The 57,671-nt window shown below is 53.2% G+C and carries 46 protein-coding genes (2 of these 46 only partly in view); 18 read left to right on the forward strand and 28 right to left on the reverse strand.

Features of this window, described 5'->3' with window-relative positions:
* From ACO064_RS24115 to ACO064_RS24155, 9 genes are all read right to left on the reverse strand, one after another.
* Positions 1-935 carry the 5' portion of a sensor histidine kinase gene (locus tag ACO064_RS24115; RefSeq protein WP_421829759.1) on the reverse strand. 355 nt of this gene lie to the left of the window's left edge, so the window shows 935 of its 1,290 coding nt (coding positions 1-935); its start codon is at positions 933-935; its stop codon lies beyond the left edge, outside the window.
* 115 nt (positions 936-1,050) lie between these two features.
* A complete protein-coding gene (locus ACO064_RS24120; RefSeq protein ID WP_421829760.1) occupies positions 1,051-2,433 on the reverse strand; it encodes a sigma-54-dependent transcriptional regulator in 1,383 nt (460 codons plus the stop codon).
* A gap of 120 nt (positions 2,434-2,553) precedes the next feature.
* Positions 2,554-3,708 carry an ABC transporter permease gene (locus tag ACO064_RS24125; protein ID WP_421829761.1) on the reverse strand — a complete coding sequence of 385 codons (1,155 nt, stop codon included), beginning with the start codon at positions 3,706-3,708 and terminating at the stop codon, positions 2,554-2,556.
* Between the two features lie 97 nt (positions 3,709-3,805).
* Positions 3,806-5,053 (reverse strand): ABC transporter permease, encoded by a 1,248-nt coding sequence (locus tag ACO064_RS24130; protein WP_421829762.1) that lies wholly within the window; start codon positions 5,051-5,053, stop codon positions 3,806-3,808.
* A gap of 110 nt (positions 5,054-5,163) precedes the next feature.
* Entirely contained in the window at positions 5,164-5,826 is a 663-nt protein-coding gene (locus ACO064_RS24135) for an ABC transporter ATP-binding protein (protein ID WP_421829763.1), read from the reverse strand.
* A 1-nt stretch (position 5,827) separates the two neighbouring features.
* Positions 5,828-7,270: a TolC family protein gene (locus tag ACO064_RS24140; RefSeq protein WP_421829764.1), complete on the reverse strand. Its 1,443-nt coding sequence runs from the start codon at positions 7,268-7,270 to the stop codon at positions 5,828-5,830.
* 110 nt (positions 7,271-7,380) lie between these two features.
* Positions 7,381-8,640 carry an efflux RND transporter periplasmic adaptor subunit gene (locus ACO064_RS24145; protein ID WP_421829765.1) on the reverse strand — a complete coding sequence of 420 codons (1,260 nt, stop codon included), beginning with the start codon at positions 8,638-8,640 and terminating at the stop codon, positions 7,381-7,383.
* A gap of 236 nt (positions 8,641-8,876) precedes the next feature.
* The gene (locus ACO064_RS24150; RefSeq protein WP_421829766.1) at positions 8,877-10,883 is read right to left on the reverse strand and encodes a S9 family peptidase; all 2,007 of its coding nucleotides are present in this window, start codon (positions 10,881-10,883) and stop codon (positions 8,877-8,879) included.
* Positions 10,884-11,078: 195 nt separating this feature from the next.
* Positions 11,079-11,720 (reverse strand): cysteine hydrolase, encoded by a 642-nt coding sequence (locus tag ACO064_RS24155; protein ID WP_421829767.1) that lies wholly within the window; start codon positions 11,718-11,720, stop codon positions 11,079-11,081.
* 182 nt (positions 11,721-11,902) lie between these two features.
* On the opposite strand from ACO064_RS24155, the gene ACO064_RS24160 reads away from it, so the two are divergent.
* The gene (locus ACO064_RS24160) at positions 11,903-13,105 is read left to right on the forward strand and encodes an FAD-dependent oxidoreductase (RefSeq protein ID WP_421829768.1); all 1,203 of its coding nucleotides are present in this window, start codon (positions 11,903-11,905) and stop codon (positions 13,103-13,105) included.
* 107 nt (positions 13,106-13,212) lie between these two features.
* Here ACO064_RS24160 and ACO064_RS24165 read toward each other — a convergent pair whose 3' ends face one another.
* Positions 13,213-14,475 carry a serine hydrolase domain-containing protein gene (locus ACO064_RS24165; protein ID WP_421829769.1) on the reverse strand — a complete coding sequence of 421 codons (1,263 nt, stop codon included), beginning with the start codon at positions 14,473-14,475 and terminating at the stop codon, positions 13,213-13,215.
* A 58-nt stretch (positions 14,476-14,533) separates the two neighbouring features.
* On the opposite strand from ACO064_RS24165, the gene ACO064_RS24170 reads away from it, so the two are divergent.
* Positions 14,534-15,784, forward strand: a complete 1,251-nt coding sequence (locus ACO064_RS24170) for an AAA family ATPase (protein ID WP_421829770.1) — start codon at positions 14,534-14,536, stop codon at positions 15,782-15,784.
* 9 nt (positions 15,785-15,793) lie between these two features.
* Positions 15,794-16,618, forward strand: coding sequence for a hypothetical protein (locus ACO064_RS24175; protein WP_421829771.1), 825 nt, complete (start codon positions 15,794-15,796; stop codon positions 16,616-16,618).
* Here ACO064_RS24175 and ACO064_RS24180 read toward each other — a convergent pair.
* Together ACO064_RS24180 and ACO064_RS24185 are read right to left on the reverse strand one after the other, a co-directional pair.
* A complete protein-coding gene (locus tag ACO064_RS24180; RefSeq protein ID WP_421829772.1) occupies positions 16,611-17,213 on the reverse strand; it encodes a Uma2 family endonuclease in 603 nt (200 codons plus the stop codon). The genes ACO064_RS24175 and ACO064_RS24180 overlap by 8 nt on opposite strands.
* Positions 17,214-17,259: 46 nt before the next feature.
* Entirely contained in the window at positions 17,260-18,180 is a 921-nt protein-coding gene (locus ACO064_RS24185) for an aspartate carbamoyltransferase catalytic subunit (protein WP_114405778.1), read from the reverse strand.
* A gap of 152 nt (positions 18,181-18,332) precedes the next feature.
* Here ACO064_RS24185 and ACO064_RS24190 point away from each other — a divergent pair, with 152 nt between their 5' ends.
* Positions 18,333-18,812 carry a hypothetical protein gene (locus ACO064_RS24190; RefSeq protein WP_421829773.1) on the forward strand — a complete coding sequence of 160 codons (480 nt, stop codon included), beginning with the start codon at positions 18,333-18,335 and terminating at the stop codon, positions 18,810-18,812.
* Between the two features lie 87 nt (positions 18,813-18,899).
* On the opposite strand, the gene ACO064_RS24195 is transcribed toward ACO064_RS24190, so the two are convergent.
* From ACO064_RS24195 to ACO064_RS24210, 4 genes are all read right to left on the reverse strand, one after another.
* The gene (locus ACO064_RS24195; protein ID WP_421829774.1) at positions 18,900-19,514 is read right to left on the reverse strand and encodes a Uma2 family endonuclease; all 615 of its coding nucleotides are present in this window, start codon (positions 19,512-19,514) and stop codon (positions 18,900-18,902) included.
* Positions 19,515-19,579: 65 nt separating this feature from the next.
* The gene (locus ACO064_RS24200; RefSeq protein ID WP_421829775.1) at positions 19,580-20,887 is read right to left on the reverse strand and encodes an aminotransferase class V-fold PLP-dependent enzyme; all 1,308 of its coding nucleotides are present in this window, start codon (positions 20,885-20,887) and stop codon (positions 19,580-19,582) included.
* 149 nt (positions 20,888-21,036) lie between these two features.
* On the reverse strand, positions 21,037-24,540 hold the full coding sequence (locus tag ACO064_RS24205) for a PVC-type heme-binding CxxCH protein (RefSeq protein WP_421829776.1): 3,504 nt from the start codon (positions 24,538-24,540) through the stop codon (positions 21,037-21,039).
* Positions 24,541-24,783: 243 nt separating this feature from the next.
* Complete coding sequence (locus ACO064_RS24210; RefSeq protein WP_421829777.1) at positions 24,784-26,343, reverse strand: alpha-amylase family glycosyl hydrolase; 1,560 nt, start codon at positions 26,341-26,343, stop codon at positions 24,784-24,786.
* A 667-nt stretch (positions 26,344-27,010) separates the two neighbouring features.
* Between ACO064_RS24210 and ACO064_RS24215 the strand changes: the two genes are divergently transcribed.
* From ACO064_RS24215 to ACO064_RS24255, 9 genes are all read left to right on the forward strand, one after another.
* The gene (locus ACO064_RS24215; protein ID WP_421829779.1) at positions 27,011-28,207 is read left to right on the forward strand and encodes a molybdopterin molybdotransferase MoeA; all 1,197 of its coding nucleotides are present in this window, start codon (positions 27,011-27,013) and stop codon (positions 28,205-28,207) included.
* 13 nt (positions 28,208-28,220) lie between these two features.
* The gene (locus ACO064_RS24220) at positions 28,221-29,324 is read left to right on the forward strand and encodes a DUF922 domain-containing protein (protein ID WP_421829780.1); all 1,104 of its coding nucleotides are present in this window, start codon (positions 28,221-28,223) and stop codon (positions 29,322-29,324) included.
* A 129-nt stretch (positions 29,325-29,453) separates the two neighbouring features.
* A complete protein-coding gene (locus ACO064_RS24225) occupies positions 29,454-30,473 on the forward strand; it encodes a dipeptide epimerase (protein WP_421831061.1) in 1,020 nt (339 codons plus the stop codon).
* Positions 30,470-31,534 (forward strand): aminotransferase class I/II-fold pyridoxal phosphate-dependent enzyme, encoded by a 1,065-nt coding sequence (locus tag ACO064_RS24230; protein ID WP_421829781.1) that lies wholly within the window; start codon positions 30,470-30,472, stop codon positions 31,532-31,534. Before ACO064_RS24225 ends, ACO064_RS24230 begins: the two co-directional genes overlap by 4 nt.
* Entirely contained in the window at positions 31,518-32,933 is a 1,416-nt protein-coding gene (locus ACO064_RS24235) for a serine hydrolase (protein ID WP_421829782.1), read from the forward strand. The genes ACO064_RS24230 and ACO064_RS24235 overlap by 17 nt, the downstream gene beginning before the upstream one ends.
* Before the next feature lie 130 nt (positions 32,934-33,063).
* Entirely contained in the window at positions 33,064-33,528 is a 465-nt protein-coding gene (locus tag ACO064_RS24240) for a hypothetical protein (RefSeq protein ID WP_421829783.1), read from the forward strand.
* Positions 33,529-33,776: 248 nt separating this feature from the next.
* The gene (locus ACO064_RS24245) at positions 33,777-34,907 is read left to right on the forward strand and encodes an NlpC/P60 family protein (RefSeq protein ID WP_421829784.1); all 1,131 of its coding nucleotides are present in this window, start codon (positions 33,777-33,779) and stop codon (positions 34,905-34,907) included.
* 96 nt (positions 34,908-35,003) lie between these two features.
* Positions 35,004-35,867 carry a helix-turn-helix domain-containing protein gene (locus ACO064_RS24250; protein WP_421829785.1) on the forward strand — a complete coding sequence of 288 codons (864 nt, stop codon included), beginning with the start codon at positions 35,004-35,006 and terminating at the stop codon, positions 35,865-35,867.
* Between the two features lie 116 nt (positions 35,868-35,983).
* Positions 35,984-36,391 (forward strand): DUF983 domain-containing protein, encoded by a 408-nt coding sequence (locus ACO064_RS24255; protein WP_421829786.1) that lies wholly within the window; start codon positions 35,984-35,986, stop codon positions 36,389-36,391.
* Positions 36,392-36,474: 83 nt separating this feature from the next.
* On the opposite strand, the gene ACO064_RS24260 is transcribed toward ACO064_RS24255, so the two are convergent.
* The 7 genes from ACO064_RS24260 to ACO064_RS24290 form a co-directional block, all read right to left on the reverse strand.
* The gene (locus ACO064_RS24260; RefSeq protein ID WP_421829787.1) at positions 36,475-37,311 is read right to left on the reverse strand and encodes a sugar phosphate isomerase/epimerase family protein; all 837 of its coding nucleotides are present in this window, start codon (positions 37,309-37,311) and stop codon (positions 36,475-36,477) included.
* Between the two features lie 106 nt (positions 37,312-37,417).
* Positions 37,418-37,819, reverse strand: a complete 402-nt coding sequence (locus tag ACO064_RS24265) for a c-type cytochrome (protein ID WP_421829788.1) — start codon at positions 37,817-37,819, stop codon at positions 37,418-37,420.
* Between the two features lie 33 nt (positions 37,820-37,852).
* Positions 37,853-39,532, reverse strand: a complete 1,680-nt coding sequence (locus ACO064_RS24270) for a hypothetical protein (protein WP_421829790.1) — start codon at positions 39,530-39,532, stop codon at positions 37,853-37,855.
* 54 nt (positions 39,533-39,586) lie between these two features.
* On the reverse strand, positions 39,587-40,783 hold the full coding sequence (locus ACO064_RS24275) for a hypothetical protein (protein ID WP_421829791.1): 1,197 nt from the start codon (positions 40,781-40,783) through the stop codon (positions 39,587-39,589).
* A gap of 150 nt (positions 40,784-40,933) precedes the next feature.
* A complete protein-coding gene (locus tag ACO064_RS24280; protein ID WP_421829792.1) occupies positions 40,934-43,753 on the reverse strand; it encodes a putative Ig domain-containing protein in 2,820 nt (939 codons plus the stop codon).
* A gap of 331 nt (positions 43,754-44,084) precedes the next feature.
* The gene (locus ACO064_RS24285) at positions 44,085-44,330 is read right to left on the reverse strand and encodes a T9SS type A sorting domain-containing protein (RefSeq protein WP_421829793.1); all 246 of its coding nucleotides are present in this window, start codon (positions 44,328-44,330) and stop codon (positions 44,085-44,087) included.
* The gene (locus tag ACO064_RS24290; RefSeq protein WP_421829794.1) at positions 44,327-44,560 is read right to left on the reverse strand and encodes a two-component regulator propeller domain-containing protein; all 234 of its coding nucleotides are present in this window, start codon (positions 44,558-44,560) and stop codon (positions 44,327-44,329) included. Before ACO064_RS24290 ends, ACO064_RS24285 begins: the two co-directional genes overlap by 4 nt.
* A gap of 221 nt (positions 44,561-44,781) precedes the next feature.
* Between ACO064_RS24290 and ACO064_RS24295 the strand changes: the two genes are divergently transcribed.
* The 3 genes from ACO064_RS24295 (at position 44,782) to ACO064_RS24305 (ending at position 48,006) form a co-directional block, all read left to right on the forward strand.
* Complete coding sequence (locus ACO064_RS24295) at positions 44,782-46,563, forward strand: DUF885 domain-containing protein (protein ID WP_421829795.1); 1,782 nt, start codon at positions 44,782-44,784, stop codon at positions 46,561-46,563.
* Positions 46,564-46,587: 24 nt separating this feature from the next.
* Positions 46,588-47,418 (forward strand): S1 RNA-binding domain-containing protein, encoded by an 831-nt coding sequence (locus ACO064_RS24300; RefSeq protein WP_421829796.1) that lies wholly within the window; start codon positions 46,588-46,590, stop codon positions 47,416-47,418.
* A 117-nt stretch (positions 47,419-47,535) separates the two neighbouring features.
* A complete protein-coding gene (locus ACO064_RS24305) occupies positions 47,536-48,006 on the forward strand; it encodes a hypothetical protein (protein WP_421829797.1) in 471 nt (156 codons plus the stop codon).
* Between the two features lie 62 nt (positions 48,007-48,068).
* Here the strand turns inward: ACO064_RS24305 and ACO064_RS24310 are convergent, their stop codons facing one another.
* Together ACO064_RS24310 and ACO064_RS24315 are read right to left on the reverse strand one after the other, a co-directional pair.
* Positions 48,069-49,031 (reverse strand): hypothetical protein, encoded by a 963-nt coding sequence (locus tag ACO064_RS24310; RefSeq protein ID WP_421829798.1) that lies wholly within the window; start codon positions 49,029-49,031, stop codon positions 48,069-48,071.
* A gap of 118 nt (positions 49,032-49,149) precedes the next feature.
* On the reverse strand, positions 49,150-51,288 hold the full coding sequence (locus tag ACO064_RS24315) for a M3 family metallopeptidase (protein ID WP_421829799.1): 2,139 nt from the start codon (positions 51,286-51,288) through the stop codon (positions 49,150-49,152).
* Positions 51,289-51,884: 596 nt separating this feature from the next.
* Between ACO064_RS24315 and ACO064_RS24320 the strand changes: the two genes are divergently transcribed.
* Together ACO064_RS24320 and ACO064_RS24325 are read left to right on the forward strand one after the other, a co-directional pair.
* Complete coding sequence (locus ACO064_RS24320; protein ID WP_421829800.1) at positions 51,885-52,271, forward strand: DUF3244 domain-containing protein; 387 nt, start codon at positions 51,885-51,887, stop codon at positions 52,269-52,271.
* A gap of 232 nt (positions 52,272-52,503) precedes the next feature.
* Positions 52,504-53,742 carry a DEAD/DEAH box helicase gene (locus ACO064_RS24325; protein ID WP_421829801.1) on the forward strand — a complete coding sequence of 413 codons (1,239 nt, stop codon included), beginning with the start codon at positions 52,504-52,506 and terminating at the stop codon, positions 53,740-53,742.
* A 14-nt stretch (positions 53,743-53,756) separates the two neighbouring features.
* Here ACO064_RS24325 and denD read toward each other — a convergent pair whose 3' ends face one another.
* From denD to ACO064_RS24340, 3 genes are all read right to left on the reverse strand, one after another.
* Positions 53,757-54,698 (reverse strand): D-erythronate dehydrogenase, encoded by a 942-nt coding sequence (gene denD / locus ACO064_RS24330; protein WP_421829802.1) that lies wholly within the window; start codon positions 54,696-54,698, stop codon positions 53,757-53,759.
* Positions 54,699-54,835: 137 nt separating this feature from the next.
* The gene (locus ACO064_RS24335; protein WP_421829803.1) at positions 54,836-55,987 is read right to left on the reverse strand and encodes a P1 family peptidase; all 1,152 of its coding nucleotides are present in this window, start codon (positions 55,985-55,987) and stop codon (positions 54,836-54,838) included.
* 260 nt (positions 55,988-56,247) lie between these two features.
* Positions 56,248-57,671 carry the 3' end of a glycoside hydrolase family 9 protein gene (locus ACO064_RS24340; RefSeq protein WP_421829804.1) on the reverse strand. It continues 2,170 nt past the right edge of the window, so the window shows 1,424 of its 3,594 coding nt (coding positions 2,171-3,594); its start codon lies beyond the right edge, outside the window; it ends in the stop codon at positions 56,248-56,250.

Consider the following 57,671-nt stretch of genomic DNA (forward strand, 5'->3'; position numbering starts at 1 on the left):
CGTGCAGCCGCCTGGGGGTGCATCAATCGACTCACATTGCGCACCATTTCGTTCAGGTCGACGGGGTTTTTATGGGGCTGCGGCAGCCGGACGACATCGGCAAACCGGCGCATGAAAAGATTCAGGCGGTCGTTGCGTTCGATGGCGATTTGGAGTGCGTGGCTAACATCTTCCTGATCAGGTGCATCCATGTAAGATTTGGTGACGTTCAGAATGGAGTTGATGGCACCGATGGAGTTGTTTACTTCGTGGGCCATCATCCGGATTACCTTGCTGTAGGCTTTTTTCTCGGATTCCAGAATCTCGCTCGTCAGTTCCTCGATCAGCATAAAATCGCGCCGGAACCCTCGGTCCATGAAGTGGGAGCGCTGAACACGATAGGTCTCAATTCCGGTTCCTTTCAGGGTTCGGGTTTCGCTGTCGTTCGAATGCCCCAATTGGTTCAGCAGCGGGTGGTCGATTTCTGATAAATACTGTCCGGTTAACTGGTTCGCAGGGCGTTGCAGCAAGGCCGTTGCTTTCGGATTGGCCGACGAAATCCGCCGGTCGAAATCGAAAATCAGCGTGGCAATGGGGGAGGCTTCGATGAGCTTTTCCAGAAAAAACTGCTGTTCCATTTGTTTGGTGCGTTCCTCACGGAGCTGGTCGATCATGAGGTTGTAGACGTCGATCAGCCCGTCGACTTCGCGGTTGCCGGTGGGCACAAACTTGATCGTAAAATCCTTATCCTTTATCGCTTCGATGCCCGCGGAAATAAACTGTGACGGTTGCCCGAAAGCCCGGTAAATCTGGATGGCTGCCAGCACCGAAGCCAGCACCAGCACCTCCGAAACGATGAACAGCAACTTGTTTTCCTGAAGCCATTTAAAAATAAGGAAAATCAGGGCCGCGTGGATCGTGATGATGTAGAGCAGGTATTTTGTTCGGAGGGACATTGTCTTGAACTTGGATTACGCAGATTAAAGGATTAAGAGGATATTGCAGAGTGCAGTTTAAAAATCATAGTTAATCCTTTAATCTGCGTAATCCAAGTTCAAGACAGTTAACCCTTCAATCCGCGTTCCCATCAAACGGGATTCCGTATTTTTCCAGCCGTCGATACAACGCAAACCGCGTAATGCCCAACGCCCTTGCCACTTTGGAAACCCGGTTGTTGTAGAAATCCATGGCCCGGCGAATCATCTGGAATTCCAGTTCGTCCAGCGTGATGGTGCCGATTTCGGGCAAGCGAACGGATTCCTGCCGGACGGTCGAAAGCGGAACGTGCTTCTGGAAGTCGCTGATTTCCAGTTCGTCTTTGGTGGACAGCAAAACCGTGCGTTCCACGATGTTTTTCAACTGGCGGATGTTGCCCGGCAACGCCAGGTTTCGCGCCCATTTCAGTGCCGACGGATTGACGGTCAGCCGGGGCCGTTCGTAGATGGTTTTCAGGTTGTTGACAAAATAAGTCACCAGCGGAGGAATGTCGTCGGGCCGTTCGCGCAGGGCCGGAAGTTTGACGGTGATGAGGTTGATGCGGTAAAACAAATCTTCGCGAAACGTGCCTTTGGCGACCATCTCTTCCAGATTCCGGTTGGTGGCGCAGATGACGCGCACATCGACCGACTTGCTGCGGCTGCTGCCCAGCGGTTCGAAGGTACGGTCCTGCAACACCCGCAGCAATTTGACCTGACTCGACAGATCGAGGTCGCCGATTTCGTCCAGAAAGATGCTGCCTTTGTTGGCGAGTTCAAACCGCCCGACACGGTCGGATTTGGCGTCGGTGAAAGCCCCGCGCAGGTGGCCAAACAGTTCACTTTCAAACAGGGTCGATGAAATACCACCCAGATTGACTTTCACGAACGGTTTGCTCCGGCGTCGGCTGTTCTGGTGGATGGCTTCGGCAATGAGTTCTTTGCCCGTTCCGCTTTCGCCCGTAATCAAAACCGGGGCGTCGGTGGGTGACACACGGCCGATGGTTTCCAGCATATCGAGCAGCTTGGCGTCTACGCCGACGATGTGTTCAAATTGGTACTGCTGGTCGAGTTTCTGGCGGCTGGGCGACAGCGCCTGGGCCGGTTTGGGCTGAGCCAGGTTTAAAACCGTGCGGATGGATTGCAGCACATAGTCGTTTTGCCACGGTTTGGTGATAAAGTCTTTCGCCCCGGCTTTCATGCCCTGCACGGCCAGATCGATGGTGCCCCAGCCCGTAATCAGAATCACCGGAACCGTTGGGTAGTCCGCGCGGATGACGTTCAGGAGTTTCAGACCTTCTTCGCCGGAGGTTTCGATGGAGAAATTCATGTCCAGCAGCACCAGTTCCGGCGTCTCGGCGTCGAGGGCTTCCAGAGCCTGCGCGGGATTCTCAGCGGTTTTCACGGTGAAACCATCCCTCCGAAGCAGGAGCGAAAGGGAGGTCTGAACCGCAATATCGTCGTCGATGATTAAGAGCATGTTAAAAGTTATTTCGCAGAGTTAAGCAGAGAAAATCAGATTTTAGCTGAGTTTGCATTGAAAAACTTTTTTTCTCTGCTTAACTCTGATTGTCTCCGCTTAACTCTGCGAAACAAATACTTATTCCTCATGCAACGCCACCGCCGGTTGAATCCGGGCCGCCAGACGACTGGGGAAGAGGGCGCAGAGTGTGACGATTCCGTAAATAACGGCAATCGAAACCGCCATGGCCGTCAGGTAAATACCGGCCTGAAGATCGAAGACGTTCATCAGCGGGAACTGCATCGCGAAGAGCAAACCGATCAGCAGGGCGAAGGTAGCCAGCACCCAGATTTCGCCGATGAACTGCGTCGAAATGCCGTTTCCGGTGGCTCCTAACGCCCGGCGCAGACCAATTTCCCCCCGGCGTCTGGCGATGCTCAGGTTCAGGATACCGAACAGACCGAGGGCCACGTTGATAAGCAGGAAGCTACAGATAATCAGGAAGATAATGACCGGAACGAGGGTTATGTTGTGCTGGTTATTGCGCGAATCCGTCAGGTGATCGACCTCGACGCTCCACCCGGTTACCATCGACGCGATTGCTTTCACCATTTTCGCTTCAAAAACCGCATCGGTGCCGGGCCGCACCCGAATCAGGAACAAATCATGCCACGAAGAATTTGGGTCCAGAAGCTCAAAGAGAGCCGGTTTATTCGCCATAAATTCGCCTTTCGCTTTGAACGTATTGACGACACCCACTACCTTGAAACGGTCGCCAATGATTTTTCCCAACGGCAATTCATTCTCAAAAAATGCTTCTTTGGCCTTTTGGTTGATAACGATCGGGGTATATTTTCCGACGCTATCGGCACTTCGGTACCAACGGCCTTCTGTTACGGGCATGTTGAGTGTTCGGGCAAAATTTTCGTCGGTGGCGTAAAAGTCCGCCATAACATGTTTTTTCTTGTAGTCCACGCCGTTGCTCATCGAATTCTGCGAAAAGGGGAAGTTGCTGCTCATTTGAGTAGCCGATTCGACCTCGGGGTAAGTCTTTAACCGTTGCAAAACCCGTTGGATTTTTTCGGCCAGTTCGGTGGTATCCCGATTACTCCTCAAACTCACCGCCCAAACGTTTTCATACGTAAAACCAATAGGCTCCTGATATTTACTGACGTTATAGACCAGCAGCGAAGTGAGCCCGAAGAGCACCAGAAACGACGCCCAAATCTCCACCAGCAGCAGTGCGTGGGCTTTCTTCTTGTTCCAGATTAATTTAAAAAGATGACGGATCATAGCAGTTTTGAATGAGTGAATGATAGAATGAGTGAATTAAAAGTGAGTGATGTTACCGTGTTTGTATTCACTCATTCTATCATTCACTCATTCAAAATTAAGATTTGAGCGCTTCGGCGATTTTGAGTTTCGACATGCGCAGGGCGGGCAGGACGCCGGACAGCAGCCCGAAAACGAGGCAGACCAACAAGCTGACCAGGAAAACCGAAACATTGATGGTCAGGTCGGCGTAGGCAATCATTCCGCTGCTGTTGATCAGTTGAATAATGATCAGGGTCAGGACAAGGGCGATTCCGCCACCGATCAGCGTGATGAAAATGTTTTCGATGATGAACTGCCACATGAGGGTTCGGACGGGAGCGCCAAAGGCTTTCCGGATGCCGATTTCCGACGCCCGCTCCATGATCCGGCTGACGTTCACGTTCACCAGATTGATGGCCGGAAGCCCCATGAGCATGAGAATAATGAAGGCGATGACCCCGAAAAAGATCGTTTTTATTCCTTTGTTGCCATCCAGGAGTGTACCGGTAAAGTTTTCCAGATACGGCTCGCTTTTCACTTCCAGATACGCAAATTTATACCCATCCTGAACGCCCGGCAACGGGATTCGGGCGATGTGGCTCTGAAATTCATCCTGAATGGCCTTCAGATCGGACTTCTTTTTCGCCAGCAAAATCGCCACATAACCGCCCCGCATGCCGGTTCGCTGGTAATTACTTTTAGGCGTGGTGTACGGATAATAAACGTCGGCATACGTAAACGGTCGGGTAATCGGGCTGCCTTTCACCACCCCAATGACGCGGTAGTGAAGGTTCTCAATCTCGACGTCTTTGCCAATGACGGACGCTTCGGTTTTGCCAAAATAGTGCTTTTTGAAGTCGTCCGTAATGACGACGACCTGATCGCTGTTGGCAATGTTCTGTTCGTTATAGGGCTTTCCTTCCAGAAATTCGAAATCAGTAACTTTCCAGAAATCGGCGTCGGTAAATTTGGTGTTCAGCTTGATTTTCTGCGAACCCACGTAGGCGTTGGAGCTATTGACGAAGGTACAGATCGTGACCCGTTCGGCGGTTTTCAGCGATTTGGCGTAGTCCGTCAAAAACTTGAAACTCATCGGCCCCGAACTACCACCGGTTCTGGTCGAATCCTGGGTTCGCATCTGCATGATGTAGAGCGACCGGTCGCGTTTGGTTTCCGGGTAATGACTCCCGAACAAATGGTCGAGAAAAGAGGTCAGCACCATCAGCACCGTCAGGGTCAGGCTGATGCCAAAGAGCGTGATGAAGGTGTAAAACGGATGCCGCAAGAGCACCTTCCAGGCGATTTTGATATAGTTCGTTAGCATTTCATTGAGTGATTGAGTGATTTAGCGATTGAGTGGACGGGTGACTAAGAAAATAGAAACGTATGATCTTTGATCTATTCACTCAATCACTCATTCGCTCAATCACAATTTTATTGCACCTGCGTCCCGTCGAAAAGCCGGATCAGGCGATGCGTGCGTTTGGCCATGGTTTCGTCGTGCGTCACCATGATGATCGTGGCCCCTTCGTCGTTCAGCCCTTGCAGGATGTTCATGATTTCGTTGCCCATCGCGCTGTCGAGGTTTCCGGTCGGTTCATCGGCCAGAATGATTTCCGGTTGGCCAACGATGGCGCGGGCGATGGCGACGCGCTGTTTCTGTCCGCCCGACAATTGCTTCGGGAAGTGCTTGATGCGGTTGCTCAACCCCACTTTTTCCAGCGCTTCTTTGGCGTAGGCCTGGCGCGGTTTTCCGTTGGCCGACCGATACAACAGCGGTATTTCCACGTTGTCGACCACCGATAAGTCGTTGATCAGGTGGAAGCTTTGAAAAATGAAACCGATTTTCTCGTTGCGCAACCGGGCCAGTTCCTTGTCGCGGTAGGTCGACACCCGCTGACCATCCAGCTCCACGGTGCCTTTCGAGGGTTCGTCCAGCAGTCCCATAATGTTGAGGAGCGTCGATTTGCCGCAGCCCGACGGCCCCATGATGGAGACAAATTCACCCTTGCGGATGTTGAGGTTGATGTTGTTGAGCGCCAGCGTCTCGATGCTGCTGGTGCGGTACACTTTTTCGATGTTCGTAAGGTTGATCATGTTAGTATTTGATTTTTTCATTGCGTTCAAAATCGTACAGCGTCAGCAGGCGGATGGTGTAAAACGCCGTCCAGTAATCCCGCAGGGCCAGAATGGCATCGCGCCGGGCGCGGTCTTTTTCCTGCATGGCAATGCCTAAATCCGTGACGCTCAAGTCGCTCAGGATAAAGCGGTTTTGGGCAATCTGGTAGCGTTGCTGGCCAATGGCGTCGGCTTCGGCGGTGAGTTTAACCTGCTGTTGCAGCATTTGTAGTAGTGTCACCTGCGTATAAATCGCCTGTTCGAACGTCAGCTTGTCCTGCTCCACGGTTTGCGTCACCAACTGCTGCGTGGCTTTGGCGGTTTCGGTTCGGGCCTGGGCGCGTCCCCAGGTCATGATGGGCAGCACAAATTGCACTTCCAGGTATTCCCGATCCTGCGGACGAATGTAAATATCGCCCAGATTAGCGCCCCGGTTCGACAAACCAAAGGCCGCATTCAGTGTGGCATTCAGGCCGTTGTCTTTGCGGGCTTTGTCCACATCGCGCTGGGCTTCCAGGGCTTTTCGCCGGAAGGCAATGGCGTCGGAGCGGTTGTTGAACGCTTCATTCAAGGCTTTCTGAACGTCGATGGTAAGTTCGGTAATCTGGGTCGGCACCACTAGTTCCAGTTTCCGGTCGTCGCGGTAGCCCATATACGAACGCAGGCTCAGCGAAGCAATTTCGGCATTCTGGCGGGCCGACGCGAACTCTTTTTTGGCCGTCAAAACGCCCATTTGCAATTGCAGGATGTCATTTTGCGAAATCTTGCCGAGTTCCAGTTTGTGTTGGGCTATTTTATAGAGCGTGTCGTTGTTGCTCAGGTTTTTTTCGGCGATCTGCAAATTGACCTGCGCCACCAGCAAATCGAAATAATAGCCCGTGGCCGAAACCGTCACTTTCTCCATCGACTCGATGAAAAACTGGTTGCTTTCTTCAAATTTCAACGGCTCGATTCGGCGGTCCCACTTCATTTGGTTGAACTGAAACAGCGGCTGCCGGAGTCCGACCGCAAACGGAATGCCGTTGTACAGCCGGTTATTTCGCTGGAAATCGTCGAACCGCTGAATCTGTTTCTGCACAAAAACCGACCCGCCGGTTGGCGCAATGTTCTGGCTCAGCGAGAGGTTCAAAACCGAATTGTTGTTGGAAATCGGCTGGAAGCTAATCGTTCCGTCGGGCTGCGTTACCTGGATAAACGACCGTTCAAAGTTGGGCAGCGAACCGTCGAGGCTCAGTTGCGGTTTAAAACCCGCCTGAAACGTCCGGTATTGCCAGTAACTCGTTTGCTTCTGCGTGGCCGCCTGTTTCGCCGAAATTGACTGCGACTTCGCCATTTGCACCACCTCGTCCAGCGTCAGCAACTGCGGTTGGGCGACGGCAATGGAGCTAATCAGGAGAAGTAGCTGCGTGTATAAGGTTCTCATTAATGTAATTGTCTTTGACGGGAACACGGATTGGACGGATCGAACGGATTTTAACTGATTTATCCGTTTGTTATCTGTTCCATCCGTCCGATCCGGGTTCCCATCAGAAATCAGTTAGTTTTGTTGTCGATGGTGATTTCCTGCAAATGCTCGAACTCGCTCAAATCGGTGATGATGATCTTCTCGCCCGGCTGAATCCCGCTTTTGATCTCCACGTAATCGAAGTTGGACAGACCGACCTGCACCTCCCGGCGTTGGGCGATTCCCTGGTTAGTCAGAATGTAAACAAACTGATTTTTCTTGCCTTTAAACGCCGGTCCGTTGGCCACCCGAACGGCTTTGGCGGTCTGGCTGGTTACCACGAAGACTTCCACTTTCATGTTGGGGCGCAACGACGCGTGGTGGTTGTCGTTCAGTTGCACCACAAACTGGATGACGCCGTTTTTTACCGACGGTTTTACCTGCGTAATGAGGCCGCGCAAATTGGTTTCGTTGACCTTGACGATGACCGGCAAACCGGCTTTCACCTGATCGGCGTAGACATCGGAGCAGGAACCTTCAATCCGAAAACTGCCCAGATCGGCCAGTTTCGCCAGAATTTCGCCTTCGTTGACCGCCGAACCGATGTTTTCGTTCACCCAGGTCAGCACGCCGGGGCGGTCGGCGATGATGTTGGCCTGATTCAGTTTCCGATCCAGTTCGCTCAGGTTTTTTTCCTCGATCTGAGCCTGCAAGGTGGTTTCTTTCAGGCTGGCGCCCATCGACTGACGGTTGTAGGAAAGGTCGTTTTCCAGTTTTTTCTTTTCCAGTTCGGCAATGCGAAGGCTGTTTTCGGCGCGGGTAACGTCTTCCTGCGTCTGCCCCCCGACTTTCAGCAGGCGTCGGGCATCTTCCAGTTCGGCTTTCAGGCGGTTGATGTTGAGAGATTTGATCTGGTCGTCGGCTTCAGCATCGAAGAGGTTTTTGTTAAGCTTCATCCGCAATTGCTCGATGCTGTTGCGTTTGAGGGCCAACTGATCCTTCATTTTTTCGAATTCGATGAGGGTCAGCGATTTGTCCAGATCCAGAATGGCCTGACCCGGTTTGATCTGCGTACCGGGGGTCAGCAAAACGCGCCGGATGCTGGCGCGGATGGGGCTGGTGATGATTTGTTCGTAGGCCGGAATGACTTCACCCGTGGCGCTCAGCGAATTCTCGACCGGGCCAATCTCCGCCGTCGCTGTCCGGATGCGCGAGGCTTCGACGGATGTCTTTAAAACACGCCGGAAGAAGTAAATCGCGACTCCGGCAACGACCAGCACGACGAAGACAATGAGGTAATTTTTGGTCCGGCTTTGCCTGACAATTTCGGGGGCTAATTCTCTGTCCATTTGTTGTCTTCCTGTTGACAGAGACTATTCAAACGATGTGCCAGTCATTAATTGGTTGATCGTTAGCGGTTTGTAGATTTTTTGGTTTTCAAAAAGTGTGCGGTTTCGCACGGGTTGTGCGGGCTTTAAACATAAAAAATGCCCCATTGATACGGGGCATAAATTTTAATTAAGTGAACCGGCAACCGCTGACAGGGCCCCTGGCCGTAGCGACGGCCAGGCGCTGTCAGGGTTTCTTAGGGTTTTTTATCCGCTAACTGCACGGTTTTTACATCCACCGTGATCTCCTTCAACCGGTTGGCTACGTTCTCCGGCATGGATTCCTGAAACCGCCCGCCGAGGTGTTTGGCCAGAAATTTCTCTGCCAGGGCCAGCATCGCCATGTTGTTGACGGGCCGCGCAAAACCGTGGCCTTCGTCGGGCGCACAGAGGTATTCGACCGGAAAACCACGGTCGCGGAGGGCTACCACAATCTGATCAGACTCGGCTTTGTTGACGCGCGGGTCGTTGGCACCCTGCACCACCAGTAAGGGTGATTTGATTTTGTCGGCCGAAAACAGGGGCGATTGTTTCATCAACTGCGCTTTGCCTTCGGGCGTGTTGGGGTCGCCCATGCGCTCGTAGAAGGTTTTCCGAACCGACTCCCAGTAGGGCGGAATTGAGTTCAGCAGCGTGATGATGTTGGACGGCGCGACGATGGCGACGCCAGCCGCGTAGACGTCGGGCGTGAAGGCCAGGCCCGCCAGCGTGGCATACCCGCCGTAGGAACCGCCCATGATGCCGACGCGCTTCGGATCGGCAATGCCCTGATCGATCAGGTATTTGACGCCCCAGGTGATGTCGTCCTGCATTTTTTCGCCCCACTGTTTGTTGCCCGCGTTCAGAAACTGCTTGCCGTAGCCGGTCGACGACCGGAAATTCATGGACAAAACCGCATAGCCCCGATTCGCCAGAAACTGGTGGTACGCGTTATACCCCCAGGCATCCCGCGCCCACGGGCCGCCGTGGGGAACAATCACCACCGGTAAGTTTTTGTGGTCGAGGCCCTTGGGCAGGGTCAGAAACGCCGGGATTTCCAGGCCGTCCGACGATTTATACCGGATGGCTTCCATCCGCGCCAGGTCGTTAATCGGCAGTTTAGGGCGCGGGCGGTATTGAAACGTCAGTTCCTTGGTTTTGCGGTCGAACAGAAACGTGGCGCCGGGGTCGGTGTCGCTCGTGGCCGACAGCAGCCAGTATTGCTTATCGTCGGTGGACGAACCGAACAGAATATCGACGCCCGGAAGCTCGCGCAGAATGAACTGAAAGTCTTTTTCAAACAGTTTGTCTTTCCAGTACCGGCGTAGCCGGTCGTCGGTGTAGGTCGTAAAGATGGGTTCCCGGGTTACTTCCGAAATAAGAATGCTCCCGAAATCCACCTTTTTCATCGGATCAGATTCGACCGATTGCTCTTTCAGCGAAACCGGGTTGAGCAGAATCAGTTTTTGAAGATCCGACTTGTCTTTGTTGGTGACCAGATAAACCCGCTGGTTATCCTTATGAAAACCAATGGGATAGCTGGTTTCGTAAATCGTCGTGGAATAGATTTTGGTCATACCCGCGTCATCGACCCGCAGGATCTCTGAACTGCCGTCGGCTGCGGTGCTGGTGGCCAGCCGCAGTTTGTCGTCCCAGTCAAAAATCCAGCCGGTGACGCGGTCGGTATTCTTGCGAACGAGCGTTTTTTCGCCGGTGGTCAGGTTCAGTTTATAAAGGTCGTGCCAAGCTTTATCGCGGTCGTTCAGGCCAATATACAGCGTGTTGGGGTCGGTTTTGGGAACGCGGTAGATAGCCGTCCGCACCCCGTTGACATCGGTCAGGTTGCGGGCCGCCGGGACGGTGCTGGCTTTCAGACCTTCGGAAGGGCTGACCGCGTAGATGTTGAAATTCTCATTTCCGCCCTTGTCCTGCACGTAAAGCACGTATTTGCCATCCCGCGACCAGAAATAACTGGCAATGGGCCGGGTGGTGTCGGCAGTCACCGGTTTGGCCGCCGTGAACGGATCATCGCGTTTTTTGACCCAGATGTTGCGGGTTCCTTTATACGGTTTGATGAACGACATGTAGGCCCCATCGGGCGAAAGCTGCGCACCAATAATTTCGGGATCGCCAAAAATCAACTGCCGGTCGATGAGCGCCGGAACCTGGGCTATTGCCGCCGTAGCCAGCCAAAACGTAAAAAACAGCAGGGATACCTTCTTCATAACAACGGGTGGTCAAGGATGCAGGCGGTAAGTTAAAGAAAAAAGAGGTTGAAATCGAGGGGAGTGCCTTGGTGTGGTAGTTGAAAAGAGAGAATTTTAAATGGTAAATGATGAACGCTAAATGTAAAAGTATTCAGGTGCCGTTCACTTTTACATTTAGCGTTCATCATTTACCATTTAAAATTCTTTTCTTCTTTACGCCGAGTATCCGCGTCCTTCAATTTCCGTCATCTTTTCGCCCGACAGTTCGTCCAGAAATTGGTCGTGGGTCATCGGTTTGGAGAACATGGGAAAGTTTTTGGCGCAGGCAAATTTCTGTTCCTCTTCGCTCAGGGTGGCCGTACAGTCGGTTAAGGTGATCACTTCAAAGCCTTTTTCATAACCGGAGCGCATCGTCGATTCCACGCAGCAGTTCGTCAGAAAACCGCCCAGTGCAATGGTTTCGATGCCTTTGCTGCGGAGAATGAAATCCAGGTTGGTGCTGGCGAACGCATCGAGGCCGCGTTTGCCTTCCAGAACAATCTCGCCCGATTCCGGCTTCACCTCATCGACAATCTCGACGCCCCAACTGCCTTTCCGAAACGACTGACTATCGACCACGCCTTTTAGAATGCCGTAGGGATGAGCGGTAATCTCATAATAACCTTCGTGAAAACTGATTGGTGAATGGATGATCGTAACCCCGGCTTCCCGGGCTTTGGTCAGAACGTCTTTCGTATTCTCCAGCATGTTGGTGGAGTCCATCACGCCTTTGACGGCGTCGTGCAGGCTGCCTCCCGGTGAGGTAAAATCGTTTTGGTACTCGATCAGGACCAGGGCGGTTTTGGATGCATTCATGGCTTGTGGGTTGTGTTAAATGGTGAACGTTAAAGCTAGACAATTCAGGTGGTATTGAAAAGCAACGCGCCCGGTCGGTTGGAATTGTACGCTCGTCGGCCAAAAATGGCGGTTCACGAAAACCGGCGGGCATGATTGGTCAGGCTGTTCTACTTTTGGATCATTCAATCAGCAGAACGACCATGACGACTCCCCAGAAAGCCCTCATCATCGGTTGCGGCATTGCCGGCCCGGTGGTAGCCCTTTTTTTACAACAGGCAGGCATCGACGCCGAAATCTACGAATCTCAACCCGCCGGTCTGGACGAAGCAGGTGCGTTTCTGAATCTGGCCCCCAACGGGGTTAACGTGTTGAAAGCGCTGGAAATCGATCACCTGCTGGAAAAAGATGGTTTTCATTCGGTGGGAATGGATTTCTTCAATAGTGACGGCAAGCAGTTGGCTCAACTGGAAAGCTGCGATGAAGAGAAGCGGTTTGGGAGTCACAATGTCATGATCAAACGGGGGCAGTTGCACCAGATCCTGCGCGACGAAGCCCTCCGGCGGAAGATTCCGGTTCGGTATGGCAAAAAACTCAGCGGGATTCAACTCAACGGTTTTCAGGGCGTAACGGCCCGTTTTGAAGACGGCTCGCAAGCTGAGGGGAATTTTCTGATCGGATGTGACGGAATTCACTCCCAAACCCGTCAACTGATTTTTCCGAACGCCCCCAAACCGGCTTACACCGGGGTTGTCGATTGTGGCGGTTTTGCCCAATGCCCACCCGGGTTGTCGACCTCCGGGGCCATGCAAATGATCTTCGGGAAAAAAGCGTTTTTCGGGTATATCGCCAAACCAGATGGCGAGGTCTATTGGTTTAGCAACGTGGCCTGGCCCAACGAACCGAAGCGGAACGAACTGAACGCTATGTCCAGCGAAGCCTGGCGGCAGCAGTTGCTCCGCAACCACGGCAACGATCCGGCCCCGGTTCCGGAGCTTATTCAGTCGACCCCCGGCGACATCGGCAAATGGCCGGTCTACGACCTGCCGTCGCTGCCGGCCTGGCACAAGGGGCCAGTTTGTCTGGTGGGGGATGCCGCCCATGCGACCTCTCCCCATTCGGGACAGGGCGCATCGCTGGCTCTGGAAGATGCCGCCGTGCTGGCCCAGTGCCTGCGCGATTCGCTGAAGGTGGAACACGCTTTTTCGAAGTTCGAGAGCCTGCGCCGGGAGCGGGTCGAGAAGATTGTCCGCCAGGCCCGGCGTATGGGCAACGGAAAAGTAGCCACCAATCCCATCGCTGTCTGGTTCCGCGATCTGGTATTGCCGTTTTTCATCAAACAGGGCGCCAAAGCCTCGGAAGCCATGTTGTCGTATAAGGTTGAGTGGGAGAAGGAAGTAGTGTAATATGTTGAATAATAAATATCGAATAATGAATATCGAAGTGATTGGTCCGCTGCTTTTTACTTCGATATTCCGTATTCATCATTCGATATTCGTTATTTCTGACCGATTTACTCCAGTGCCTGATACACTGCAATTTTAAATTTTCGTCGGAATTCGGTGGAGTGGGCGTAGGGCTGTACGTTGGTGAAAACCAGCAGAATCAGGTTTTCTTTCGGATCGATGGTGTATTCGGAGCAATACATACCGCCCCAACCGAACGTACCCGGACTGGTTTCGTTGCCATAGCTGCTTTCTGGTGTAACGAGTTGAAAACCAAGCCCGAATTTGTCGTTGTAATTGCTGGTTTTGGCATCGCCAATCTGGTTACGCAGCATCATTTCGACGGTTTTCCGCCCCAGAATTCGTTTGTTGTTGAAGCTGCCGCCGTTGAGCATCATCTGGCAGAATTTGGCGTAGTCTTCCACCGTGCTGACCAACCCGGCTCCGCCCGAAAAATAGGTTTTGGCACCTTCCACCGCAAACGAGCGGTAAGCGTTGTTTTCGTGTAGGGTCAGCGGTTTTTCGGTGCTGCTTTTGGAGTAGAGTTCCACCAGCCGACTGGCTTTGTTGGCGGGAAGGTAAAAATAGGTATCGTTCATGCCAACCGGTTCCAGCACCCGTTCGCGCAGGGCCACATCCAACGGTTTTCCGGCCAGAATTTCAATCAGGCGGCCAATGATGTCGGTATTCAACCCATATACGAAGGCTTCTCCGGGATCTTTGGTGAGTGGGCGGGCGGCAATCCGATTGACGACGTCTTCGAGTTTATCCGGTTGGATGGAGTTGTAAAACGGCACTTTGAATTCCGGGCGCTGGTCGAGCGGATGGTCGTAGGGAATCCCGGCGTTGTGGCTCAGCAACTGCCGGATGGTCACTTCGCTTTTCGCCGGGCGGGTTTCGTAGGTGCCTTTCTCTTTATCGACGCTCACCAGCACGCGCGGATTTTTGAACGCCGGAATGTATTTGGAAATGGGGTCGTCGAGCAGGAATTTCTCTTCTTCAAACAAGGTCATCAGCGCAACCGTCACCACGGCTTTCGACTGGGAGGCAATGCGGTACAGATCGTCGCGTTTGAGCGGGGTTTTCTTCTCCACATTGCTGTAACCGAACGCTTTGTAATGAACAATCTTGCCATTCCGGGCGACGAACGTGACGGCATTGGGGGCAATCCCTTTGTCGATGAAACTTTGCAGGTAGTCATCCAGGCGTTTGAGCCTTTCGGCGGAGAATCCGGCATCGGCGGGGGATTTGGCGGTGGTGAAGGTTTGGGTGGGTTGGGCAACGGCAAGATTGACGGTAAGCAGGAAGCTTAAAAGTATGTATTTAACCATGTACGGTATTGGTGGTTATGGGGTAAAGACGTAATTTTCATCAAAAATGGGAAAAAGTATGACACCGCGCGTCTGGTTCAAAAGTATTTCGCTGGAAAATGTCCGCTCGTTTGGTACGAAGCAGACGATCGATTTTACGGATAAGGACGGAAATGCTGCGCAGTGGAATGTGATTTTGGGCGATAATGGAACGGGGAAGACGACGGTTTTGAAGTGTTTATACAATGCTGTCCAAAGTCCTTATGAATTTAATACGAAGCTCCATTTACATTTCGGACTGCATAGGAAATCTAATAAAGATGTTAATGTTGACGGTATTATTTCAATTAATGGAAAAGATAACTCAATTGGTTTCAAGCTTGAAAGTAAAGGTAAAATTGGAATAAGCTATGGGAGTCAAATGGACTATTATAAGCCTATATCTAAAATAATTTTTTCAAATATTAATCTTGATGAAATTAATATTTTTGCTTATGGGGCATCAAGAAATATCGGCACTTCGGCTATTTCAGAAGATAATAATGAATCAGTAGATACTTTATTTATAGATAATGCAAATCTAATTAATGCAGAAGAGTGGCTATTACAAGCTGATTATCTTTCTTACAAAGACCCGAAATTGACAGGTAGATATGGCCTAGTTAAAGAAATTTTATTGTCTTTACTTAAAGAGCAAGTACTGGATATCTATATTGATACTACTCAAAATACTCCGAAAGTCATATTTAAGACAATTTACGGCGATGTACGTCTGCATCAATTAAGCTTAGGTTACAAAACTCTAATTGCCTGGGTAGTTGATTTCGCTAAACGATTATTAGATCGTTATGGTAGTGATGAACCTTTGACTAAACCCGCCATCTGCTTAGTAGATGAAATAGACCTGCATTTACATCCCAAATTTCAGCGGACTATTATTCAGTTTTTAACGGAAACCTTTCCGAATACGCAGTTTATTGTTACGGCGCACAGTCCGTTGATTGTGCAGTCGGCGGGGGATGCCAATATCATTCTGTTGAAGCGGGTAGGGGATGAAGTACACGTTGAGAATGATCCGGTCGATGTGCGCAACTGGCGATTGGATCAAATCTTATCCAGTGAATTATTTGGAATTGAATATAAAACTTTACAAATGCGTCGTGAGCGTGATAAACTTCTGGGAAAGAATGTGTTAAGTGAACAGGAACATAACCGGTTACTAGAATTAAATGCGGAACTGGATTCAGTTCCTTTCAGTAGCGACCCGGCGGAAATGAAAGCCGAAACCATCATTTACCAGTTAGCCGAAGCATTACGTGACCGAATGTAGTCTGAAAGTATGATACACATTGAAAAATCTACAGCCGTTCCGGTCATATTGGTAACTAAAGGCGAGCTGGAAACCAGTTCTTTATGCAATTTATATTCCGGTAATCCAGAGGGGTACAGTAACGGGACGGTAAAATTTACAATGAATAACGCGGTTTTTGGACACGAATCTGTAAAGAGTCAACTCATTGCGGAGCAGCATGGAAAATGTTGTTTCTGTGAATCAGATTTTAGGGCTACCAGTTTTGGTGATGTAGAGCATTACCGGCCTAAAGGCGGCTACAAAAAGACATCACAAGATCGTCAATTAAACCGACCGGGGTACTATTGGTTAGCCTACAATTGGGAGAATTTGTTCTTCTCCTGTGAAGTATGCAATCGGCGGGAAAAGAAAAATTATTTTCCCATCATCGATGAAATGAATCGGGCGATAAATCACATGCACGATATCTTGGTTGAGCAACCACTACTGCTTCACCCTTCATTGGATTATCCGGAAAAACATATTCGGTTTAATCAACATGTACCGGTTGCATTGGATGAACGTGGAAAAGTGTCGATTGAAGGGTATGGACTGGATAGGGAAGAATTAAATCGAATCCGGGAGCGTCATTATTGGGCTATTATGCATAGCTTGATTCTCGCAAAATACGACCCGATTTCGATGAGTGAAGAACTCAAGAACGAGCTTTGTGAAGAATTAAAACAGCCTTGGTCTCTTCTTGAATTGGCAATATTTAATGCAAAAAAGATGGTTCAGAATGCGGCTAAAAGCGATCAACCGTTTGCCAATATGGTTCGGTCTAACTTTCCTGAATTATCGAAATCTAGGTAAGTTGTAAGGTTATTGTAATCTCAAACCCTTCCAAAACCGCTTCCCCCGAAAGCATCACCTGCTCGCCCGTCTGAATCTCAATCGCTCCGGTTTCCCGATAAATGAAGACGGTTTTCTCGATCCGGTCGATGAGCCAGCCGAGCCGACAGCCGTTTTCGCGGTATTCTTCCATTTTGGCTTTGAGTTCCTGGGTCGAATCCGTTTTGGATCGGATTTCGATCACAAAATCAGGGCAAATAGGGGCGAACTTTTCCTGCTTTTCTTTGGGCAATTGATCCCAGCGATCCTTACGAATCCAAGACACATCCGGCGACCGAACGGCCGAGTTGGGAAGTGTGAAACCAGTCGATGAATCGAATACGTAGCCCGCTTGCTTTTTGCGGTTCCAACTCCATACTTCGCCATTGAGGTTGGCGTTATAACGTCCTGTTTCTGATCCGGTGGGGGGTATAAGAATAATATTTCCGTCGGCATCACGCTCCAGACGCAGATCCTGATTAGCCTGACACAAGGCAAAAAAGTACTCGTCGTCAAACCGGTATTGACGGGGCGGGTGAAGTGTCAGGTGGTCGGAAGTCTGAATGGTTGCAAGCATGAGACAAGGCCTTTTACCAAATATAACACAAATGACAGAATAGTGCCTACATCTGCGCCAGCAGATACAAAACCGCCATCCGAACCGCCACGCCGTTTTCCACCTGATCCAGAATAATCGAATGATGCGAATCGGCCGCGTCGGAGGTCAGTTCGACGCCCCGGTTGATGGGGCCGGGGTGCATCAGCACAATCGGGCGGTCGAGTTCGTCCAGCATCTTCTTGGAAATCCCGTAGTAGAGCGAATATTCCCGCAGCGACGGGAAATACTTGATCTGCTGCCGTTCCAGTTGAATCCGCAGCACGTTGGCGACATCGCACCAGTTGAGGGCTTCCCGAACGTCATGGCTCACCTTCACGCCCAGCTCGTTGATGTGTTTGGGAATCAGCGTCGTAGGGCCACAAACCATCACCTCCGCGCCTTGTTTTTGCAGACAGAAAATGTTCGACAAGGCCACACGGGAGTGCAGAATATCACCGATGATGGCCACGCGTTTGCCCGCGACATCACCCAGCTTGTCCTGAATGGAAAACGAATCGAGCAGGGCTTGGGTCGGGTGTTCGTGGGTGCCATCGCCCGCGTTGACCACGTTGGCTTTGATGCGGTCCGACAAGTAATGTGGGGCGCCGGGGCTGCTGTGGCGCATGACGATCATATCGACCTTCATCGCCAGAATGTTGTTGACGGTATCCAGCAACGTCTCGCCCTTTTTAACCGAACTGCCCGAAGCCGAAAAATTGACCACATCGGCCGATAACCGCTTTTCGGCCAGCTCGAACGACAGCCGGGTGCGGGTCGAATTTTCGAAAAAAACGTTGGCAATCGTGATATCGCGCAGCGACGGCACTTTTTTGATGGGTCGGTTGATGACGTCTTTGAACTCGCGAGCCGTTCCCAAAATGAGCTGAATGTCGTTCTCGGTCAGGTTCTTAATGCCCAGCAGGTGTCGGACGCTGAGTTGTTGCATGGCGCGAATGAGGAGGAAAAGTTTGGCAAAGATAGCTTTTGCAACGGCGGTTTTCAAATTCAGGGCCGACTTAATCGGTCTGATAACCTTTTCACTTTTCCGGGATAAGCAAGTGACAAACGCATCATCACCTTCTCATCGCCTTCGGTACCATGATCCGGCAACTGACTTATCATCCCGTTTTTCTACGGACTGGCGTTGCGATCCGGCAACTCCTCCTCCGGTTTGCACTGAGCCTGACGCTGGTTTTCACGACCTTGTTTTTCACGAACACGACCGTGGCCTATTATCGAAATTTCTACCAAATCCGGGAAACCGGGCAGTCGATGACCATGATCGTCCAGCGAACTGAGCGAACCCTGGTGGGGAAAGGCACGCAAAAAAGTCGGGCGAAACTGTTTCGCTACCAGGCGGTTTTTCAATTCCGGAATCAGGAGCGGACGATGCCGGTTTCGAAAGGTTTGTATGAGAGTTTGAAGCCGGGAGATCCGGTTATGGTGCTGTACGGCGCAGAACAGGACGGTTTTATACCGGCCAACGATCCGGCCGATCACCGCCATCTGATTACACCCCTGATTTTTTGGGTGGTTTTTGTCGTAACGCTATTGGTACCGATCCCACGCGGTTTTTAACTGATTTTGAATACTTTTCCGTATGTCAGTTGGTTCCAGAATCCATATTTCAGAACAAAGTAGGATCTATGGTTCAGCAGTAACGGTTTATTTCTTCACCAGCGTCACATGCTCATACACCTCGCTAACCTTCACTTCACATCCGCCAATCACCACGGTTTGATCCGGTAGCTCGGCTTCGGTATTGAGCCAGTCGTTGCTGTTGCCGACGCGGGTATACAGTTCCAGCAGCATCAGATTCTGGTGAACCCGGATGTATTGTTGCAGCGTTTTGATGCGCTTGTAGGAATGCCATTTGATGGTTTCGTCGTAATCGCTGGTGGTTTCCGATAAAACCTCAATCAATACCGTCGGATTGAGTGTAGCCTGCATCCGTTGTTTGTACTGAAAAAACTGCGAATCCCCACAAACGACCATCACATCCGGGTAATAAAAATTGCCGGTTTCAGGGACATGCAGCATTCGGTCGCTGGGGTAAACCCGGCAATTGCTGCCTTTCAACGCTGTTCCTAATAAAATGATTAGGTTGGCCACCAAAAGGCCATGATTTTCAGAGGTGTAGGACATAGGACGGATTTCGCCAGTCACGTATTCATTTTTCCGCTCAGCTTTGTACTCGAACTCTAGGTATTCTTCCGGAGTCGCTTTGCGATACCGTTTTGGCGGTATTCTTCGGGAACGGTGTGTTTTTTCAGCTTGCATCTCAGCGCAGATTTTCGGCTACAATAGCTAAAGATACGACTATAATGACCTTAAAAAAGCCTCCCTCAGGCCTTCTTTTTCTCCGCAGCAATCTCGCCAATTGCCCGCACCAGTTTGTCCAGATCAGTGAGCGTTGTGTAGACGTGGGGCGTCACCCGGACGCAACTGATGTTTTCCCAAACCGTGGGCGAGGTGTTGATTTTGTATTTCGACATCAGCTTGCCTTCCACTTCGCCGGGCGTCATGCCGTCGATGCTCACCCCGCAAATGCCGCACGAAAACTGGGATTTCAGCGAAGTCGACAGCCGGACGCCGGGAAACTTCAGCACTTTTTCGGCCCAGTAGTTTTTCAGATACCGCACCCGTTCTTCCTTGCGTTTGTTGCCGATGGCGTTGTGAAAATTGATGGCTTCGCCGATGCCCTGTTCGATCGGGAAACTCCGCGTACCGAGGGTCTCAAATTTGCGGATGTCGTCGCTTTTCGGCTGGCTGTTGCAGAGCAGCGGCCATATTTTGGCAATTTTCTCCTTCTTGATCCACAACATGCCGGTGCCGACGGGGGCCGACAAAAACTTGTGCAGGCTCGTTCCGAAGTAATCACAACCCAGGTCCGACACCTTGAAATCCAGTAATCCAAACGAGTGTGCGCCGTCTACGACCACCTCGATGCCGTGTTTGTGGGCCATGCGGCATATTTTCTGAACCGGCATGATCTGGCCCACCCAGTTGATGACGTGGGTGACGTGGATGATTTTGGTTCTGGGCGTAATGGCTTTTTCGTATTCACGGACAATCTGCTCGTCGTCTTCAATCGGAAAATTGAAACTGAGCTGTTTATAAACGATGCCTTCCCGTTGCGCGCGTTGCCGCCACGCCTGAATGATGTTCGGGTAATCCTGCAACGTCCCGATCACTTCGTCGCCCTTCGCCAGGTCAAGTCCGTAGATAACCGTATTGAGCGCTTCGGTGGCATTGCGGTTGATGGCAATTTCGTCGGTCAACGTCCCCGCCAGCAGCGCCAGTTTTTCCCGCACCGGTTCGCGGCCCTGATCCAGAATCCGCCACATGTAATACGACGGTCCCTGGTTCACCATCTGGTTGTAGCGTTCGACGGCCTGTTGCACCACCAGCGGAGACGGCGAAACACCCCCGTTGTTCAGAATGATGGTGCTCGACGACGAAGCCGTATAGCCCTGCTGAATGGTTGCCCAATAGTCTTCATCGGCTGCAACCTGCAACGGGCTGAGGTGCTGAATCCGCTGGTTGGCAACGGCCCAATCCGCAGCATGAACCGTGTTGAAAAGGCTATTGAGCGAGAACGCACTGCCGGCAGCAGCCAGCTTTTTGACGAAATTTCGGCGGTTTTGTGACATGGTACTGCAAAGGTGAGAAATTGCCCGGATTTCCCGGCTTTCCTTTACCGGGAAATAGCCATTCGGCCTGGAAAATGATACAAACTGCCCCTATTGGCCGGAGAGCTTTCGGAAAATACGGCACCAAAAGCTCCAGGCTGGTGACGGCTTTACTTGACACTCAGCAAATAACCGAGCAACTGATTGAACTGAGCCTGCGGAATCGTCTGGCCGAAATGGTCGGGCATCAGTGTATACCGGGACGCCTGACTTTCGGCAATGTCTTTTTTCGGTACAAAAAACTCCTCACCGGCGGCATTGGCGTACACCACGGATGCGGCTTCTTCCCGGCGGAACAAGCCGGTTTTGACACTGCCGTTTTTCAGCTTGATCGTATACGTTCGGAATGCTTCCGAGATGTTTCGGTTCGGGTCCAGGATTTTTGTCGCCAGCGACTGGCTGCCCCAACTGCCGATTCCGTCCAACTGCGGGCCAATCAGCCCACCCTCCTTGTTAATCTGGTGGCAGGGCGAGCAGTTCTGGACAAAGATTTGTCGTCCGCCGGTGGCCGAAGCGTCCAGGTGCGCCAGCCGGTCTTTGATGAGTGCTTCCCGGGTTTCATCAATCGGACTCAGGTTGGCGGTCAACTGCGTGAATTCGGCCCGTTGCTGAGGGCTGGCGTTCAGCAACAGCCGGTCTTCCAGACCCGGTTGCCGCAGAATCCGGGTGTACAAAATGCCATTCCGGACTTGTTTCAAAATCAGATCTTTGCCGTCCGAATTGGTCGCCAGGGCTTTCAGCAGTTCGAGCTGCACATCGCCCGTCGTTTTCTTCAGGCCGTCGGCCAGCACCTTGCCCGTCTGCGACAGTGGAAACTCCCCCAGCATACCGGCGATCTCTTTGCGATACGGCTGGGGCGATGAGTCGTCGGAGAGGAGGGACACCGCCTGAGCTACATACCGTTCGGGGGCCAGCCGAAGCAAAGCCCGCAGGCTGGCCACTTTGATAAAATATTCCGTTGACGGACTCGAAAGCAGCTTTTGAATGGTGGGCTCCAGAGTCGTAATGCCCGATTCTCCGGCGGTTTCGATCGCAAACCGCTGTTGTTCACCCCATTCCTTCGGATTGACGGCCGGAACCTGGATGGCGTTCGTTTTAAAGTTGCCCACCCAGATCAGCCCGGCCGACTGATCGATCAGTTCCAGATAAACCCGTTTGCCCTGATGGGCCTGCAAATCCCAGGTGACGGTTTCGGCCTGGTAATCATTCGCTTTCAGAAAAGACTTTCGGGCAATGATCTGGGTCGTATCGTCGGCCAGTCGCAACTGCACCCGGTTTTCGGGATCGGTGTTGGTTTTAAGATTGTAGTTCACCGTCGAAAATTCCAGCGACGCAGGAGCCGTAAAAACCGGCGACCGAACAACGCCCTTGAGACCACCCAGATCAAAACCAAACATCCGGATGTCGGGCGACAAAAGCGTGGTGACGGGCGGAACCCGAATCGCCACCGGCAGGTCTTTCAGGTATAAATTTCCCTCCAGCGCATACGTCCAGTCCGGTGCCGGGGGCACGATCAGGCTCTGTGCCAGCGCAATGCCCCATTTCCGTACGGATTCGTCAACAACACCGCCCTGCTGTTTGATGCTTTGCTGAATCACCGTAAACAGCTTGTATTGGCTGGCCGGATCGCCCTGGTATTTCTGGACGATAAACCGCACCAGATCATCGCGTTGGGCAACGGGCAGATAGAGTGCCGTCTGGCGGAGCATCTTCAATTCTGTTTCTTTCGGGAGAGAAACGGTTTTTAGCGTTTTTAACAGAAACTCGCTGGCATACACCGTGTTGACCCCAATCAGGGATTCGGTCAGGGCAATTTGATCAGGCTGACTCCAGTCATTCAACGCAGCCTGGGTTCCCAACGGTTTTTGCCGTAATAAATCACGGAGGCCAAGCCGGGTGGTATAGGCCAGGTGCGTATCGAAAGCCGGTATTTTTTGCTGAAAAGTCACCAGCGTTTTCACGGTTTCCAGTGTCGGAAAAACCGTCATGGCCTCCACCGCAGCCCGCTGCACGTGGGGATTTGCGTCGTTCAGGGCGGTTTTTACCGGTTCCAGAAAGGCTGTTCCGGGCGTTCTCATTTCCCGAACGATGCGCAGCGCGTGCGTCCGAATCAGCGGCTCGGAATGCCGGAGCGCCCGGAGCAGGGTTTCGTCCGGCAATGCGCCCAATTGGTGCAGGACCCACAAGCCATGAGCGTAAGCCGTTGCTGGTGTTTTGCGCTGATTCAGAAGCCTTTCGACGGGTTGAATGGCGGCTTTGCCGATCCGGTGAGTCAACTGGTCGGCCACGGTCATCCGGACAGATAGATTGTCGGCCGATAAACCGTCCAGCAGGTCGTTGAGACCGGCTTTTGTCCAGTCTTTCAAACCGTTTTTGTCCACCTGACCTTTGTAGGTGATGCGCCAGATGCGGCCCAGAATGTGATCGCGCCCGGGATTGTCGAGTGGCACCTCGTAATGGCCAATGATGCGGTTGTAGAAATCGGCCACGTATAACGCCCCATCCGGTCCCTGAACGATGTCGGCGGGCCGAAACCAGGGGTCGGTACTCCGCAGAAAATCCTCCTCCATTTTTCCCACCGGCGACGAGCCTTTGAACGTATACGAACTGCGGTAGATGCGGCATTTTACAACATCGCCCATGAACAGGCTGTTGCGGTAGGGTTCAGGAAAGGTGGTGCCGCTGCTGAGGGCCAGACCCGACAGGGCAGTGGCTTCCCGCTCGTGCGGTTTCATGATGGGTGCAAAACCGATTCCTTCCGGCAAGCGGCCAAAATACGGGTATTCGGCTCCCCGAATCAGTTGGTAAAGCGGGGAGGAGTGGCAATCTGAAGAGTAAAGGTAGCCCCAGTCGTCGAATGTCAGGCCAAACGGATTGACGCGGCCGAACGTCGTTTGTTCCACCCGGCTGCCGTCCTGCCGAAACCGGAAGGTGTTGCCCGAGCCGAGCGTCAGGGAGTCGCCGTCACTTCCGGCAATTTTCGACAGGTTCGTAAATCCGTGGCAGGCATGAATCCAGCCGTCGAAGCCGCGCCGGAAGTGATTAACCATGCCGTGGGTGTCTTTGAAGCCAAACGGCCCCAGCAGTCGACGGCTGGTTTCTATTTTATCGTCACTATTCGCATCGGTCAGTTGATACACATTCGGAATGCTGAACGCCACGGCTCCGTCCTGAACCGGCATGATACCGATGGGAATGTTGAGCGTATCGCTGACGGGTGTAAAGGTGTCGGCTTTGCCATCGTGGTCCCGGTCTTCCAGAATCGTGAGCCGGTCGTGACCATTGCCGGGCTGCGCCGGAAAGGGATATTCCACCGATTGGGTGACCCACAGGCGTCCCTTGGCATCGAAGGCCAGGTTGATGGGTTTGCCAATCTGCGGTTCGGAGGCAAACAGCTCGATCTCAAAACCGGGCGGTAACGTAAAACTGGCCTGTTCGTCGGCCGGTGAGCGGGCCGCCGTCGAGCGGATGTGTTCGTCAAATGCGTTGCCGCTATAAGGTTGTGGTTGTTGGGCTGTGGGGGCAGGTGCGGCTTTTTTTTGCTGCCAGTAGGTCGTACAGCCTGCCACGAGCAGAAAGCTCAGCAGAGAAAATTGATAAATAGGGGCTCGCATTGGCCTGGCCTGCTATGGTAAAAAGGGTTAGGAATGCTCCTGAACCGGCGGTACTTTTCAGACACTCCTGCGGGTGCAGGGTGAGCGAAAGGGCGCTTCTGAAAAATACCGTCGACTCAAAAGGTGTGTAGCAAATATACGGGCTGCTCAGGCGGCTTTCTTTTCTTTTCTTTCCAATTTATGATACTATTTTTCAACTTCCGGTTTCTCGCTGTCCGGGACATGGATTCGTTTGGAAGCGGATTACTCCAGTACCACACACCCATACGCCGGAACCCGTACCTTCCCATTTTTGAACAGTTTGGCTCCCCCCGCCGTGTCCAGCACAATTTGCTTTCCTTCAGCCAGTTCGGATGGATACAGGACGACATCCAGCCCCCGTTTGGTCAGATTATGGATGACCAACACCGCCCGGTTTCCGGAATTTCGGGCAAACGCAATCACGTTTTTGTGCTGAATGCCCGTTACTTCCAGTTTGCTCAGGTTGTCGTTCAAAACCGGGTGGCGGTTGCGGAAGTGAATGAGTTTTTTGTAGTGATTGTAAAGCGAATTCGGCTCGGTTTGCTGCTGCGCCAGGGGCGTCACGGTTCGGCTGGTCGAATACCGGGCCTTGCGCCAACGGGCGCGTTCGGGGTCGTTTTTGCCCGTATTCCAAAGGAACGGTTCGCGGATGTTTTCGTCGGGTTTGACGCCCAGCATCCCGATTTCCTCTCCATAATAGAGGTAGGGATTGCCGGGCAGCGTCAGCAGCAGATTAGCGGCCACTTTCAGGTGGTTCTGGTTGCCGTTTAGAAAGCTTCCGATCCGGGTTTGGTCGTGGTTGGAGAGCATGATGGCGTCGATGAAATTCGGATTCACTTCGGCAAAAATCGAGTGATTCCGCACCAGCATCTGCACGATTTCTGCCGTATCCCGCTCCTTGAACGGTATTTCCTGCAAGGCCAGGCTGAGGTCGAAATTGAAGTTGGCTTTCAGTCCCCGGAAGTAGGGCGCAATGCGTTCGGCCCGCGTCCAGACCTCCCCGACGGTATACACCCCCGGTTTAGCCGCTTCCATCACCTGTCCGAACTCCTCCCAGAACTGGTGATTTTTCGGCTCTTCCCAATCCGGGTAAATGTGCCGGGCTGCGTCGAGCCGAAAACCGTCGACGCCGACATCGATCAGCCAGAATTTCCCGGCTTTGTAAATTTCTTCCCGGACCTTCGGATTGTCGTAGTTCAGATCCGGCATACCGCTCCAGAACAGGGCGTAGTATTTCTCTGAAAACGGTGCGCCCGGAACGCGGTGCCAGGGGTTTTTCTCCTGCGAATCGGCGGTGATCTCACGGGTGGCAATGTTGAGCGCGTCGATTTCCTGCTGGCTCATCCAGACGTACCAGTCATGATACGAATTGTCCTTGCTTTTGCAGGCTTCCAAAAACCACGGATGCTGGCGGCTGGTGTGGTTGATCACAAAATCCAAAAGAACCTTGATGCCGCGCAGGTGCGCTTCTGAAACCAGCCGTCGAAAGTCGTCCATCGTGCCGTATTCGGGTGCGATGCTGTAATAATCCGTCACGTCGTACATGTGGTAGCTCGGCGACGGATTGACGGGCATGAGCCAGATGGCCGACACGCCCAGGTCTTTCAAATAATCCAGTTTGGAGGTAACGCCGTTGAGGTCGCCGATGCCGTCGCCGTTGGAGTCGCAGAACGCACGGACGAAAATTTCGTAATGGACCCCGGTGTGGCCGGTAACGGGTTGATTAGAAAGGGTTGATGTTAAATCGGACAATGGAGTTGGAACAGATGCGTCGGCAATCATGGTACAAAAAAAGGATTCAGAAGGTAAACGCGCCCAATCAGGCGGGAGTTTGTAAAAACGGTTTTTTCTCCAAATTCAACAACAATATCCCCAAATAAACCACAACGCCCTACACACGACCCTGAAAGGGTCACATCATTAGCCCCGGATAAAATCCGGGGTTGGGATCGTGGCAATCCGGATTTGATCATGACAATCCGGGGTTGGGATCATGGCAATCCGGGTTTGATCATGACAATCCGGGGTTGTGGGATCACGACAATCCGGGGTTTTGGATCATGGCAATTGGGTTGATCACGACAATCCGGGGTTGTGGGATCACGACAATCCGGGGTTTTGGATCATGGCAATTGGGTTGATCACGACAATCCGGGGTTGTGGGATCACGACAATCCGGGGTTTTGGATCATGGCAATTTGGTTGATCACGACAATCCGGAGATTGCGATTATGGGCATAATGAACCGGATTGCCATATTCAATCCCGACCATCATGATCCCACAACCCCGGATAAAATCCGGGGCTAGTGATGTGACCCTTTCAGGGTCGTGGGTAGGGCGTTGCCAAAAAAACGCGGAGGGCGGAGTATTTACTAAGATTCTGGTAAATTCTCCGCCCTCCGCGTTTTTGCGTGGTGTTCTTTTGTTTTTTTGTAAAAAACTTGCCTATGATTTCCGTCGCCGAAGCCCATTCCATCGTCCAGAATCACCTGCTGGTGTTACCGTCAGAGCTAGTTCCGTTACCCCAGGCGGCTGGGCGGGTGTTGCGCGAACCGCTGACCGCCGACCGCGACCTGCCGCCGTTCAACCGCGTGTCGATGGATGGCATTGCCATTCAATTTGCAGCTTTCGAAACCGGACAGCGGCAGTTTCGGGTCGCCGGAACACAATTTGCCGGACAACCGGCGCAAACCCTGACCGATGAAACCGCTTGTCTGGAAGTGATGACGGGGGCCATGCTGCCGACGGGAACCGACACAGTTATCCGCTACGAAGACCTGCAAATCACCGACGGCCTGGCCGAAGTCCGGATCGACGCCGTTCAGGCCGGGCAGAATGTGCACCACCGGGCGACGGATCGGAAACAGGATGAAGAACTGGTCCCGACTGGAACACGGCTGGGACCACCGGAAATGGCCGTGGCCGCGTCGGTGGGTAAGGCAACGGTTTTGGTCAGCAAGCGACCCCGGATTGCCCTGATTTCGACGGGCGACGAACTGGTCGATGTCTCGGAAACGCCCGAACCCTACCAGATTCGCCGGTCGAATACCTACCTGTTGCAAACGGTTTTGCAAAGCGCCGGGGCCGAAACCACCCTGCTGCATTTGCCCGATGACGCCGACACGATGGAAACCGCCCTGAAAACGCTGCTGACGGAGTACGATGCGCTCGTGTTAAGCGGAGGTGTTTCCGCCGGGAAAGCCGATTTTGTCCCGAACGTGATGGAACGGCTGGGCGTCTGGCAACGGTTTCATCAGGTGGCACAACGCCCCGGAAAACCGCTGTGGTTTGGGGCTTCCGACGAAGGAAAGGTGGTTTTTGGCTTGCCCGGAAATCCGGTTTCGACCTTCTTGTGTGCGTATCGGTATTTGCTGCCGTGGCTGAAGGCGTCGCTGGGTTTGGCGGTTTTGTCGCCTTCCGTCGCCCGTTTGGCCCGGTCGGTTTCGTTTGCGCCCAAATTAACGTATTTTTTGCCCGTTCGCTTGTCGGTCAGTCCAGACGGAATCGGGCTGGCCGCGCCCTTACCCGGCAGTGGATCAGCCGATTACGCCAATTTGCTGCAATGCGACGGTTTTATGGAATTGCCGCCGGAACGGATGGCGTTCAGCGAAAGCGAAGCCTTTCCGGTTTATACATTCCGCTAACCTCCTAACCATCGTGAAACGGGTTCTGTCCATCCTGCTCTTTTTGCTTCCGCATTTCCTGATGGCGCGGCAGGAACCGGTATGGATTTCGTTCAAAAAAGAACCTGTTTCTGTTCGTAATCCCACGTTTTCACTGTTGAAAATTCGGGATGAACGGTCTTTTAAGGCGCACTTGGGAACCGTCTTATCGGGTCCGAAAAGCAGTATCGCCGTTCGCAGCAACGACGAAATCGCGTCGACCTTCGATGATCTGCTGAGTCCCGGTTTCCGGCCCGACTCCACGCGCGTACCCATTGTCATCCGCATTCAGGAACTCATTTTTTTCGAAAAAGCAAAAAAGGAATTCCAGGCCGATGGCACCTGCCGGTTGGAACTGGCTTTCGACGTGATGCGCGATGGAAAACCGGTTCAGTTGACGACCTACACCGCCCGAACGATTTACACGCGCTCGTTCGGACAAACCGACCGGCTGGAACTGGTGGCCCGTAAAGCCCTCGAGAGTGCCGCGCAGTACCTTTCCAACTGGATCAAAATCAACCGAGACAAAAGCCCGGCGCTGGTTAAAGGCCTTAAATTTGTGTATATCGACCACAGCATTCAGCAGGCGTCGGGCGATACGGTTTTTTACCACCCGCTTCGGCCGCTCTCGTGGAACGATTTTCAGGCGGCTCCGCGCATCGGCAGTCGCAATGCGGCTTCGATTTTTCCAACGTTTTCGTACGAAGGCCACAGCCGTTGGGTCAATGGCTTCATTGAAGTGCAGCTCACGTTCAAAACGTTCATGGTAAAAAGCATGTCGTGGGTGCGTCCGGGGCATACCGATGACTACGGTTTACTGCATGAACAGAAGCATTTCGATATTGTCAAACTGATTGTCGAGCGGTTTAAACAGCGCATCATCGCCGACCCGGATATGGATTTCGAGGAGTACAACAGCCGGGTGCAGTTTCTGTATCTGGAAGCCTACCGCGACATGAACCGCTGGCAGGAGCAGTACGACGGCGAAACCCAGCACGGCATCAACCGCGCCGAGCAGGAGCGCTGGAACCGAAAAATTGCCCAGGACCTGAAAAACGCCGAAGATCTGACGGCCATTATGCTGTCAAACCGGCAGTGAATGTGTTTTTGGTTTTCGGTTTACCGTTTTCGGTTGGCTGACGCGTTCTTGAATGCATGCGCCAGCCACCGTATACCGAAAACAGTAAACCGAAAACAAACTCTTTAATCATCATCAACCAGTATGCCCATTTCCCTCCGTTTCCACCGTTTCGACCTGCGACTGAAACACACCTTTACCATTGCCCACGACTCCCGCGACGTTCAGCCATCGCTCATCGTTGAACTCCGCGACGGTCCGCTGAGCGGTTTTGGCGAAGCGACATCCAACAAATATTATGGCATTACGCTCGACCGCATGATCGATGACCTCGAAGGGATTCGCGGGTTGATTGAATCGGGCGAGTGGACGACGGCGGAGGAACTCTGGCAACTGGCGCATGCGTCGTTGAAAGACAATCCGTTCGCGCAGTGTGCGTTAGACGAAGCTGCGCACGATCTGGTGGCTAAACGCGCCGGAAAACCGCTCTACCGACATTGGAACCTGGATGCCGACCAAAACCCGATTACCGATTACACCATCGGGATCGATTCGGTGGAGAACATGGTGCTGAAAATGCAGGAACTGCCCTGGCCGCTCTACAAAATCAAGCTCGGTACGCCCGACGATCTGGCCATTGTCCGGGCGCTTCGGCAACACACCGATGCGGTTTTTCGCGTGGATGCCAATTGCGCCTGGACCGCTGAAACCGCCATTCAGAATGCGCTGGATTTTGAAGCGTTGGGCGTCGAATTTATCGAACAACCGCTCAAAGCCGACGACTGGGAAGGCATGAAACGCGTGGTTCGGGAAAGTGTTTTGCCCGTTATGGCCGACGAAAGTTGCATTGTCGAAAGCGATGTGGAACGGTGCGCGGGGTATTTTCACGCCATCAACATCAAACTGACCAAATGTGGCGGTTTGACGCCCGCCCGGCGCATGATCGACAAAGCGCGGCAACTGGGCCTGAAAGTCATGGTGGGTTGCATGAACGAAACCAGCGTCGGCATTTCGGCCATTGCGCAGTTGCTGCCCCTGCTCGATTACGTCGACATGGACGGCACGCTGCTCATTACCAACGATCCCGCAACGGGCGTCACCTTCGATTTTGGCCGGGTGATTTACGCCGACGAAAACGGAACGGGTGCAAATTTGATCCTCCATTCATGACCGACCCATATTTAATTGACCATTTGCCCGGCCGAACCATCGACCTCGACGGGCAGGACTATTTGTTTTTCAGTGGAACCTCGTACCTCGGCATGGCGCAGAACCCAACTTTTCGGGCGTTGTTGATCGACGGCATGGCGCAGTACGGCACGGTTTTCGGCTCGTCGCGCAACGGAAATCTGCAACTCCGGATTTACGAAGAAGCGGAGGCCAAACTGGCCGCGTTCGCCCGCGCCGAAGCCGCTTTGACGCTGTCGTCGGGCATGCTGGCGGGGCAGGCCGTGGTGAACTGGCTGAAAGGGCAGGGGTTTGGCTTCCTGTATGGCCCGAACGCCCATCCCGCCATCTGGCAGGAGCCGGACACCCGTTTGCCAACGCTTTCGTTCGACGACTGGACGAAGCGATTGCCCGAACTGGTGGCAACGGCCCCCACGCGGCACATCGTCATTGCGCTCAATTCGCTGGATGCCTTGTTTTCAGTAGGCTACTCGTTCGAGTGGGTGAATCAATTGCCCGCTGATCAGGAGATTACGTTGCTGGTGGATGATTCGCACGGGCTGGGCGTGATCGGGCCGGAGGGCAGCGGCATCGGATCGAAAATACCCCGGCGGGACAACGTCCGGCTGATTGTCACGGCGTCGCTGGCGAAGGCGATGGGCTTGCCGGGCGGGGTCATTTTTTCTGATCCCCAAACGCTGGAGGCTATTCGCCGGACGGCTTTTTTCGGGGCCTGCTCGCCCACACCACCGGCTTATCTTTATGCCTTCGGTCAGGGTCAGGAGCTTTACCACGCGGCTTTTGACCGATTGCTTGAAAACATCCGGCGGTTTGAAAACCGGGTCGGCGACTCCGATTTATTTCAGCACATTCCCGCTTATCCGGTCTTTTATACTGCTCAGGATCAGTTATATTCGTCCCTGTTAGCGAACCGGATTTTTGTCTATTCGTTTGCTTATCCGTCACCAACCGACAAGCCCAACACCCGCATTGTCATCAACGCGATGCACCAACCGGAGGACATCGAACAACTAGGCGACTATCTGTATGGAAAAACGAGGTGAGTGTAAAGATAACCAGCATATTGCTCAGAAAATCAAAAGATTACTATCCGATTTTCGCCGACTTGCCCCTAAATCCCCTAAAGGGGACTTTGGGCATCCGGTTTATTCTACGTCCAAGTCCCCTTTAGGGGATTTAGGGGCAAGTCGGCAAAGGTGGTATGTTAGCATTCTTGCCATCCTGCTTTCTCTTTCCGGGTTTCAAACCACGGCCCAGCAAACCGATAAATTTCTGGACGGACTTCTGAAAAAAAGTCCGGAATTGTTCGGCCGGGTTCTGGCCAATCCGGCCAAATACGACGTTCAGATTCTCTATACGCAAATTAACCGCGACGAGAAAAACCGCCCGCTTTTCAAAAGCTACCGCTACCGGCTCGACAAAGACCGGTATTTTTATCCCGCCAGCACCGTCAAACTCCCGGCGGTTTTGTTATCGCTGGAAAAAATCAATCAGCTCAGCAAAACGCAGCCGGGTTTGTCGATTTATACCCCCCTGCTGACCGACTCGCTGGCCGGTATACAATCCGCCGTCAGCGCTGATCAGACGGCGGAAAACGGGCTGCCATCAGTGGCGCACTATGCGCGTAAAATACTGATGGCCAGCGATAATGACGCGTTTAACCGGTTGTATGAATTTATGGGGCAATGCGAAATGAACGAACGGTTGCGCGACAAAGGCTATCGGAATTTGCGCATCGTCCACCGGCTTTCCATCCCGCTGACACCCGAGCAAAACCGCCGGACCAATGCCCTCCGATTGGTTAAATCCGATACGGTTTTGTACCAGCAGCCCGTGCTGTTTTGCGATAAAATCTTCCGGCCCGAAAAACCCATTCGTCGGGGCGTCGGCTACCTGAAAGACGGTACGCTGGTGAAGGAACCGTTTGATTTCACCGAAAAAAACGCCTTTTCGCTCGAAGACCAGCAGGAAATGCTGAAGGCGGTTTTGTTTCCCGATGACGTGCCGGTGCGGAAACGGTTCGATCTGACCTCCGACGATTACCGGTTTTTGTACCGCTACCTGTCCCAACTGCCGCGCGAGTCGACGTTTCCGAAATACGATTCCACGTACTACGACAGTTTTTGCAAATTTCTGGTGTTTGGCGATGCCAAAAGCCAGATCCCGTCGTCGGTTCGGATTTTTAATAAGGTGGGAGATGCCTATGGGTACATGATCGACAACGCCTACATCGTGGACTTCGACAAGGGCGTGGAGTTTCTGTTGTCGGCGGTGATTTACTGCAACGAAGACGGTATTTTTAACGACGATGCCTACGATTACCAAACCGTCGGCTACCCGTTTATGGCGAATTTGGGGCGGATTATCTTTGATTATGAAGTCGAACGGAAACGACTCAACCCGCCGGATTTGAGCCGGTTCCGGGTCCGGTATGATGATTAGAGAAACCGGAACGAAAAATTCAGTGACTTTTGATAACGGTTCAAGTGCCTAAAATGACGATTCATGTAACCATCAATTGAGATTGGGTGCGTTCAACGCTACGTTTGCAGCGAACAAAACAACTCTACTGATGAAAAAAATACTCGTTTTCCTGTTTGTACTCGGCGTATTGGCCGCTTGTAAGAAGGATAACAACGACGATCCCAAACCCGATCAACCTGCTGAACCGGCGGCCAAAGTGGCGGGGACGTACAAACTAAGCTCTTTCCACTTCATCAACGGTGCCAACGAAGTCGAACTGGAAAAATTACCCGTGGTGGAAAGCGGCAGAACCGTCGCTTCCGGTACGGTGAAGCTGACCAAAAAATCAGACGGAAAAGTGCTGATGAATGTAAACCTCGTGATTGAAGGCGAAGGAACCATTCCCGTGGTGGAAGACCTGGAGGTCGAAGTGCGGGAATCCGGGAAAGTTTTCGGGCTGTATGCCGATGGCGAACGGATTGGCGATGCCGACGGCGGTTTCATCATCTTTAACGTGTCTGGAACCTCCGAAACCGGCGACGAACTGCTGCTGTCTTTCAACGCGAATAAATAAAAAGTATACGGTTTTTGGTTTACGGTTGGCTGACGCATTCACGTTTGCATGCGTCAGCCAACCGTAAACCAAAAACCAAAAACTATAAAAAGCCGGAGCCGAATTTGCTTTCGGCTTTTGTATTTTTGTGCTTTCTGCCGACCGATGCCTGTTTCAACCCAGTCCAGCGCAATGAAAATCAGAAATTTGAATCATTGCGAATAGGTCTTTTCTCTTTCGTCGCTTATCTTTCTTCTTTTCCGGGTACCATGAAACGAATTTTTATTGGATTTTCGCTGCTTTTTATGATCTCCGCCCACGGTTTTGCGCAATCCATCAGTCAGGCGGTTGATTCCGTCCGGAAGCAGTATGCACCGGATAAGCGGGTGGCGATTTTCAATGTGGAAGCGGATTCGTCGGGCCAACTGACCGGTTTTACCAACCTGCCCGAAGCCAAACAGGCACTTCTCGCCCAGCTAAAAGCTGCGGATATGGCGGTTGTTGATCAGATTCAGTTGCTGCCCGCGCCGGTTTTGGGCGAAAAGACCTACGCCGTTGCCAACGTATCGGTGGCCAATTTGCGCTCCAACGCCCGGAATGCCGCCGAACTGTCCACACAGGCCCTGCTTGGAATGCCGCTGAAAGTGTGGGATAACGGTCCGTCGCCACGGGACCGGAGCTGGTACCAGGTGCAAACGCCCGATCAATACATTGCCTGGACGGATGCGGGGGCCATCCAGCTCATGACAAAAGCCGAATTTGAACAGTGGCAGTCGGCCGAAAAAATCATCTACACGCGGCCCTTCGGTTTTGTCTACAGCGAACCGGGCAAACGATCCCAAACCGTATCAGACATTGTGGCCGGCAACACGCTGGTGCTGGTTAGTGAAAACCGGCAGTATTTTCAGGTACGCTATCCCGACGGCCGGATGGGGTATGTTCCCAAACGGGAGGCCCAGCGGTTTGATCGCTGGAAAGAAACCGCCAAACCTACGGAAGAAGCTTTGGTCAGCACGGCGAAAAGTCTGATGGGCATTCCGTATTTGTGGGGCGGCACGTCGGTGAAGGGCATGGATTGCAGCGGTTTTACAAAAACCGTTTATATGCTCAACGGGCAGCAACTGTCGCGCGATGCGTCGCAGCAGGTGAACGAGGGCGAACTGATCGAAACGCCCAACAAAACCTTTGCCCAGCTTAAACCCGGCGACCTGCTGTTCTTCGGCGAACCCGCCACCGCCGATAAACCCGAGCGTGTGGTTCACGTCGCCATGTGGATTGGTAACAACGAGTTTATTCACGCATCGGGCCACATCCGGGTCACCAGCGTCGATCCCACCGCCCCGAATTTCGATGCCTATGAGCTAAACCGGTTTTTGCGGGCAAAGCGGGTTTTGAAATAATTAATGATAAATGTAAAATGATGAACGCTAAATGTAAAAGTGAATGCTTCCGGAATACTTTTACATTCAATATTTATCATTTAAATTTTAAATCCCATGTCCACGCCCGTCCCGGTTTACAAACTTCAGGCTTTTCCCCGTCACGAGCCCAACGCGCTCTTTTATATGACGAGGCTGGAAAAACTGGTGCAGGAATTCAAAGGCATCGATAAACCGCATTCGCACACGTTTTATCTCGTGATGTGGATCATCAAAGGCAGCGGCACCCACACCATCGACTTTAAAACGTATCCGATTGCGCCCTGCCAGCTTTATTTTCTGACACCGGGGCAGGTTCACAGTTGGCAGTTGTCCGACGATGTGGAAGGGTTCAATCTGTTTTTTGAAGCCAATTTTTTCCGCAGCCGGTTCGGAAACCGCTTGTTTCAGTATCCCTTTTTCCATTCCCACCAACACCAGCCCTTGCTGGAAGTCGCCGAGAAACCAGCCGTGTTCCGGGATTTGTTTCGCTATGCCTGGCAGGAATACGACGCCCGGCAGCCAAACCGGCCGGAGGTTTTTCTCTCCTTTGTCCACCTGCTGCTCGAAACCGCCAATCGGCTCTATACCGAAAAACAGGCCGATACCGATACGCATCTTTTCGACAAAATCCGGCAGTATGAGGAATTGCTGGAACAGCAGTTTTTAACGGTTCGGGAAGTGGCGGCTTATGCCGAACAGATGCACCTGACGCCCAATTACCTCAATCACATCTGCAAAAAAGTGCTGGGAAAAACCGCCAGCCAGTTGCTGCACGAACGGCTTACCATCGAAGCGCAACGGCTGTTGACGCACACAGCGCAGTCGGTGAAGGAAATCGGTTTTCTGCTGGGCTTCGACGATCCGTCTTATTTTGTCCGGTTTTTTAAAAAACATACCCGCCAAACACCCGCCGAGTTTCGCCAGTCGGTGATTGTCTGATCGTTGATTTGTACCATACCTGCCCGGTTCTGTCTTTCCGAAATGAGGCTCTGTGGAGTACCTTTGTTGCGTACCGGTTGGCCAACGGCCTCCGGGTACGTTAAACTCCGAAAGCCATGTTAAAAGATAATCGATTGTATAGCGTCGTGTTCAACAAATGTCCCCGTTGTCATCAGGGCGACTTTTTCATCACCAGCAGTGCCTACAGCCGCCGGTTTGACGAGATGCACGAAAATTGTTCGCATTGTGGGGAAGCACTCATTCCCGAACCGGGATTCTACTGGGGTTCCATGTTTGTGAGTTACGCGTTTTACACCATCTACACCCTTCTCACCTTTTTCGTGTTCGTGAGCTGGCTAAAGGTCGATCTGGACTATTACCTGATGGGGCTGGTGCCGACGCTGGTGATCCTGACACCCTATTTTTTCCGGCTGGCGCGCCGGTCGTGGCTGACGTTCTTCATCGCCTACGATCCGCAGAAAAACCGGGAATCCAGTGGCAAACACCTGAATGTTTCGGCCTGAAAAAGCCCTGACAGCGGTCGAAGATCCTGTCAGCGGTTGTATGGATGGTTGCCGCTGACAGGATCTTCGACCGCTGTCAGGGTTTACTTCAAGCTCTGCAAATACGCTACGCTTTCGGGCATCTGCTCCATCGATCGCGAGGATTCGTCTTCGATGAAATAATGCTTGACGCCCGATTTTTTGGCCTGCTTCATAATCTCGGCAATGCCCAGATCGCCTTTGCCAATGGCAACGTTCGATTCCACGTCGACGTGGCCGGTGTTGTTGCCGGGCGTGCCGGGTTTGCGGTCTTTCAGGTGCATGAGCGGAAAGCGGTTCGGGTATTTTTTCAGGAGTGCAACCGGGTCCTGGCCGGGGTGTTTTACCCAGAAGACGTCCATTTCGAAGTTACAATAGCGAGGCTCCAGATTTTCGGCTAAATAATCGAAAAAGGTGCCGTCCTTATACGGTTGAAACTCGTAGCCGTGGATGTGGTAACAGAACAGAATGCCGTGGTCTTTCAGGAGTTTTCCGGCGGTGTTGAACACATCGGCCGCCTTTTTGGCATCTTCCAGCGTAAAGACGTCGCCAGTATGCGGAATCCAGGCACACATTACGTATTTGACGCCCAGTGCTTTGGCTTCGGCCAGCACCTTCGGAACGTTGTTGGACAAATCCTCGTATGAAGCGCCGGTGCTGATCGGTTTCAGGCCGTTTTTTTCAACCAGTTTCCGAAATTCTGCGGGTTCCATTCCGTACGTTCCGGCCAGTTCGACTTCGCGGAAACCCATCTGGCGGACTTTCGCCAGCATTCCGGGAACATCTTTCGGGAACTGTTCCCGGAAACTATACAATTGCAGGCCCACCGGCGACTTGGGTTGGGCAAAAGCCGAAGCGGTTAAACCGGCAACGAACAGGAGAGAGAGTACAAACGTTTTCATGGGTTATAGGAATCACGGAACGGGTAAGGCCGCTTTCAATCGGCCATCCTAGTTAATCTTTTAATTGGTGTAATCCAACGGGGCCGGGCAATCGGTTCATCCGGTTTTATTTTGCACTGCGCACTTTCTTCACGTCCTCCGCCGTAATGGCATCGGCTTTGTTTCCGAAACTGTTGCGAATGAAAGTCAGAACGTCAGCGATTTCTTTGTCGGACAGAAAATCATGGGCGGGCATCACGTTGTCAAACGTTTCTCCGTTGATTTCGATCGGTTCCTGGAGTCCTTTCAGAATGACATTGATCAGCCGGGTTTTGTCGCCTTGCACCCAATCGGTTTGCTTCAGGGGCGGATTCAGACTCGGAACACCTCCGCCATCGGCCTGGTGGCAGGTGAGGCAGTATTGTTCGTAGACCTGCTGGCCCGGCCCGGATTTTATCGCTGGTTTCTTAGTTTGAGCAAAAACGGTTGTCGTCAGAAAAAAAAGACTCCACACACACACAATTCTCATAACGCAAAGTTGGCTTTTCGTAAAGATAGACGATTAGAGCAAACCGTCCTTCACCTGCGTATCAAAAACGCCCGTCAGCACCTGTCCATTGCGTTTGACCTGCACCCAGATGCGATAATGGCCGGATCGGGGAAAGGCATACGGAAATTCGACCATGTTGTTGACTTTCATCAGGTGCGACATCGCGGGCATCCCCGCCAGCAACAACGCATTCTTCTCCGCTTCGGGCAATTGTTTCAGCCGGGCCACGTAGCGGTCGATGCTGTCGCGGAACTGGGTCGCATCGGGATACTGAAACCGGCGCGTGGTGTCGGCGATGCGGTCGACCAGAAAGGATTCGGCTGCCATCGAATAGGTCCCCACCGGATGCAGGTGGATATACACCGTGCCGTCGGAGCGCACAATGGCCGCGTGGCCATCCATGCCCAGATACGGTTCTAGGGGCGCGGGTTTGCCCTGGGCGTCGGCCAGGGCGAATTTAAGAACATAGGGTGTTCCGGTTTCCAGCACGGCAGCCGGTTTGTCGGTCCAGAGCAGGGTCGAACCATCGCTCAGCTTGGAACTGGCCCCCGGAATGCCGCACAAAACCATGTCGTCGTCCAGATGCGGTACGCCCACGGCATTGGGTTTGACGCCCAGGGCTTCGGTCACCAGCCAGCTATCGTCCGGGTCGGTTTCCGTGCGGGTTCTTACTGTCGCAACGGTTTTTTGGGAGTGATCGGGAATCGTGATGGTGTCGGTCAACGTCTCGGCAAAACCGCTGCGGAACACCACGTCGGCATACAGCAGATACTGGCCTGCGGGCAAATCGGGCAGGTTCGACGCAAACTGGTCGAGTTCTTTCCGGTCGGGGTGGAGGTGGGCGAAGGCATCGAGTCCGGGCGTTCGGGCCAGAAAAACGTGCATCAGCTTGCCGTGATCCGGCACGATGAAACCCAGACGACGGCGTTTGATGCCGCCTTCGGCGAAGTGCGAGGTGTCGATCCGGATTGTCAGAACCGGCTGTCCGTTGGCCGTTGCTTTCACGGTGGACTGAATCGGCGTCGGCGCATACAGTTCGTGGTTGCGATACTGATCCGCCCAACTCGTCCACCACGTTCGCCAGCCGGTCAGGCCAACGCCCAGCAGAATGGCGGCAATGCCCATGCCGACCAGCCGCTTCCGGCGGTAGGAAGTAGGTACGGACTGACCCGGTTTCAGTGTTCCGTCGGCCAGGCTGGCCCCCACCGTGGTGATGAACAGGACGACCAGCAAAATGCCGAGAGCCGCCAAACCAACGCCGGTTCCGGTGGGCATGGGCTCCATTTTGGTCGGAACCGAAAGAACCGGGGCCACCAGAGAGGCTTTTCCGTCGGGGCCGTCGATGTTCAGTTCGATGCTGGACGAGCCGGAATCCATCATCCAGACCACGCCCTCGTAGCGGTTTTCTGCCACGGGTTGAAGCTCATCGTGAACCGGCGCCCCTTCGTCGCCGGACGAAAAATAGATGGGCCGTGCCAGAATGGACGACGCCCGCCCGCTCTCTATAAAAACCGTTACTTTGGCCGTTCCGGGCACCACATCCGGCGGAATAACGCTCACCAGCACCTGATATTTCCCGGCCTGCTTCTGCACCAGAACACCCGGACTACCGACGTGGGCGAAAGCAATGAATGTATTAGCGAATGAGAGAATGAATGAATACAACAGGACCCGCACCAGGAAATTCTTCATTTTGAAAGGACGCACCATCTTACCTATTAACTCATAATTCATAACTCTTAATCCTCAGCGTTGTACCCGTTTCATCCAGTTGCCCCAGAGCAGCCCTACCCGGGCCGACCCGATGGCGCAAAGGATGGCAATCCCGATGCCTTTCAGAAAGTCCGGCGTCGACTGTAGCCAGTGTGGATGAAACTGGTGATGATACGGCCAGGTAGGGTCTTCCCCGTACGACATGGAATCGGAAAAGAAAAAACCGTTTTGGGCGTAGGGAGACGTATGGAGAAATTCACCGAAATACCACTGAACCACCGTGATCACCAGTATAAAAACCGTACCGGTGAGCGCAGCCAAAAGCCAGTCGTTGATCTTGCCGCCATCGAAGCGGTGGAGCAGTTTGTCGAGCACGAAACCGGGAATGACCAGCAAAAGCGGGAACATGAAAGCCTGGTAGTGGGTAATGGGGTTCAGGACCGGGCCGAGCCGGGGCGTGGCCGGGAAGAAAGGCAGAATCCAGCTCGGAATCAGCATCGTCAGCATGTAGGCAGCCGCCGTGAGGGTGATCGGGTATCGAAGTGATGACGCGCGGCCCACCGCCAGCAGGTAAAACGGAAACGCAATGCCGATGGTAATGTAGGACGAAGAATGGTGGGAAGCCCACTGCCCCAGTTTTTCGGCGAGCATCGTATACAGGATGCTCAATAGCAGACCGGCGGCAATGGTGAACATGATCTTGAGCCGCTGCGCCTGTTTCTTATCCCGTTCGTTGTCTGACAAAAGACCGTTGGTTACCCGGTTTTGCAACGCCAGCACGCCAATCATGGCCCCAAACTGCACCGTCATCATGCCAATCAGCAAAACCGTATGCGGAGGTGTCAGGATCTGGACGTCAAGGCCGTAGGTGTTGTGCCACCAGTCGTCGAAGGGCGCGGAGGTCAGCATGGTCAAGGCACCCCAGACGCAGTACATGGCACCCAGCGATCCGTAGAAAATACCCCAGAACCGGACGGAACCGGTTCGCTCGGGGTTCCTTTTGGCGAAGGTCAACTGCAGAATCTTAAACCCCGAAAAAGCACCCGCCACGACCGCTCCAACGTACATGAGCAGATGCGGGGGCGCAAACAGGCCGTCGCGGCCAATGCTCATGTGCCACATGATGTCCCAGAGCAGGCCCCACACGATGCAGAGCGAGGAAAACACCACGGCGTAGATGTATGTGGGTATTTTGGTACGTATAACCGGTGGAGAAAGGGTGGCTTGCATGTACGCGTTGTCGGTTAAAAGAACAGGGAGTAAAGATAGGAAAAAGACCCTATAAACTGCATCGATCCTGATGTCGTTGCCACTCACTTTCGATAGCCCCCAAAAAGACTCCAAATCTATTTAGGGGCAAATGCGAAAGTCCTAGAATGATTAGCGTTTCAGAATTTTCAGCGTGTGACTTTTTCCTCTGGTATCGACGCGCAGCAGGAGCAGGCCGGGGGGCTGATGCTGGATCGATACGGTCTGGCGTTCCACCGGTCTGGCCACCCCAATCTGGTGTTCATGCAACAACCGCCCGCTGGCATCGGACAACTGAAACCGCAGCGGCTGGCTTTCGGCACCCCGGATTTCGATTACGACCTGATCGCTAACCGGGTTGCCCAGCACCGTTACCTGCAACTGAGAATGGGGTTCGGCTGAAAGCCGAACCGGCGACGGACAGTTGAGCGGTTTGCCCGAATCCTTCAAGTCATAGGTTGAACCGGACACCCGGGCGCGGATCAGGCGGGTGTTGCCGTCTTTCAATCCCGCTGGCACTTCGAAACTGTAGGCATGCGCGCCGTTGCCCTTCCCGGCATTCTTCAAATCCACCCGGTAGATGTTGGCGACCACGCTGCCCAAAACCGCATCGATGGTGTAGAACTCGACGGTCAGGGGCGTATTGGGTTTGTTGCGGTCCCAGACCCAGCCGCGAATCGTGCCACATTCCACTTTGTCGAGATAGCCTTCAAAGCTACCCGTGACGATGGGGGTCGATCCGGCCACGGTCAGGTTAAAACTCACGCTATTGGTAGCGTTCTGAGCATCGGTGGCTGAATATGTCAGCACAAAACCGCCTTCAACGCCGGGTTTTCCGGTAATCTGGCGCGTGCCGCTGGTGAACGTCAGACCAGTGGGCAGGCCTGCCAGGCCATAACTGAGCGTTCCGCCTTCCGGATCGGTGAAAACCGGCAGGGTGGTAATGAAGTCCACACCTTGCTGGGCGACCAACGGCGACATGGTGGGTGCCACGGGCGGTTTATTGGCCGGGGGCGGGGGTGTGCCGGTCTGACACTGGATTGTTTTGGGACCCTCTTTCAGGGTAAAACTGCTCCCTTGTATGCGGGCGGAGAGCGAATGAACCTGCCCGTCTTTCAGGTCTTCGGGAATGGTCCAGCGAAAGGCGTGGATGCCGTTGCCCTTGCCCGCGTCCTTCAGATCCTGCCGGAACTCATTGGCTGCTATGGAACCCTTGAAAGTAGCCCCGTCGTAAAGATCGACGGAAAAAACCGTATTGGGTTTGTTGCGGTCCCAGGCCCAGCCCCGGAAGGTGCTGCAATCGGCGCCGTACAGAAAGCCGTCGAAACTGCCGGTCACCGTCGGTGCGGGGTTGACGATGACGGTAAAGGAAGCCGTTGGACTGATGCAACTGCCCTCCTGGCAATAGACGGAATACGCGAATGTGCCGGTGGTTGACGTAGGAATCGAGATTGACGAACCGCTGGGCGATCCGGGTCCGGTCCAGAACAGCGTTCCCTCACACCCGCTGGCGGTGAGAGAAACCGGGCTGGTATTCTGGAGTACGGTCACGGCACCCGAGCCGGTGGTCGATGCGACAATCGTAACCGTGGGATGGGGCAAAACGGTCAGGCTGAAAGGCTCAGACGTGATGGAACCGCACGCATTGGAAACCACTACGCGATACGCTCCGGAAGACATATCCGATGTATAGAAAAAGGTAGCATCATTGACCCCGGCTTCATACTCATCATATTTGACCCCATCCTTATAAAACGCATAGGTAACGGGGCCCTTCCCCCCTAAACCAAATGTCACCTGTGCCGATGAATACAAATGACCTGCGGGAGTCGCACAGATCGTTAAACTTAGTGGAGCCGGATTGATGAAAAAAAGCGCGTCCGTTTCGCCCTGAAACTCGAATGCGCCCCGGTCGATATAACCGCCGAAAACCCGGTTTTCGCCAGCGATAGCCTTATCCGGGCCGCTCACAGCCGTGTAGGAAGCCAGATTTCCGGAATTGATGGCAAATGAACAGGACGTCAGGCTCAGGTCGCCGTCTGCTTCGTTGGCAAAAGCCGGGTTGGAAACCTGATTGCCCAGGCCGGGAAGATTGTCCTGGTTAATGGTGTAGGTGACGGTGAGCGTTCCATCATCAACGATATCCAGCCCATCATTCCCCTGAATTTCACCGTCATAACTGGGTAGGTTATTCCACAGGATGCTATTGGTCAGGGCGAGTGTGCCTTTATTTTGGATGGCATTTCCGTTGGTGGACCGGTTTCTGACAAAGGTACAGTTGATCACGATCGCTTCGGAACCCGAAATGGTCATGGCTCCGCCCCCTACATCCCCGTCCGCCGTATTTTTGAAGAATACACAGTTGATCAGAAGGGGATGACTGTCTGATCCCTCGGAATAAAAACCGCCCCCACTGCTGGCCTGGTTACCGGTGAAGTAACAATTTCGAATGATAGGATCACCATACCCACAGCCACTTTCATTGAATACGCCCCCTCCGTGAGCATCGTTATATTCCCCGTGGGCATTCCCCCCGGTTATCACAAAACCGTCCAGAATCGTTGACCGACTGCCCCTCACACAAGCCACAACGTGGTAACTATTGTCCGATGTCGTGCCCGGATCGCCGATTTCCCCGCTCAGCGTGGTGGAGGAGGGGTACGTCAGTACCCGCTCCGCAAGGGAAGTTTCGCCCCCCTCAAATCCGCCATAAATCGATACTCCATCGGTCAGTTCAAACCGGTGCCACGGTTCAGAACCGGGTTTATAGATTCCTTTCGCTACCCAGACCTGATCGCCGGAGCCGAATTGGGAGGCATTGATCATGGCCAGTAAATCCCCAGAAGCATCATCCCAGCTTAAGCCTTCACCGGAACCTCCTTCTTTTACGTAACGAATCGTCTGCGCCTGGAGGCTCGTCAGACTGGCCAGGATCAAAACGTGAGCAAACAAAAAAAGGCGAATGAGCGCCAATCTGCCCCTCCATTGGAAGGGTAATCGTAAAAGAAGTTTCATAAGGTAAAATGGTTTGGTAGACAGAAATTGCGTGGCCGGATCAGAACTGGCGGAAGACGTTGAGTGGTTTCAGGAATAGAACGTAAACGGGGAGGTGTACGGTTTTGAACAAGACCAACGCAAAGCGTATACGTTCCAATTTCCACTGCTAAAATAGCAAACTATTGCAAACGAAAAGCACGATTCTAACAAAATAGTAAGTAGAAAAAAAACCGTTTGACTCCGGTTCAAAACAGGGTCAAACGGCTTAACGTGAACAACTTGGCAATTAGGGCTTCAACACTTTCAAAACCGCCCGCCCGGAGCCGCTCGCAACGTGCAGCAAATACAGTCCGGCAGCCCGCTGGTGAACGGGAATTGACAGTCGTTCGACGGTTTTTGCGTTTTCAATGACGTGTTCAGTCAAAGGTCTTCCTCCCGTATCGCGGAGATCCAACCGGACTGCCTGACCTGCCGCCCCCTGTATTTCGACCTCAATGAAATTCCCCGAAACCGGATTGCCCAACACCGTCACCTGAAGCCCGGCTGGAAGATTTTGAACCGGTTTCCATCGTAGCGGCAGACACCGTCGCGGGTGGCCATCCAGATAAAGCCCTGGCGGTCCTGAACAATGGCCGACACAAAGGCCTGCGGCAAGCCCTGGCGATCCGAAATGACCTCGGGTTGTGGAAATTCAATCGGCTGGGCCGTGGCTGCGGTGAAAAAGTAGAGACCAATTGCCAGTGTCCAACATCCTGTTCGCAAAACACTTTTCCTGTTGGGCAAGAGCCTCCGCATTCAACGGTCGTTTAGGGGTGGTGAGAAAGCCCCAAATTAACAAGACTTTGTTCATGTTACCATTTGTGCGGGCAATTTTTACTGAAAGGAAAGTAGTCTTCAATCACCGGGTGGCCCGGAGCTGTCAGGGTTTTCGGCGGTTTATGGCTAACTTTCCGATCTGAACTTTTGCCGAATGCGATTCGATCATGAAACTACTCCTTGTATCTGCTTTGCTAATGGCTTCGATGATGGCTTGTAACTCCAAAACCGGCCAGGAAAGCAAGGCTGCCAATGCCGATTTCGCCCAAACCGTCGACAATTATTACGAAGAACGCCTGAAGCTCTTCCCGATTGAAGCGACGTATCAGGGCGACAACCGCTACAACGACTTGCTGCCCAACAGCATTTCGCAGGAATTTCTCGCCCGGACGAAGGCATTTTACACCGACTATCTCGAAAAAATAAAAGCCTTTGACCGCGAAAAACTGTCGGATCAGGACAAAATTTCGTACGATATTCTGAAACGCGAGCTGGAACTGCAGTTGGATCAATTCAAGTTTCACCTCGAATACGTGCCGTTTTCGCAGTTCGAAGGACTGACGCTGTCGTTTGGTCAGTTGGGCAGCGGAGCGGGGGCGCAGCCGTTCAAAATCGTCAAGGATTACGACGACTGGCTGAAGCGGGTTTCGGCCTTCCAGGTTTGGGGTGATACCGCCGTGGCCAATTTCCGGAAAGGCATGGCAACCGGCATGATCTGGCCGAAAAGTCTGGTGGTGAAAATGATTCCGCAAATGACCGATCTGGTGGTGACCGACCCGACCCAGAGTCTGTTCTACGGCCCGATCAGGAACCTGCCGAAAGACTTTAGCGAAGCGGATAAAAACCGCCTGACGGCAGCTTACAAACTGGCGATTTTGCAACAGATCGTGCCGACGTACAAAAAACTGGGCGATTTTCTTCAGAATGAATACCTGCCCAAGGCGCGCACGACCTCGGGCATCGATGTGGTTCCGCAAGGCCCGGAGCTGTATAAAGAACTGGTCAAAACCTGGACGACCACCGACAAAACGCCGGAGGAAATTTACCAGACCGGCCTGAAAGAAGTGGCCCGGATTCGGGGCGAAATGGAGAAAGTGAAAACGCAGGTGGGCTTTCCCGGTTCGCTGAATGATTTTTTCACCCACCTCAAAACCGATCCGAAGTTTTATCCCTACAAACAGCCGAAAGACGTGCTGGCGGCTTTCAACACGATTCTGGCGCGCATCGAGCCGAATCTGGCGAAGATGTTTACCAAAACACCGAAGTCTAAATTTGAAATCCGGCAGACGGAGAAGTTCCGCGAAGCCTCGGCGAGTGCGGAATACAACCCGGCCTCGGCGGATGGCAGTCGGCCGGGCATTTTCTACGTTCCGATTCCGGATGCGGCCCAATTCAACGTTACGTCAGGCATGGAGTCATTGTTTCTGCACGAAGCCATTCCGGGCCACCATTACCAGTTTTCGTTGCAGCAGGAAAGCACCGATCTGCCCAAATTCCGGCGGTTTGCGTGGTATGGTGCCTACGGCGAAGGCTGGGCGTTGTATTGTGAGTCGCTGGGCAAGGAACTCGGTATTTATACCGATCCATACCAGTACATGGGTGCCTTGAGCGACGAAATGCACCGGGCGATCCGGCTGGTGGTCGATGTGGCGATTCACACCAAACAAATGACCCGCGAAGAAGCCATCAAGTATATGATGGACAACGAACCGATTGCGGAACAGGGTGCGGTGGCTGAAATTGAGCGGTATATGGCCATTCCGGCGCAGGCGTTGTCGTATAAAATCGGTGCGTTGAAAATCCGGGAGTTACGCACCAAATACGAGACTCAGTTGGGCGACAAATTTAATCTGGCGGCTTTCCACGACGAGTTTTTAAAAGACGGTTGTATGCCGCTGGACGTGCTGGAACGCAAAATGGATGCCTGGGCCGACCGGCAGAAGAAGTAAAAAGGGCTTGAAATACCATTTCGAATGATACAAATTGGAAAAATAAATACCCTGATTGCCCTCCGCGAAACCAGCGTCGGGGTTTTTCTGGGCGATGATGAGGACAATGACATCCTGCTCCCGAACAAATACGTACCCGGCACCTTGCGGATCGATGATCCGATCGATGTGTTCGTTTATACCGACTCGGAAGACCGGATCATTGCCACCACGCTGACGCCTAAAATTCAGCGCAATCAGTTTGCGCGGTTGCAGGTGGTTTCGGTCACGAGCGTGGGGGCGTTTCTGGACTGGGGACTGGAAAAAGACTTGCTGGTGCCCTACCGCGAGCAAAGCCGCCCGATGGAAGTGGGCCGCTGGTACGTCGTGTACCTGTACCTCGATCACGAAACCGACCGGCTGGTGGCGTCGAGCCGGCTTAACCGGTTTCTGGATTCGGAAGTACCCAATCTGACGGAAGGGCAGGAGGTGTCGCTGCTGGCCTGGGAGCCGACCGATCTGGGCATCAACGTCATCATCAACAACCGCTACCGGGGCCTGGTCTACGCCAATGAGGTGTTCCGGCAGGTGTATCCCGGCGACCGGCTGACGGGCTACATCAAGACCATTCGCGACGACAACCGGATCGATGTGAGCCTGCAAAAGCCGGGATACGAAAACGTGGAGCCGAATGCGCAGCGGATTCTGGCCACGTTGAAAGAGCAGAACGGTTTTCTGCCCCTCAACGATTACAGCGAACCGGATGCCATTTACCAGACGCTGGAGATGAGCAAGAAGACCTTCAAGAAAGCCATCGGGGCCTTGTTTCGGGAACGGAAGATTGCCATTAAGGAAGACGGTATTTATCTGGTTTGAGCAGGCCGGTTTTCAGGAAAAATAGCCACCTTTTTTTGCTCGAAAGAGACGTTTTTGCAGGAAACAAAAATAAATCACAATCTGTTGGGTTGGTAAAATCGTAAACTCTGTACTGAAATGGCACGACCGAATCCTGAACTGATCGATGCGCTGCGCCGGACCGCCCGGAAACTACAGGAAGGCGCTCCGTATGAATGGGGGCACATGGGCGGTTGCAACTGCGGCAACCTCGCTCAGGAATTGACCAAACTGACCAAAGCCCAGATTCACGCCTACGCCATGCAACGCTACGGCGACTGGAACGAACAGGTGGCCGACTATTGCCCTACGAGCTACATGCCGATCGATCTGGTAATTAACGAAATGTTGCAGGCCGGTCTGGCGATCGAAGACCTGAAGAACCTCGAAAAACTGACCGACCGTCGGGTGTTGGCCCGCTTCCCCATCGAAAAGCGTTACCTCCGCCATAACCACCGCGACGACGTTGTGGCCTACCTGACTGAATGGGCGGCTTTGCTCGAGGACGAACTGCTGGCGAAAATTGAGCTTCCGAAGTTCGACGACGCGGCCTGGCAGCCCGTTAACTGACCAAAAAGGCATCAGGTAATCCTGATGCCTTTTTGAAGAATCGTGGCGGAATCGACTGTTCCTTACCGCTGCATCGTATAAAACTCATAGCTGATTTTCCACGTAAACGCCTGTCCTGGTGCCACATCGATCGCAATGAAGGGTTCGGGCGAGAGGTTTTTCGGGTTCGACCAGAAAGCCAGTTTCGATAGGGGCCGGTCGGCCCGAATCCGGACGCCCGCGCCGGTTTTGGTGTTTTCAACCCGGATATCGTAATCGCTGGCACTTGCACCGTAGCCTTCCACGAGCGTGTAAATGCTTTCGCGGTTCTGGAGTGGTCTCAGGAAGGTAAGTTCCTGATTCTTACTGGCCAGAATGTCTTTTAAATCGCCGGTCGGTTTGGCGGAAAACCCAAACTGAACCCGGAAATCCGGCCCCGACGGCTGCTGGTCGATCACCAGAAAATTGTGGTTGTAAACGGCGGTTTCGATGCGCTGTTTGCCGGTATTTTTCAGGCGGTGTTCCAGCACCAGTTCGGGTTTGCCTTTGGTAAGCTTCACGGTTTTTTCGTATTCGTAGGAATACCCGGCCGCATCCTTCAACACATGGGTAAACCGCACCTGATCGGCTTTTTTCTGAACCGACCACTGCCCTTTATCCACGTGTTGGTAGGGCGCGACAAACTTGTACGGCTCATTGTCGATTTTCCGCAGGCTTCCCACGCCAATCTTCACGAACAGGTCGCCGGGTTTGGCCTGATCGTAACCCATCGGGTCAAACGCTTCGACCGGGCCGCTGATGGCGTCGTGCAGATAGGGATCGTACTTCTCAAACCACTTGCCGAAATAACTGTGCCCTTTGTATTCCAGATTGGCAATCACGCCCGACCAGTCGAAGCGCGTGCCCCGGTAATACCCGGTGGCGGTATCTGGCAAATACAGCGTTGCCTTGATGGAATCGTTGGTAATCACCGCCTGGGGGACTTCGTCGATGGTCCAGGAAATGAGGAAGAAAGCCAGCAGGAGGGCGGGTAGGTATTTTTTCATTTCTAGGTTTACGGTTTATCATTTACGGTTTACGGTTTTCAGTTTACGGTAGCTGATGCACGCTCAACGCGTCACATAGAATGCGTCAGCCAACCGTAAACTGAAAACCGTAAACCAATTATAGCACTTTCAGCAAGCCCCGGCGACGGAGCAGCGGTTTGATGTCGGGTTCGGAGCCCCGGAAATTTTTATAGAGTGTCATCGGTTCGTCGGTACCGCCCTTTTCGAGGACGTTTTTGCGGAACGACTGGGCGGATTTCTGATCGAACAATCCTTTCTGCCTGAACACTTCAAAGGCATCCGCATCCAATACCGCCGACCAGATGTAGCTGTAATAACCCGCCGAATAACCGCCCGCGAAAATGTGCTGGAAATACGTGCTCCGGTAGCGCGGGGGAATCTGGTCGATCAGGCCGATTTTATCCATCGACTGCTTTTCGAAAGCCAGCACATCAGTCGGCACCTGGCCGGGTTTCAGCGTATGGTAATCCATGTCGAGCAGCGACGCGGCCAGGTATTCAGTCGTTTCAAAGCCCTGGTTGAACAGACTGCTTTTGTTAATTTTCTCAATCAGCGCGTCCGGAATCACCGCGCCGGTTTTGTAATGTTTGGCGTAGAGTTTCAGCATTTGCGCTTCCTCCGACCAGTTTTCCATGATCTGCGACGGCAACTCCACGAAGTCGCGCGGCACCGACGTTCCCGACAAACTGGCGTAGGTGACGTTGGAAAGCAACCCGTGCAGGGCGTGGCCAAATTCGTGGAAAAACGTCCGGGTTTCCTCCAGACTGAGCAAGGCGGGGGCGTCGCCCGACGGGCGCGAGAAGTTGCAGACGATGGAAATCACCGGCGTGATTTTCTGGCCATTTTTCACTTCCTGCCGCCGGAAACTGGTCATCCAGGCACCCCCGCGTTTGCTGGCGCGCGGGTGGAAATCCATGTACAGAATGCCGATGTGCCGTCCGTCGGCTTCTTTCACCTCGTAGCCCGTCACTTCGTCGTGATACACCGGCAGATCTGTCCGCCGTTCGAAACGCAAACCGTAGAGCCGCCCGGTGAGCATGAAAATGCCTTCGCGGACGTTTTCGAGCGAGAAATACGGTTTGAGCTGTTCGCCATCGAGGGCGTATTTTTGCTTGCGGAGTTTTTCGGCATAATACCGCCAGTCCCAACTCGCCAGTTTTTCGTTCTTTCCCCGGCGGGGATCCGTTTCCTTGTCCATCAGTGCCTGCAGTTCGGCGGCTTCCTGTTTCGTCACCGGAACGGTTGCGGCCCAGAGTTGATTGAGGAGTTCGCTCACCCTGGCGGGCGTCGAAGCCATGCTTTCTTCCAGCACAAAAGCCGCGTGGTTTTCGTAGCCCAGCAACTGCGCTTTTTCGGCCCGAAGCGTTACCATCTTGGCCATCAGCGCCTTGTTGTCACGTTCGTCGTTGTGATTGCCGCGTTCGAGATAGGCCCGGAAAATCTGTTCGCGGAGCGCGCGGTTGTCGGCATACTGCAAAAACGGCATGATGCTCGGGTTTTGCAGCGTAAAAACCCACTTGCCATCCGCCTGATTTCGCTTTTTGGCTTCGTTGGCAGCCGCTTCTACGAGCGAAGCGGGCAAACCGCTGAGGTCTTCTTTTTTGTCGATTACCAGTGTGTAGGCGTTGTTTTCGGCCAGTAGATTCTGACCAAACTTCAAGGTCAGAACTGAAAGTTCTTCATTGATTTTTCGCAGCCGATCCTGTTTGTCGGCGGTCAAAGCAGCCCCGCCCCGGACAAAATTCTTGTACGTTTTTTCGAGCAACCGCTGCTGTTCGCCGGTGAGTTTGAGTTGGTTTCGCTGGTCATAGACGGCTTTCACCCGCTTGAACAGGGCCGGATTCAGCGCGATGTCGTCGCCGTTTTTCGCCAGTTTGGGCGCAATGGTCTGGGCGATTTTCTGAAGATCCTCGCTGGTGTTGGCGTTGTTGAGGTTGAAAAATACCGTGCTTACCCGGCTGAGCAGGTCACCGCCCGCTTCCAGGGCTTCGATGGTGTTGGCAAAGGTGGGTGCCTGGGTCTGGCTGGTGATTTTCGCAATGTCAGCCGCCTGTTGTTTGATGCCTTCCTCAAAAGCCGGTTCGTAATGTTCCGGTTTGATTTTGTCGAAAGCCGGTACGCCAAAAGGCGTGGTGTAGGCGGTGAAAAAAGGATTTTCCGTGGTGGATTGGCCGTTTACCGGCGCGAGATCCGTCAGAAGCATGGTCGTTATCAGAAGTGTAAGCGTTGATTTCATCGAAGAACGCATTGGTTGGGGTCACTCAAAACTACAGAATCGCGTTGCGAAAGCAAAACGTACCCCCGGACTTTAGTACGTGAGTGCGATCGTCAGAAGGTTTGAATCTTGCAGGGATTTCACGGACTAATTGATTTAAACTAAGTAACCGCCGGATTCACATTTTGGCTTATTAGCCCACTGCCGCTCGGGCGGCCCCGTTTAGCTGTGGGTAAAGCGAAAAGTAACCCCCTGCTAACAGAACCGTTTTAACGGTTTCATGGTCCGGCAAAACCGTTAAAACGGTTTCATAATGATTTGGTTTCACTTCAATTTACCCACAGCTAAACGGGGCCGCCCGAGCGGCAGTGGGCTGATAAACATTTACTTCGGCGGTTATTTAGTTTAAATCAATTAGTCCGGGGGTACGTTTTGTCCGCCAGCGAACAACAATTGTCCGGCTTCGTACAGTAGAATTTGACAGAAAATTTTTAGTATGTTGATTATCAGGTAGTTGTTTAATTGGCACGGCGTTTGGAATAACAGTAACCGAACACGTAAGCAACAACTATTGAATCATTTCCAACAACAACAAATACATAACCGTAAACAATATCATGTTCAATCTCCTGAGTAATCTGATCTGTACCGCGCTGTTGAGCGCCCCGGTTTTGAGCGAACCCGCTACGCCCAGCACACTGCCCTTTGGCGCCAGCGCCTACGTCACTTCCGAAAACAAGATTCGGGTATCCGTCGTAAAATCAGCCGCAGAGCCAGTGACGGTTTTGCTGCGCAACGACAAAAAAGAAATCATTTTTCAGGAAACGATTTCGAAAAAAGAATTGAAATACGCGGCCAAGCTGGACATGAAAAATCTGGCCGATGGCGCCTACGAACTGGAATTCAAGTCGGCTCAGGGCGCGATTCGCAAACAGGTGAACGTGGCCACCCCGCCGGTTTCCACACCCGCCCGGTCGGTGGTTTTGAACACTCCCACCGAGTAATAAATACCGTAGAATTTAGACAAACTGTAAAACCACCGCTGCTGTGTAGCGGTGGTTTTTTGTTGAGGTTCGAATCCGGTCTACAGAAACGTATTCATCCAGTATCTGTTGTTTTTGGAAGATGACTCGCGGGAAGTCAGAAGGGTTGGAACGGTTTTTCAGGAATATTCCCTTTACTTCGCACTCGCATTGGACATGACCAACCACCACCCGGAGTCCAGCGTACACCACCATGAAATTCGACGATTATTATATTGCCCCCGAAATCAAGCGGAATCTGGAAGGGTTGGGCTTCAAAAAACCGACCGACATTCAGTTTAAATCGATACCGCCGATTCTGAAGGGCGAAGATGTGCTGGCGATTGCCCAAACCGGCACCGGAAAAACGGCGGCTTTTGCCATTCCGGTCGTCAGTATGCTGTATGAGCGGAAAAAGCAGAAACGGGCGGAGGGCATCAAGTGTCTGGTAATGGTGCCAACCCGTGAGCTGGCGTTGCAGATCGCCGGGGTGTTCGAGCAGATTTCCCGACACATGAACCTGAAAGTGTTTTGTGTGTTTGGTGGGGTGGAGCAGGGGCCACAGATCGCGCAATTGGAAGCGGGCATCGACATTCTGATTGCGACGCCGGGCCGGATGTTCGATCTGGTGAGTCAGGGCTACATCCGCCTGCAGCGGGTCGAAATCCTGATTCTGGACGAAGCCGATCACATGCTCGATCTGGGGTTTATCAAAGACATTCAGGATTTGATGAAATTCCTGCCCCGCAAGCGGCAAACGCTGTTTTTTTCGGCGACGATCAACGAGAAAATCAAGAAGTTAGCCTATTCGCTGGTACACAATGCCATCCGGATTCAGATTTCGCCGAAAGATCCGGTGGCCAAAAATATCGACCATTCCGTGGCTTTTGTCGGGATGGACGACAAGCGGTTTTTTCTGGAACGGCTGATTCAGGAACATCCCGACAGCAAAATTCTGGTGTTTGTCCGGACGAAAGTCCGGGCGGAACGGGTACTGAAAGCCCTGGAACGCGTGGGGATCAAGAGTGAAACCATTCACGGCGATAAGGAGCAGAAAGACCGTTTGCAGGTGATGAATCAGTTCCGAAGCGGAGCGGTTAAGGTGCTGATTGCTACCGACATCAGCGCGCGCGGTATCGACATCGCCAACGTGGATTACGTCGTCAATTACGATCTGCCTGAGCAACCCGAAAACTACGTCCACCGCGTGGGCCGAACGGGTCGGGGAACCCAGAAAGGCCAGGCGTTCTCGTTTTGCAGCCCCGAAGAAAAACCGATCCTCGACGAAATTGAAACCTTTCTGGACAAACCCATCCGCGTAGCCCAGATCGATCAGATCGACTACCAGGAAACCGTCGACGCCAGCAAAGGCGCGCAGTTTGACCTAAAGGCCTTGATGAAGGAAGCGGAGGAACTGCAATTGGGTCGGAAGAAGCGGAAAAAGAAGAAGTAGAGGTACTCATTTTTCTATTTCTCCGCCAGAAACTGCCTGACAAACCCATCAAAATCCTCATCTACCGAAAAGCCAAGCTGAAGCGCCCGGCGGTTGTCGACGGCGGTTGGCCAACTGCTGACAATGGCGTGAACGGCGGAGTCGGGCCGGAACTCGACCCGGTTTGCGGTTTCCCGGTTCGTGTGTCGTTCCAGGGTATCGAGCATTTCCTGAATGGTGACGGGAATACCGGGCAGATTGACCGTCCGCCAGTAGCCGAAGGCGGAGCTTTCCAAAGTAGCCGCATGCAGCAGGTTGCGAATGATCGTGTTCGGGCTGGATACCAGCACGGTCAGATCCGGCGAAACCGGGCAAATGGCGGTTTCGCCGTGAATGGGTTCCCGAATGATGCTGCTGACAAACGAAGAGGCCGCCTGATTCGGTCGGCCGGGCCGGACACAAATGGTGGGCAACCGCAGCACCCTGCCATCGACAAAATTTTTCCGGCTGTAGTCATTGACCAGCAACTCCACGATGGCTTTCTGAATGCCGTACGAGGATCGGGGCGTAACGACCGTCCGTTCATCGACCACTGCCGGGAGGTCTCCGCCGTAGACGGCAAAACCGCTGGCAAACACAAACCGGATGCCCGGATGCTGGTGGCGGCAGGCTTCCAGCAGGTGCCGGGAACTGTCGAGATTTACGCTCCATCCCAGATCGAACTCCTTTTCGGCCTGACTGCTCACCACCGCTGCGAGGTGAAACAGAAGCCCGGTTCTGGCCGACACGATGCTTTTGGCCGCGCCTTCTGCCGACAGGTCGATCTGCTGACAACGCACCCGGCCGTCGCTCCCCGGATTTGTTGGTAGAATCAGATCGACCAGGAGCAATTCCTCAAAAGCCAGCGAACTGTTCAGGAGTGCTTTGGCCAGCCGCTGACCCAGAAAACCGGCTCCGCCGGTAATGATGATTTGCATGGGTTGAAAAAGATTAGGGATTGGAATCGAAAGCGCTAAGAGGTGAACAAGTTTGCATAAAAAAGCGGAAATAAGACGTCATGGAGCGGCTTTTACATTTACCATTTATCATTTTACATTTAATATTTCCAAAGTCATCATTTCCTCTCCGTCAGCCGGTTGTATTTTTTCAAAACCGCTTTCAGCCGGTCGTGGGGCAGGCCGTATACTTTGTGATGATCGATGCCTTCCATCGTTTCGGCTGCCACCAGGGTATTCAGAATGGCTTCTTCCGTGGCTTCGACGGTGGCTTTAAAAACCGCATCCAGGCTTGATTTATCCACGGATCGGTACGTAGTCATTTTGGTGTCGGCGTCATAGGCGGCTTTCTGCGTGGAGAAGGCCATGAAAATATCACCCGAACTGTTGGTGCCGTAGGTTCCGGTGCGGGCAATGCCCATCGTCACCCGTTTGGCCACCAGATTCAGTTGCGACGAAACGAGTGGCACGTCGGTTCCAACGATGGCGATGATCGAGCCGTCTTTTTCATTGATCACCGGCATCAAATCCGTCACTTCTTTCCCGACCGGCACCCCCGCCATCATCAGATCGTCGCGTCGGCCAAAGTTGGCCTGCACCAGCACCCCCACCGTATAATCCTGATTGCCAATTCGAATCTGTCGCGAAGCCGTGCCGGTACCTCCCTTAAAACCGTAGCAAACCATGCCCGTTCCTCCGCCGACGTTACCTTCCGAAACCGTCCCCGAAGCCGCACTTTCCAGCGCCTGGAGGACGTGTTCTTTCTGGATGTGCAAACCGTTGATGTCGTTCAGTACCCCATCCCAGGTTTCGCCGACCAGGGGTAGACCGAATGAGAAATCAAGTGCTTTTCTGGTCGAAAACTGCTGGTGACACCACGCGCCGATGGCGTCGCGAACCACCCCGGCACTGTTGGTGTTGGTGATGCCGACCGGCCCGAAACCGGTGCCGTAGTCGTGGAGATAGGGAATTCCGGTCATCTCGCCGTCGCCGTTGAAAATGAAGTAACCCGCCGGGTAAGCCCGGTCGGTTTTCCCGGTTGGCAGCACCACCGTGACGCCCGTTCGGATCGGGCCTTTGCCCAACACCCATTTTCCGCTGCCCTCAATCCGGGTTTTGTAGCCCACCAGCACACCGGGAACGTCGGTGATCGCATTGAATGGCCCCGGTTTTCCGTTCAGCGGAATGCCGAGGTCGCGGGCGCGCGGTTTGGGGGCTGGTTGTGAAAAAACCGTTGTGGAAAGCAGCAGAAGCAGGAAAAAGGTTTTCACGGTTTTGTGTGAATGAGGTTGGATGCTGATGAACAGACCTCCGATTCTATGGAATTGAAGCAACAAAACCAAACGAATCATCGCCTATCTTGTGATCGGTAACCACCCCTGTCACCCTGTTCTATTCAGGTTTTTCATTTTATGGAAACCATTAAAACCGTTCTGTCGGTTAGGAATCATCTCTTGTACGGAATGCGTTGGTGCAAAAAACGGGAGCAAGCCGTCGCTTGCTCCCGTTCAGTTTACCGTAGTCCCGGTCTTTACTCGACCACAACCTTTTTGGTGATCAGCGTTGTTTCGCCCTGCACCGACATCAGGTAGTTGCCCGGTGCCAGTTGACCCACCGGAAACGCATACGCCGTCGTAGAAACCGTCACCGGTCGTTGCCGAAGGCTGCGTCCCTGCAAGTCGGTCAGTTTCAGCTCAACAACCTCATTCGTCCGAAAACCGCTCAACGACACCATCAGGGTTGTTTGTTGCCGGTCGACCGGATTCGGATACACCTGCACCACCGGTTTGTCATTGGGTTCCGCCGTGGCCAGCCGGGCCGACGAAGCCGCTGAAAGCTGAAGATTGTCCACGTAGAAAACCGAATTGGTCGCTCCGCCCGTGTCCTGAAAATAGAGGTCTTTCAGGGTGGCCGGACTGCCCAGGTTCGTGAGGGGAATGGTCACCAGCGTCCAGGCATTGGCCGTTGGCCGAACCGTGTACCCCTGCGAACTGTTGTTGAGTGTCACCTTGAACTGCTGTCCGCCCGTGGGGCCGCCGTGTACCCAGAACTGAAGCTGGACATACGAAGCCATTGGAACAGCGGGTTCGGGGTGGAGGTATAAACCGCCCCAGCCTCCCGTATACTGCAACGCCAGCGATTTGCTGCCAGCTTTCACCGGGGTGCCGTTGGCGTAATTTCGTGAAATGCTCCACGACCAGTCGAGCCAGCCCGTTTTCAGAGCGTCGTCGTAAATCAGCAAACCGCCCGGTACGGGATCCGGCGGTGGTGGTGTGGTGCTGCCGGACGAAACCAGGTGCAATTGATCAATGTAAACCGCAGCCTGAGCGGAATTCGTAACGTCCTGAATGAAAATATCCCGCAAAGTCGCCGGATTTCCGAAGGCGGAGAAAGGCACCGTGACCAGGGTCCACTGGTTTGCTTTGGGCGTAAATTCATACGATCCGCTGCTGTTGATCACCACCTGCATTCGTTGCCCGGCGTTGGGGCCACCGTGTACCCAAAACTTCAGGCTCGGGTACGTACTCAGCGAAACCGCCGTTTCGGCATGGAGATACAACGCCCCCCATCCCGCCGTGTTCTGGAGGGAAAGCGATCTGGTTCCGCTGTAAACCGGCGAAGTTGCGTTGTAATTCCGGGTCATGCTCCACGACCAGTCGACCCAGCCGGTTTTGAGCGCATCGTCGTAAATGATGAGCGAAGACGGTTCCGGACCTGGATTGGTTCCCGTTACAGACACCACGGTCGTCGTCGTTGCCTGGCAGCCATTGCGCCCAACGGTTAGTGTATACGTTCCGGCGGCTGTGGTCGTGACGTTGGCAATGGACGGGTTTTGAAGGGTGCTGACAAAGGAATTCGGCCCTTTCCAGCTATAACTCGCTCCGGTGCCAGCTCCGGCGGCTGTCAGATTCAGCGTCTGACCAGCCGCAAGGGGGGTGTTGCTCGTCGCCGTCG

It is taken from the genome of Larkinella sp., from assembly GCF_965227735.1.
Taxonomy (GTDB): Bacteria; Bacteroidota; Bacteroidia; order Cytophagales; family Spirosomataceae; genus Larkinella.

Coding starts and splice junctions, on each gene's coding strand:
- ACO064_RS24120 (WP_421829760.1), bottom strand. CDS start 2,433: ATGCTCTTAATCATCGACGACGATATTGCGGTTCAGACCTCCCTTTCG.
- ACO064_RS24125 (WP_421829761.1), bottom strand. CDS start 3,708: ATGATCCGTCATCTTTTTAAATTAATCTGGAACAAGAAGAAAGCCCAC.
- ACO064_RS24130 (WP_421829762.1), bottom strand. CDS start 5,053: ATGCTAACGAACTATATCAAAATCGCCTGGAAGGTGCTCTTGCGGCAT.
- ACO064_RS24135 (WP_421829763.1), bottom strand. CDS start 5,826: ATGATCAACCTTACGAACATCGAAAAAGTGTACCGCACCAGCAGCATC.
- ACO064_RS24140 (WP_421829764.1), bottom strand. CDS start 7,270: ATGAGAACCTTATACACGCAGCTACTTCTCCTGATTAGCTCCATTGCC.
- ACO064_RS24145 (WP_421829765.1), bottom strand. CDS start 8,640: ATGGACAGAGAATTAGCCCCCGAAATTGTCAGGCAAAGCCGGACCAAA.
- ACO064_RS24150 (WP_421829766.1), bottom strand. CDS start 10,883: ATGAAGAAGGTATCCCTGCTGTTTTTTACGTTTTGGCTGGCTACGGCG.
- ACO064_RS24155 (WP_421829767.1), bottom strand. CDS start 11,720: ATGAATGCATCCAAAACCGCCCTGGTCCTGATCGAGTACCAAAACGAT.
- ACO064_RS24160 (WP_421829768.1), top strand. CDS start 11,903: ATGACGACTCCCCAGAAAGCCCTCATCATCGGTTGCGGCATTGCCGGC.
- ACO064_RS24165 (WP_421829769.1), bottom strand. CDS start 14,475: ATGGTTAAATACATACTTTTAAGCTTCCTGCTTACCGTCAATCTTGCC.
- ACO064_RS24170 (WP_421829770.1), top strand. CDS start 14,534: ATGACACCGCGCGTCTGGTTCAAAAGTATTTCGCTGGAAAATGTCCGC.
- ACO064_RS24175 (WP_421829771.1), top strand. CDS start 15,794: ATGATACACATTGAAAAATCTACAGCCGTTCCGGTCATATTGGTAACT.
- ACO064_RS24180 (WP_421829772.1), bottom strand. CDS start 17,213: ATGCTTGCAACCATTCAGACTTCCGACCACCTGACACTTCACCCGCCC.
- ACO064_RS24185 (WP_114405778.1), bottom strand. CDS start 18,180: ATGCAACAACTCAGCGTCCGACACCTGCTGGGCATTAAGAACCTGACC.
- ACO064_RS24190 (WP_421829773.1), top strand. CDS start 18,333: ATGATCCGGCAACTGACTTATCATCCCGTTTTTCTACGGACTGGCGTT.
- ACO064_RS24195 (WP_421829774.1), bottom strand. CDS start 19,514: ATGCAAGCTGAAAAAACACACCGTTCCCGAAGAATACCGCCAAAACGG.
- ACO064_RS24200 (WP_421829775.1), bottom strand. CDS start 20,887: ATGTCACAAAACCGCCGAAATTTCGTCAAAAAGCTGGCTGCTGCCGGC.
- ACO064_RS24205 (WP_421829776.1), bottom strand. CDS start 24,540: ATGCGAGCCCCTATTTATCAATTTTCTCTGCTGAGCTTTCTGCTCGTG.
- ACO064_RS24210 (WP_421829777.1), bottom strand. CDS start 26,343: ATGATTGCCGACGCATCTGTTCCAACTCCATTGTCCGATTTAACATCA.
- ACO064_RS24215 (WP_421829779.1), top strand. CDS start 27,011: ATGATTTCCGTCGCCGAAGCCCATTCCATCGTCCAGAATCACCTGCTG.
- ACO064_RS24230 (WP_421829781.1), top strand. CDS start 30,470: ATGACCGACCCATATTTAATTGACCATTTGCCCGGCCGAACCATCGAC.
- ACO064_RS24235 (WP_421829782.1), top strand. CDS start 31,518: ATGGAAAAACGAGGTGAGTGTAAAGATAACCAGCATATTGCTCAGAAA.
- ACO064_RS24240 (WP_421829783.1), top strand. CDS start 33,064: ATGAAAAAAATACTCGTTTTCCTGTTTGTACTCGGCGTATTGGCCGCT.
- ACO064_RS24245 (WP_421829784.1), top strand. CDS start 33,777: ATGAAACGAATTTTTATTGGATTTTCGCTGCTTTTTATGATCTCCGCC.
- ACO064_RS24250 (WP_421829785.1), top strand. CDS start 35,004: ATGTCCACGCCCGTCCCGGTTTACAAACTTCAGGCTTTTCCCCGTCAC.
- ACO064_RS24255 (WP_421829786.1), top strand. CDS start 35,984: ATGTTAAAAGATAATCGATTGTATAGCGTCGTGTTCAACAAATGTCCC.
- ACO064_RS24260 (WP_421829787.1), bottom strand. CDS start 37,311: ATGAAAACGTTTGTACTCTCTCTCCTGTTCGTTGCCGGTTTAACCGCT.
- ACO064_RS24265 (WP_421829788.1), bottom strand. CDS start 37,819: ATGAGAATTGTGTGTGTGTGGAGTCTTTTTTTTCTGACGACAACCGTT.
- ACO064_RS24270 (WP_421829790.1), bottom strand. CDS start 39,532: ATGAAGAATTTCCTGGTGCGGGTCCTGTTGTATTCATTCATTCTCTCA.
- ACO064_RS24275 (WP_421829791.1), bottom strand. CDS start 40,783: ATGCAAGCCACCCTTTCTCCACCGGTTATACGTACCAAAATACCCACA.
- ACO064_RS24295 (WP_421829795.1), top strand. CDS start 44,782: ATGAAACTACTCCTTGTATCTGCTTTGCTAATGGCTTCGATGATGGCT.
- ACO064_RS24300 (WP_421829796.1), top strand. CDS start 46,588: ATGATACAAATTGGAAAAATAAATACCCTGATTGCCCTCCGCGAAACC.
- ACO064_RS24305 (WP_421829797.1), top strand. CDS start 47,536: ATGGCACGACCGAATCCTGAACTGATCGATGCGCTGCGCCGGACCGCC.
- ACO064_RS24310 (WP_421829798.1), bottom strand. CDS start 49,031: ATGAAAAAATACCTACCCGCCCTCCTGCTGGCTTTCTTCCTCATTTCC.
- ACO064_RS24315 (WP_421829799.1), bottom strand. CDS start 51,288: ATGAAATCAACGCTTACACTTCTGATAACGACCATGCTTCTGACGGAT.
- ACO064_RS24320 (WP_421829800.1), top strand. CDS start 51,885: ATGTTCAATCTCCTGAGTAATCTGATCTGTACCGCGCTGTTGAGCGCC.
- ACO064_RS24325 (WP_421829801.1), top strand. CDS start 52,504: ATGAAATTCGACGATTATTATATTGCCCCCGAAATCAAGCGGAATCTG.
- denD (WP_421829802.1), bottom strand. CDS start 54,698: ATGCAAATCATCATTACCGGCGGAGCCGGTTTTCTGGGTCAGCGGCTG.